The organism is Senegalimassilia anaerobia JC110 (assembly GCF_000236865.1).
GTDB lineage: Bacteria > Actinomycetota > Coriobacteriia > Coriobacteriales > Eggerthellaceae > Senegalimassilia > Senegalimassilia anaerobia.
This window is the reverse complement of record NZ_HE611014.1, coordinates 219,876-273,149: the sequence shown is the minus strand read 5'-3', so window position 1 is coordinate 273,149 and position 53,274 is coordinate 219,876. Positions and strand designations below refer to the sequence as shown.

The following is a 53,274-nucleotide window of genomic DNA, read 5'->3' as shown; positions in this document are numbered from 1 at the left end:
CAGGCGCGGGGCCGGGCGCCCCGCCCCGCGGGCGGCTAGAGCGTCCAGGCGACCGTCATGGTCACCGGCAGCGCGGCCAGCAGCACCAGAAGGCGCAGCACGAAGCCGCCGACCAGCACGCCGATGTCGGAGCCGGCGCTGATCATGTGGGCCTTGCGGGACTCCTCGAACTCCTTGGGGCTGAAGAACAGCATCTTGGTCTCCAGCACCGTCGGGATCACCAGGCCCACGGCGACGAACAGCACCCAGAAGACCACGGCGTACCTGCCGCACGCCAGCGCCTGCACCGAGGCCAGGCCCGCGGTGGAGTTGGTCGCCGTGATGAACAGCAGCGCCGCCACCAGCAGCATCTCGATGCACGGGAAGCAGAAGTGGAACTTCTTGAGCACGCCCACGCGGTTGAACTCCTCGGGGCACTTGAACACGCCGGCCAGCAGCACGGCGGCCATGCCCGTGGACACGGCAGACACCAGGAACAGGATGGGCAGCAGCGCGTTGTTCCACAGCGGGAACGTCTTGCACACGCCCAGCAGGCAGCCGGTGTAGATGGCCACGCAGATGCCGAGCACCGCGCCGACGATCTCGAGGGCCATGGGCACGCGGCGCTTCTTCAGGTCCATGATCAGCGCGACCAGCGCGACGATCACGAACGCGGCCAGGATGACGACGCCCCAGGTCATCACGGACCCGAAGTTGGTCAGCAGCAGCGCGAAGCGCAGCGGGTTGTGCAGGCCCGCCTTGGCGTCGAACATCAGCAGCACGAGGCCGACGATGACGACGATCGGCGCGATCCAGTGGCCGAGCTTGCGCATGGTGACCGCCTCGGGATGACGCCAGGCCAGGAAGGCCGAGGTGGCGAACGCGCCGCCGCCCAGGCCGCCTAGGAACAGATAGCAGGCGATGATGCCGCTCCAAATAGGTGTGTACTCCATCTCAGCATCACCTCACGTAATAGACTTTGGACTTGGTAAGGTCGCCGGCGATGGGGGCCGCGTGCGTGGCGGCGATCTCCTTCACCAGCTCGCAGTCCGGGTCGTCCAGGTCGCCGAAGATGCGCGCGCCGGTCGGGCAGGCCGTCACGCAGCTGCACATCTCGGTGCCGCTCGTGTAGTTGGACACGTTGCAGAAGCGGCACTTGTCGACGGCGCCGGTCTTCTCGTTGCGGTTGCGCACCTGGTAGGGGCAGGCGGCCATGCAGTACAGGCAGCCGATGCAGCGGCCCTGGTCGACCTCGACGATGCCGTCGGGGCCGATGTGGGCGGCTCCGGTCGGGCAGACGCTGGCGCACGGCGCGTCCTCGCAGTGCATGCACTGCAGCGGCACGTGCTCGACGCTCACGCTCGGATACTCGCCGACCTCGCGCTCCTCGAAGCGGATGAACGAGTCAGTCGGATCCAAGCCGTTCTGGCGCTGGCACGCGGTGCGGCAGGCGTAGCAGCCGATGCACTTCTTGGTGTTGATAAGCATTCCATAGCGTGCCATATGCTATGCACCTACTTTCTTGACGGTGACGACGGCCTCCTGGGAGCAGATTCCGCCGTAGCCGGGCTCGATGCGGAAGGGCACGTAGTCCATCTGGCGCAGGCCGACGCCGTACGCCGTCTTCTCCTCCTTCGAGGAGCAGCCGTAGTGGCTGGGCATGTACAGCGCGTCGGGGTTGATGCGCTGGGTGACCTTCACCTGGACCTTGCCCGTGTGCTGCTCGTTGGAGACCTCGACGGTGTCGCCGTCGGAGATGCCGAGCTCCTCGGCGCGCTGGGCGTTCATCCACACGCGCTCGAGGCCGTACTGCTTCGTGATGGCCATGAGCGGCTCGCAGTCGGCGGTCTGCGTGTGGGTGTGGATGGCCTGCTTGCCGCCGATCAGGCGGAAGGACTTGCCGTCCTCGGGCACGGCCACCGCGGGCTCAAGCCACTGCGGGGTGCGGGGCAGGCCCGCCTTCTCGCAGGCATCGGAGGCGAACTGGAACTTGCCGGAGGGCGTCTTCCACTTCGGGTACGAGCCGTACTTGAACGCCTTCTCGGGGAAGGTGCTCACGCCGCAGGCGCGCAGGCCGTCGAGGGACAGGCCCACGGTCTTGAGCTGTGCATCGGCGAGCTCCTCGACGGTGAAGTCGAAGTACTGGCCCACGCCGCACGCATCGGCCAGCTCGGAGAAGATCTGGTCGACGGGCTTGGTGTTGGGGTGCACCTTCTCGATGACCTGGTCGCGGATGGCCACGGCCGGGATCTTGCCGCCGTAGAACTCGGGGAGCTCGAGGCGCTCGAGGTAGCTGGTGTCGGGCAGGACGTAGTCGCACGCGTGGCACGTCTCGGTCATCTGGACGTCGATGCACACCGACAGCTCCAGGTTGGCCAGGCACTCCTGCAGGTAGGCCGGGTTGGAATAGCCCGCCACCATGTTGGAGTTGTAGAAGAACATGCCCTTCATCTTGCCTTCCTTGGCAAGCTGCGCGGCGTAGACGTTGACGCCCATGCCGGACAGGGACAGCGGGTACTCGGACTGGCCGGCGATCTTCGCCTCGACCTTGGGCACGGACGGGAACTTGGCCTTGTCCACGTCACCGGCCTTGACCGACGCGCTGAACAGGGCGCCGCCCTTCTGGTTCCAGCAGCCTAGAAGGCCGTTGAAGCAGGCCACGGCGCGGGCGGTCTCGCCGGAGTTGGCATAGCTGCAGCCATAGGCGCCGCGCCAGCTGGGCTCGATGCAGGCGGCCGGGGCGCACTCGGCGAACTTCACCGCGACGCGCTCGATGTCGATGGCCTTCAGGCCGGTGATCTCAGCTGCCCACTCGGGCGTGTACTGTCCCAGGGTGGCGGCCCACTCGTCGAAGCCGGTTGCCTGCTCGGACACGAACTTCTTGTCGTACAGGCCGCGGTCGACGAGCACGTGGCTCATGGCCAGCACCAGCGCCAGGTCGGTGCCCGGGTTGATGGGCAGCCACTCGTCGGCGAAGGCGATGGAGTTGTTCAGGCGCGGGTCGACCAGCACGATGTACGCGCCGTTCTCGTGCGCCTTCTCCAGGGCGTGCAGCTGGCTCGGGCGGATGGCGTCGGCGTAGCTGCGGCCGATGAACATGCAGGCCTTGGCGTTCTCGACGTCGGCCAGGTAGTCGCCCGCGCCGATGACCTGCGTGAAGCCGGAGTTCTTCGACATGTTGCAGGCCGCGCCGTGCGTGTACACGTTGGCGCTGCCGAGCGCCTGCATGAAGCGCTTGGTGTAGTAGGAGCCGGACGGGCGCGGGTCCTGGACCATGGCCAGGGCCTCGGGGCCGTCGGAGCCGATGATGGACTTGACCTTCTCGGCGATCTCGGAGTAGGCCTGGTCCCAGCTGATCTTCTCGAACTCGCCCTTGGCGTTCTTCTTCAAGGGGTCGGTCAAGCGGTCCTCGGAGTAGGCGATGGACGCGTAGCCGTATGCGCGGCCGCACAGCGTGCCCTCGCAGTGGGGATGGCTGGGCTCGCCGATCATCTTGGTGAGCTTGCCGTCGACCACGTACCCCTTGAACCCGCACTTGGAAGAGCAGGAGTTGCACAGCGAGTAAGCGGTGTGGGATTCCACATCCTTCGTCCCGCTCGCGTCAGCCTGCTCCCAGGCGCCGAAGCTCATGAAGCCCGCGCCGGCCGCTACTGCTGCGACCCCGGCGCTGCCGGCCAGAAAGCTTCGCCTGGTAATAGCGTTTTCTGACATTGCTGATTCCTCTCTATATGCATCCTGCGTCATCGTTTCATCCATGATGCGAACCGCCATCAAGCCGTCTGGTCGGACTCGGACTCCGCGCGCTGTTCCGCGCAAATGCCCAAGATCACGTCGACCAGGCTGATGTAGAACCGCGCGTCATCGTCAAGCTTCAGCAACTTCAACCGGTAGTCGGTCAACCAATCGAAGCGCTCGGCCACAAACTGTCGAGCCTCGGCGTCCATGCCGCTTCGCAGCAGAACTGCCACCAGGTCAAGCTCCAATGCCAGGTGATCGGGGCAGTCGGCGTATTCCGCCGGCACCTCCAGGCCCAGCTGCTCGATCAATGCCCGCATGTAACGCGCCGAAGCGCCCAGGTACAGGCCCTTCTGCTTGCCGATGAGCGGATTCACGTTGTCGGGAGTGTTCCAATCCGTGTACAGCGATTCCACCGGAATCGCCGACTGGGGAAGCCCTCCGGTGAAGTGACGCGCCGCAAAACCCTGCTTCTCATCGAAAAGCGGAGGGCAGAACAGCTCGTCGACCTCGTTGGCGGAAAGGAATTCCTGCATGGGCGCGCGCACATGCATGCGCTCGATGGGGGTTGCCTGCTTGCCGAAACGCGTGTCGTCCTGCAAAAGACGGCGAACGCCGTCCATGAACTCGGCCCAGGCAGCGCTGCGCGTCATCTGCTTCCATTCGTCCTTCTCAACGGAACCGAAGCACTTCGAAAGCACCGAGAACACCGCTGCGTCGTCCATCATCTCGCGCTCACTCCTTTCCTTGGTCGCGGTTATAAGGTTTTCGACCTTTCACATCCCGCGCTTGCCGCGCGGGCGTTCGCATCATGCGAGGTATATCGCCCCGAAACGATTACGCGGTGACCGCGGTCGTCGTACGAACGATGCCCTCGTCGATGATCTTCTGCGCGATATCCTGCCAATCGATGAACTGGATGGCGCCATTGGGGCACTGCTCGGCGCAGCGGCCGCAGGAGATGCACTTCGTGGACACGCCGGTCTCGGTGTCGACGCGGGGCATGTTCCAGGGGCAAGCCTGGCTGCACATGCCGCAGCCGATGCACTTCTTGGTGTCGACCGTGCGGGCGCCGGTCTTCTCGTCGGCGTAGATGGCGTGGACCGGGCAGTACTTCACGCACTGCGCGTCGGCGCACTGCTTGCAGTGCTCGACGGTGAACTCGCAAGCACCCTTGCCGTCGCCGAAGGAGCCGTCGCCGGTGTCGGCGGACTTGCCCCAGTAATAGTTATCCCACACACGCACGCGGGCGATGTGCTGGCACACGCGGCCGTCGTTCTTCAACGTGCACATCATCTCGCAGCGCTGGCAACCCGAGCAACGGGCGCGATCGGTGACGATCATCTTGGTGGGCGTGGTGCGCAGCTCGATGCGGCCGGATGCGATGGACTCCTGGGTGACGCCCCAGCTGGCCAGCGCGCCGCCGACGACCAAACCTGCAACGCCGCAGCCGGCCATGGCCAGCACGTCACGGCGGGTGATGTTCTTCTTGACCGGGGCGCTGCCGCTTGTATTCGTATCTGACATTCTCAGTACTCCCCCTCACATATATTGGTGAGTCGCTACCTTGCGCCGGTTCCTCCCTCAGCCGAGGCCTCGTCCGCCTCGTCCCTTCTGATTTCCGGCGCACACTCTTCGCCCTTTCCGGGTCACGCAACGGTAAGTAGTATGCGGCTCACCTCTTTTTCGGTATCCCCTCTTTGGGGGTCAATGCGGTCGAATTTGTCCCCTCATTCGCCGGAAAATCCAATCCGTTCGCCGTTTACCAGGCCATTTCCATAAATTACCCTCAAAGAGGGGATACCCGATTCATAAGGTGCGCAACACTGCCCAGTGACGAATTGTCGTCTGCACCCGAATCGCCCGACATGTCACGCAACGCATGTATCGAGAAGAGATTTGGAGATGCAACATGGCTGACGAGAAGTCATACGGCTGGGCCGGCAAGATCCTGCGCGTCAATCTGACGACGGGCAGCATCACCACCGAGTCCACCGCACCTTATAAGGAATACATCGGCGGCATGGGCCTTGCCAACAAGATCATGTACGATGAGGTGCCCGCTGGCACCGATCCTCTTTCCGAGGAGTCCAAGATCGTTTACGCCGTCGGTCCGCTGACCGCTTCCGGCGTGCCGCTGGCTGGCCGTACCACCATCAGCTTCCTGTCCACGTTCAGCAAGGACCATCTGGTCGTCGACGCACACTGCGGCGGCATGATCGGCGCCCGCATCAAGCTGGCCGGTTACGATGCCATCATCGTCGAGGGCAAATCCGACAAGCCGGTGTACCTGCACATCAAGGACGATCAGGTCGAGATCAAGGACGCCTCCTTCGTCTGGGGCATGGGCACCCGTTCCACCACCGAGGCTTTGAACCGCCTCGAGGGCAACCGTGCCTGCGTGGCGACCATCGGTCCTGCCGGTGAGAACCTGCTGCCCTACGCCGTCATGATGAACTCCCGTAACCACTCCGCCGGCGCTGGCCTGGGCACCATCATGGGCTCCAAGAAGCTCAAGGCACTGGTCGTCGAGGGCAACGGCAGCGTGAACGTCAAGGACCCGAAGGCCCTGGCCGATCTGTCCGACTACATGCTGCGCGAGATCGTCGGCTCCAACAACAACCATGTCGTGCCGTCCACCCAGCAGGAATGGGCAGAGTACTACGACAAGGGCACCCGTTGGACTGCTCGCAAGGGCCTGTACTGGGCCGACGCCGAGGGCGAGCCGATCGAGACCGGCGAACCGAAGCCGGGCGAGATCAACACCGTCGGCTACCGCTGCATGAAGACCACCAAGGACGAGGGTCCCGAGGCCGAGAAGTACACCATCAAGATGAACGGCTGCCACAGCTGCCCGATTCACTGCTACTCCGACATGCGCGTGCCGAACGCCAAGAAGAACGGCGGCTTCGAGATCACCGGCAACACCTGCGTGCCGAACTTCCCGTTCTCCATTTACATGGTGAAGATCCTGGGCGAGCACACCCCCGTCAAGGCTTCCACCGAGGACGGCCTGATCTGGGACCAGGTTGTCGGCGGCACGATGGACGACCTGGGCATGTGGTGCAACTACGCTCAGATTTACCGCGACATCGCGCACTGCGTGTCCAAGGGCATCTTCAAGAAGGTGCTGCCCGAGGCCGAGTACAACATGTTCGACTGGACCAAGTTCGAGAAGAACGACCCGACCATCATGGTCGAACTGCTCAAGCACATCGCCCAGAACGACAACGAGATGTCCTACCTTGGCCACGGCCCGCTCGTGTGGTGCCCGCGCTGGGACGACATGGAGTGGTTCGACACCACCGCTAGCTGCCTGATCAACTACCGCGGCTGGCCGGTGCACCACGCAATCGAGTCCTACGGCCAGGTCGGCGGCCTGCTGAACATGGTGTTCAACCGCGACCCCATGATCCACTCGCATCAGAACATGCTGCAGTGCGGCCTTCCGCATGAGCTGAAGCAGCAGATCGCTGCCGAGCTGTGGGGCGGCGAGGACGCTCTGGACGACGCCAAGGACTACAAGCCGATGAATGAGCACAAGGCGAACTTCTGCTGGTGGTCCATCGTCACCGACGTGCTGCATGACTCGCTGACGCTGTGCAACTGGGTGTGGCCGATGGCCCAGTCCCCGTCGAAGAGCCGTAACTACCGCGGCGACCTCGACCTGGAGGCCAAGTTCTACAAGGCCGTCACCGGCGAGGACATCACCACCGACGAGCTGTACAAGCGCGCCGCTAAGATCATGACGCTGCAGCGCGCCAACACCGTGCGCGGCATGACCGACAAGGACGGCAAGATCGGCTGCAACGACTGCCGCACCATCCACGACGTCATCACCCAGTGGCCGTTCACCAAGGACCCGGACAAGGAGCCGTTCACCAAGGGCACCGACAAGATGGAGAAGGAAGACTTCCAGAAGGGCCTGACCATGCTGTACGAGAAGTTTGGTTGGGATTCCGAGAAAGGCTGCCCGACGGCCGACTGCCTGGACTACTACGGCATGGACGACGTCAAGGCCGAGCTGCAGAGCCTGAACCTGCTGCCGTAAACGCTAAGCTGGCAAGCTAGACCGGCAAAGCAAGCTTGAATCGCAAACGCCCCCCGTTGCGCAGACAGCGGGGGGCGTTTTTGCGTTCTAGGGTTAGCAAAAAAATGCGTCCCGAGCGAGACTGCTCGGGACGCATTGCGTTGCGTATGGCTGCTGCGCGCTAGGCCCTCATCGGGCATTACACGTCGGCGGGGCGCTCCACCGCATCGTATTCGGCCAGCGATGCCGCATAGCCGGACTCGAGGTACTGCGTGGAATAGTAGTACACGTCGCCGTTGGATGCCTCGGTGCGCTCGATGTCCGGATAGTTGCCGGAATCGCGCACAGCCTGCCACGTTTCCTCGATCTGCTCGTCGGTCATGCGGAAGGGCGGGTTCTTCAGGCACTCGGCGGCATAGGGGCGAGGGTACACGCGCGAATCCTCGCGCACGCATTCGACGAACGTTACCACCGGGTTGTCCTCGGCCGCTAGGAACGCCCAGCGCGCGTAGCTGGCAGTCATGAGCGTCTCATCGTACAGGTAGTAGCTGTGCATACCCATGAGCACCTTGATGCGGTTGCACTTGATCTCCTTGCGCACGGGTGCCGCGTTCTCGTCCTCCACAAGCACCCATTCGCCGTCGATCTGCTCAAGGCGGTAGCCCTCGGGGATGCGCAAGCCGGCGAAGGGGCTCCTGTCGTCCTCGGCAGGCTGGTCATCTTCGGCTGCGCTATCAGGGGAAGCCGTGGCGGGCTCGGAAGCCGCAGGCGTTACGGCGACGGCGGCGCTTTCGGCGGATTCCGCAGCGTTATCGACCTGCACGGAAGCATCGACGCCCGCGGCGGACTCGGCTTCAGCGGAATCCTCAACGGCTTCCGGCGCCTTATCGGCAGCCTCGGCCGCCTTCGCCTCGTTGTCGGCCTCGATCTGCTTCAAGCGGCGGTTCGGGATCTTCGGGGGCACGCCCACCGCTCGAGTGGCAGAACGCACCGCGGCGGCCTTCGCGCGCTCGGCGGCGCGTTCCGCCTCGATCTCTTCCTTGTGTTCCGCCTGGTAATCATCGAGCCATTCGTACACGAACATCTCGAAGTCCTCGGCCGTCATATGCTCGGGCACCAAGCCGATCTCAGGCCAACGCTCGGGCGTGACCAGGTGGCTGTCGGCAGACTGTTTGCGCACGTCATCGAACACATCGGCAAGTGCGTTGTTCTCCGCCAGCTCGCGTGCGGCCGCAAGCTCCTCCTCCGTGGGCTCGTCGGCCGCTTCCCCTTCAGGCGCCTCATCGACGCCGACTGCGGCAGCTTCCGCATTCCCAGCGGCTGCGACGCCCTGGTTGGCGGCAACCTCCCCCACCGCCGATTCCGCGTCTTCCGAAACGACATCCTGGCCCAGAGGCTCCCCGGCCGTCTTCATCTGCTCGCTCATTTCGCCTCGCCGGCCTTCTGCTTCGCGATGGCCTCGTTAACCCTCATCTCGACGCGCGTGTCGCGCAGGCTGCAATGCTCGCACATCAAGCACGCCACCGACATCTCGTCGCAGGGCAGCTTCTCGTCCATCTCCGCAAGCGGCATGCCGCAACGGTACATCCAGTCGCCCACCAGGCCGCGCACGGCCTCGATGGCGAACAGGGTGGTATGCCCCTTGCCCTTCGGCACGCCGTCTACCGCAAGCTCCACGTCCTTGGGCGTCAGCTCCAACGCCTGCGAGAACGTCTTGCCCTCGATCATGGAGCAGATGGCGCTTGCACAACCGGTCATGGCCAGGCACCCGCGGCTCTTGAAGCCCACCTTCACGAACACCGGGTCGGCAACGGAGTCGTCGACCACCGCGAACAGGCGCAACGCCACCTCGCCGCGCTTCGACTTGCCCACCATGCTCTGCACGTTGAAGCCCTCGGGCTTGCCGGCGTTCTTGAAGTTCGCCACGATGGCGAGCATCGTTTCCGAGTAGCCTTCCACGCCGTTGTCCAGCTCGGTCTGGTACACGTCCTTCGTGCGGATGAGCGCACGGTCGTCCGGCTCGTGGTAGATGTCACGGCCCTCATCCGGCTCATCGAACGTGATTTCCTGCTCGTTCGCCATATCGATACCCCCTACAGTTAACGTTGCTGTTACTATGCATTATTTCCCTTATGTTATGATGGCGAACATGGCGTTTCGCGCATACCCTCTTTGAGGGAATTTGCGAACAAGTAAGCCGGCCTTTTGGGGAGAGGGACGGCCACCTGGCAAATCGCGCTGCATGAACCAGGAGGATCAGTGAGGATCAACGAAACGGGCGATTCGATCGCTCAGCGCGCACAACGGCACGGAGGGGCCTCGGCCTCTGGACAACCGGCAAGCGCTTCAAGCGCCGTCGGCGCGAAGCCGAGTGCTCGAACGCGCACAGGCCGCCTTACGCCCGACGACGCCGCTCACCCTATGCCAACCGGCATGAAGCTGCTCAGCCTGTACATCCCGCTCCTCCCCTCCATCTTGGGCCTGTGCTTCGCGCGCGCGGGGCTTATCGTTGCCGGCTACGGCAGCTATACCCACACCGATGAGGGGATATTCACCGATGGCAGCATGCTCGTGGCGCTTTCCTTCATGGCCGTTATCCTGCTTGTCATCGGAGCGCGGAAGATCCGCCTGAAAAAGCGCACCACCAACCGCATCATGCGCACGTGCGTTGCATTGGAGGCGCTGTGCGTGCTGCTGCTTCCCCTGGCCCACATTGCAGGCGCCTTCTGGCCGAACGTGCATTTCTGGCTATGCGCGACCGTCACGTTCTTCGCATCGTTCGCCATCTTCTATTGGCTGCGCCGCGCACGCGGATGCGGCAGCACCACCGCCGTGCTGTATGTGTTCAGCGCCCTTGCCATCAGCGAGGTGGAAATATACGTTTGCTCGCTCATCGGCACCTACGGCTTCTACGTTGCCGCCGCTCTCTCCCTCCTGCAGTTCCCCTGCATGCTGAGCGCGCGCAAGAACAAGCTGGCGAACGATATCGAGTCGTTCACGCCCAACGACGACTTCTTCGGATTCGCCACCACGTTGCTGTCGAGCAAGCGCTTCCTCACGGCGACGGCAACGAGCATCGGCGTGCTCTCCATCGTGGACGGCTTCTTGCGCGGCTACCCAGACGGTACGCCCATCGCGTTCCAGCCCGCCACCCGGGTTGCATATGGCCTGCTCACCATAGCCATTTGCGTCATCGTCATTTCCTTGATGATGCACAAGCGCAAGAGCGTCATGACCGTGGGCATGTTCATCCTCTTGGAGCTGTTCGCGTGCGCCGCACTGGTGCTGTATGCGGCCTTCCCCGATATGCCGGACATCGGCGCGGTGTTCACCACCACGCTCAATGCGCTGCTGGTAGCGTTCACCTGGTACATCATCATCGCATTTATGAGCTTCGGCTGGCGCGACCCGTATTACTACGCGCTGGGCGGCTGGATCGTGTGGCTCGGCTGCCGCGCCATCGCGCGCGTGACGCTGATAAACGTGCAGTCGCTTTCCACGAACGACCTGCTCATCAACGCCATCATGGGCACCTGCGTGGTCATCTCCACGCAGGTGGCGCTCGGCCAGTTCCTCAAGGTCTCCCAGATGGAAGCCGATGAGCGCCACGATCTGCACGTACGCCGCATGGAGCGCCTGGAGAAGCAGCTGTCGCGGGCGCAAGCGAATGTGGAAGCGCTCACGATCTTGAAAAACAACGCTGGCGAATACAGCGAGTGCGCCGCTTGCGCAAATGCGGCGCCTATGGGCGCCGGTACCGCCGGTGCGGTCGGTACCCCGAACCCCTTGCAATGCGCAGGGGTAATGCCCATCGAAAGCGTCGATCAGGACGAAACGGCGGACGAGAGCCGCAACGCGCAGCCCGGTTCCAAACGCGGGATGCGGCTGGTGCGGCTGATGGGCCTTGACGAGGGCGATTCCATCGCCGATATCCGCAAGGCCACCATGCGAAACAATGCCGAGCAGATGGGCAAGCAGTTCCTGCTCTCCGACCGCGAGGTGGAAGTGCTTGCGCTGTACGCGCTGGGCTGGACGCAGAAGCGCGTTGCCGAGGAACTTTACATCAGCCCCAGCACCGCACACGCCCACATCAAGCGCATCTACGCGAAAACGGGCCTGCACTCCCGCCAAGAGATTCTGGACTTCATGGACCAGTACACGTCCTAGAAAGCGGCGTCTATGGGGTCGCCGACCTCCACGTCCTCCTGGCCGCGCTCCAGCGCCGTCAGCGCATCAAGCAGAGGCTGCTGCGTGCCATCGAGCATGCGCAGGTTCATGGTGACCGCATCGGCGAAATCGGTTGACAGCACCTTGGCGCCGTGGTCTTCCGCCAGACGCATCAGCTGCTCGTAACGCGGGTACGCTATGCGGATGCGCAAATCCACGCAGCGCGACACCACCACCAACTGCGCGGCATCGATACCCGCCTGAGTTGACTGGGTGTAGGCGCGAACCAAGCCGCCCGTGCCCAGCAGCACGCCGCCGAAATAGCGCGTGACCACGCACACCACGTCGGTCAGCCCCGCATGCTGCAGCACCTCGAGAGTGGGCAGGCCCGCGGTCTTCTGAGGCTCGCCATCGTCGGAATAGCGAACGCGCCCTGCGGCACCCGCGCCGCCCTGGCGCAGGATATATGCATACACGTTGTGACGCGCCATGCGGTTCGCCGCACGGATCTCCTCGAGGAACGCCAGCGCCTCTTCCTCGGTCTCCACATGGGCCAGGCTGGCGATGAAGCGGCTTTTCTTCTCCTCGATCTCGGCGACGGCGCGCCCCTCGATGGTGGTGTACGAGCTCATTCGGTTCCTAATCTCCAATGGTCATTTGAAGCAAGTATACTTCTTCGCGCAAGTTGCGCGCCGTCTCGCGGCTGATGGCGCCCTCGTCACGCATCGCCTGGATCTCCTCAAGCTCGATGCGCAGGGCGTCTGCCTCCACATCGGACACGCGCGCCTTGATCACCTGGATCTTTTGCGTGTCCATGCCCTCTAGCGCGCCGCGCATGCCGCCGGCGTCCATACCGACGACGCTGCCCGCAACGTTGGCGCTGGCCAGCTTCTCCGGCTCATTGGCCGCGCGCAAAAACGCCAGCGTGGAGCGGCATTCCGCCGCAAGCACGCCCGCACCATCGGCGATTTCCAGGTTCTCGTCGGTCATACGAAGGTTGTAGTACGCAAGCGCGCACTCCTCCAGCTCGATGCGCAGCTGGCGATGCTGCTCGATCTGCGATTCATCGTCCACCACGTGGCGAACCGCGCGATCGACGCGGCGCGCCGTGTGCACGGTGCCCACCTTCAAGCGACTCCACACCTCGCCCAAAGCTTGTCGACGCGTATGCGCACGCAGAAGCGTGCGTCTTGAGCTTTCAAGGCGCTCGATCTCGCGCTCGCCTTCGGCGCGGGAAAGGCGTCCTTCGCGGATATACTTATCCACCTGGGCCTTCTGCTGCTCGATGGCCGTAGCGCGAAGCTCGAGCAAGCACGGGGCCGAGGTGTTCTTGCGGCGCAGCCGCTTGATGCGCTCGCTGTACTGCCGGACGACGATTTGCGTGGCAGCCTCGTTAGTCGGCGTCTTCTGCTCGCGCACTTGGCGGATGACGCGTTTGAGGATCTCGATGTGCGCCGCATTCACCGCTTGCTCGTCCCGCTCGTCAGCCTGCTCCTTTGGCGCAAGCAGCGGCACCACGAAGTTCGCCAACAGCAGCGTGCACAGGATGACGCCCGATGCCAGGAAGATAAGGTTGTCGCGCTGAGGGAACGCCTCACCCGTCGAAAGGGTGAACGGGATGGTCATGATGATGGACAGCGTGATGGCGCCCTTCGGGCCCGAAAGCGTGGTGACCAGGGCATCGCGTATCAGCTGACCGCCTGTGCGCGGCTTGGAGCCGCGATGCATGCGCTCCATGATAAGCACCCATAGGAAACGCACACCGACCACCAGCGCCGTGACGAGTAGCACCAAGGCGCACAGCAGAAGCGAGCTGGTCTCGCTGCTGTGCCACGACGGCATGACCGCCTTCGGCAGCTGCATGCCCAGCATGACGAACACCACGCCATTGATGACGAACACGAGCGCCTCCCACACGCTGTTCGACGCAAGCTTCAGACGCGCAGCGGCGGGCGTTGGCTTATGCGGCATCAGCGCGATGAGCAGGCCGGCAGCCACCACGGCCAGGATGCCGCTTGTGCCGAAATGCTCGGCCGCTAGGAACGTGATGAAAGGTGTGAACACCTCGAACACCACGTGCACCGTGATGCTCTCGTAGCCGTAGCTACGGATGGCGCCGAGCGCCAGCACCGCCAGCAAGCCCACCACCAGGCCGACCGCGATGCCGCCAAAGAAGCTGATGGCGAAGCTTTGTGCAGCGTTGGCCAGGGAGAACGAGCCCGTGATTGCCGCCGCTATGGCGAACTGGAACGACACGACGCCCGATGCGTCGTTGATGAGCGCCTCGCCGGAGAGCAGGGATTTCTGACGGCTGGACAGGTGGATATCCTTGCCAAGGGCCGAGACGGCCACGGCGTCGGTGGGCCCCAACGCCGCACCCAGGGCGAACGCCGCCGCAAGCGGGATGGAGGGCTCGAGCCAGTTCAGCACGAAACCGACCACCAAAACCGTGGCGAGCACCAAGCCGACTGCAAGGGACACGATGGCCCCCTTGTTGTCCCACAGCCCACGTTTGCTTGCATGCCGCGATTCGTCGAACAGCAATGGAGCGATGAACAGCACGAGGAACAGCTCGGGATCGATTGCCACGTCGACGGGCGTGCCCACCAGCAAGATGATGACGGCGCCCAGCGCGATCTGCACCAACGGCAACGACACGCGCGGGGTGACCTGGTCGAGCACGGCGGAGACAAGCACCGCCGCCAACAACAGCAACACGAACTCGAGCATTTCCATAAGCATATTTCCTTCGGGAATCATCGCCACGGTATTAAGGTTTCCGCACTATAGTAGCAAGCAAGACAGGCCCGAAGACAGCAACGCTGCGTTAACAAGAATGAAGCACAGCGTTTCACACCGAAATAGGTAGGTTTGCGGAACGAATGGCAGGGCGCTGCAATTGTCCGCATACGCAAAAAGACCCGCCGAAGCGGGTCTTTCGATTTCGATGGTGCGGGCGAGAGGACTTGAACCTCCATGGGGTTGCCCCCATACGGACCTGAACCGTACGCGTCTGCCAATTCCGCCACGCCCGCGAATTGGCGCCTTAACAAGGCAAGAAAGTATGTTACGTCATTTCCTTATTCTACGCAAGGGGGAATTTCATGTTATCTTGCACCTTCCTGCAGCACGAGAAAGCAAGCTTCAGCAGAGCGAACTGCAGCGCACCTATCCAAGACGCAAAAAGACCCGCCGAAGCGGGTCTTTCGATTTTGAATGGTGCGGGCGAGAGGACTTGAACCTCCATGGGGTTGCCCCCATACGGACCTGAACCGTACGCGTCTGCCAATTCCGCCACGCCCGCGAATTGGCGCCTGATTTCTCAAAGCGGAAATGTATATTACACGCTAAGACGTATGCACGCAAGTGTTATCACGCAATTTCTTTGCGAATTTTCAAGACGATACCTGAGAGCATAAGGGCCGACACCGCAAGCAGCACGGTGTCGCCCACCGCCCCCGATGCATATGTTTCGGGCATCGTGCCTGCTAGGAGCACGTTTGGCGCCAGGTACAGTACATCGAAGCCGGCATGGATGAGTGCGCAAGGCCATAACCGACGCGTTCGCACATACAGCGCACCCAGGATCACGCCAAACAGCAGAGCCTGCCCAAACTTCAACGCCGCCTGCAAAAGCACCAGCTGGCCAACCGATACGTCGGGCGCGCCCACATGCAGCAGCGCGAACAACGCCGCCGACGCCAAAATGGCGCGCTTCGTATCCAACGCCCGCTCGAACGCCTCTATGCCCAGCACGCGCATGAACGATTCCTCGTACAGACCGGTGAGCAGGCAGATGCCTAACAAGAGCAGCAGGTTTTCCATAAGATCGGCAGTCGATGGCAACGCAGTAGACGCAAAGCACGCCATAGTGCCACCACCGGCAAACAACCAGGCCAGAAGCGTTATCGCGCCGCCGACAAGACCCACCAAGAGCAAGGTGATCGCTGTAAACCGCACAATACTCCGTTGTTGCACGGTTTGCGTACAACGCTTAAGCGCATCAGGAACGGCGAGTCCCACGGCCACAAGTGCGACCAGCGCCAACACCGCTTCCTGCAGCAACGCGGCCAGCAACGTATCGGATGGCATGGCGTTCATAGTCGCAAATGATACGACGAGCAGCACAGCAAATACCGCAACAGGCTTTCCGCTTCGCACCTTACGCACCTCCTCCACGTATGCTCCTCCACCCCGCTCCTGTCACTTCAGTAGGTTCGCCCGCAGATTCCGCGCGCAAGCCTGTAAGCACGTACCGAGCAGCCGAGCGCCTTCCGTATCTGACGGCAAAAAGGCCGGCGCCTTTCGGCACCGGCCTGATACTTGCTCATATTCCCGAGCCCAACCAGCTCTCCTTACAGCCCCAGGGCCTTCTTCAGCGCGGAGACGCGACGGCGGCTGACGGGGATCTTCTCTTCCACGCCGTTGAGCGTGAGCAGCAGCGTGCCGCCGGCGACGGGCTCGATCTCCTCGACCATGGACAGGTTCACCAGGTAGCCGCGGTGCACGCGGAAGAACCCATGGCCGTCCAGGCGCTTCTCCAGCTGCGCCAGGCTGACGGTGCTGAAGTAGCGGTCCGTGTCGGTTTGCAGATACGCGTAGTCGTCGCGTGCCATGACGAAACGGATCTTATCGATGCTGATGAGGATCTTCTTGCCGGCCTTCTCGACCGGGATGCGCTCGGACTTCTGGGCCTGCGCATGCAGCTGCACGTGCTCGCGGACGCGGGTGATGGCCTGGGACAGGCGGTCGGTTTCGACCGGCTTCACCAGGTAATCGATGGCGTTGACCTTGAAGGCGTCGAGCGCGAACTCGCTGTAGGCGGTGACGAACACCACCGCAGGCGGGAACTTCAGGTGCTGCAGGGCCTCGGCGAGCTGCAGGCCGGTTGCCTCGGGCATGTTCACGTCAAGGAACATGACATCGCAGGGATATTCCTTCAGCTTCTCGATGGCCTCGCGCACGCTTGCCGCCTCGGCGACGACCTCCGTTTGACCCAGTTCGTCGAGCAGGAACTTCAGTTCGGAGCGCGCAGGGGCCTCGTCGTCGACGATCATCGCTTTCAACATAAGTAGGGCCTCCTTGCTTTCCTTTTATCAGATGGCGAATCTGAGAATCGTTTCTTCCCGCAGTGTAGCATACGGCGATGCGCTAGGGCGCTCCCCTGCGCAAAGCCGACCGTTTTTCCCAACAATTTGCGCTGCGAACGGTCGAGTTAGGGGTTTGAGCGGTCGGTTTCAGCGGTAAACGGTGGTTTTAGCACGCACACTTGACAAGACCGCGCTTGCCCTACAAGTCGAGCTGCATGAGCTTGCCGATGGTGAGCGCGTAGATACGGAAGGCCTCCTTCAGCAGCTGCTCGCCCACGCCTTCGTCGGGCCCGTGCATGCCGCCCACCCACTCGGGCGCCTGCTCCCACGGCTTCTCGGGGCCGAAGCTTGCCGCGCAGGAGAACTCGCGTGCATACGTGCCGCCGCCCATGGTGAACGGCTCGGCATCCTCGCCCGTTGCCTGGTTGTACGAGGCCAGCAACGCCTGGATGGCCGGTCCCTGCGGATCGAGCAAAAACGGCGCGTCGTCGCGCGTCTTCTCGCACGTGCCGCCCGCTGCCTGCGCCAGCGCCTCCAGCTTCGCGTGCACCTCGTCGCCCGTGATGGTGGTGGGGTAGCGCACGTCGATGGTCTGCGTGAAGCGGCCGCCCTGCATGGCGGCATGGCCCGCTACGATGGTGAGCTCGCCGAAATCGGCGTCGGAGCAGGCGAGGTCGACCGTGGTCCCGTCCGTTGCCGCCGCGATGCGCGCCACCGTCTGGAAGTAGGCGCGCTCCTCTTCGCCGATCAGGCCGTTCTCCAGCAAGTAACCGATCAGCATCCCGATGGCGCTCACGCCGCCCTGCGGCAGGCTCGCGTGCGCGCTGCGGCCCGTGGCCGTGATGCGCGCCAGGCGGCAGCCGGCAGCATCCGCCTGTGCGCCGGCGGCCTTCAAGACCGCCGCGGCATCGCGTCCGTCAAGCACTTCCAGTTCGATGTCCTGCGCCGTCGGAAGCTCGCACGCCCCCGCGCGCACCACCGCCTGCGCATGGCCCGGCACCGCGTTCACCGCCGTGCCGCCTTCGAGCGAAATCACCGTACGCTGCTCAACCGGCACATCAGCGCTGGTCATAAGGCTGTGATAGATGCCCTTCTCGCCGTAGCACACGGGGAACTCAGCATCGGGCGTGAACAGGAACGCCGGGTCGGCGTGATGGGCGCGGTAGTAATGGACATCGTCCATGCGCGTTTCCTCGTTCACGCCGAAGATGAAGCGCAGGGTGTAGGGAAGCCGCGGCGCCTGGCCGTCGAACTGCATGCAGCGCCACAGGTTCATGGCGTGCAGCGCCACCACGCTCGGGCCCTTATCGTCGATGACGCCGCGGCCCAGCAAGTAGCCGTCCTTGCGCGTGACCTGGTACGGCTCGAAATGCCAGCCCGGGCCCGCCGGCACCACGTCGATATGGCCGATGATGCCCAGCTGCTCCTCGGATGTTCCGGCAAGATCGGCGTAGCCGACGTGGCCGGCGTCGTCGTGAACCTCGAAGCCCATGTCGTTCGCCATGGCGAGCGCGGCGTCGAGCGCCTTGCGCGGGCCGGGACCGTACGGCGCGCCCTCGACCGCTGCGCCAAGGTCCTCGAAGCTGGGGATGCGCACAAGCCTATCGATATCGGTGACGATATCCTCCCAATGCTCGTCAAGGTAACGGTCGATGCGCTGCTCGAGCAGCTCGTCCGACGGCATCTCCGTCAATGCTGCGTTCTCAACCATAAAGTCATCTCCATTTCCTGTTGTGCGGACCAGAATCATCCGGTACAATGGTAAAGCTCAATGCCCGAGTGGCGGAATGGCAGACGCGGCGGTCTCAAAAACCGTTGTCGAAAGACGTGCGAGTTCGACTCTCGCCTCGGGCACCATTCGCAATCAACGGCCCCGCATCTGCGGGGCCGTTTTCGTTTCCTAATATTGTCTCAGAGCGCCTTCGACCAAAACCAGGCGCACCGTGGTGCCCTGACCCAGCTCGCTTTCCACTTCCAAATGCGTGCCCGCGCCGAAATACCCGCAGATGCGGTCGTGCACGTTGCCCACGGCTATGCCGCAACCCGTGGTGGAACCGGGATGAAGGATGTTGTTGCAAGCCTCCTGAGTCATGCCGTTGCCGTCGTCGATAACGGAGACGATGACGTCGTCGCCCTGGCGCACGCCCTCCACGCGGATGGTCAGCTTGCCCTCGGAGGGCATGGCGTGGCGCACCGCGTTCTCCACCAGGGGCTGGATTAAGAACGGCGGCACCATCATGTCCTCAACCTCGGGCTCCACGTTGCAGATCAGCTCCAAGCGGTCCTCGCCGAAACGCGCCAGCTCGAACATGAAGTAGCGCTGCGTCTGCTCGAGCTCGCGACGGAACTCGATCAGGTCGCCGGAATCCTCAAGCGTGCTGCGGTAGAACTTCGCGAACTCGCGCAGCAGCGTGCGGGCACGCGCGGGGTCGGTGCGCGTGAACGACGCGATGGTGTTGATGGTGTTGAACAGGAAGTGCGGGTTGATCTGGCTTTGGAGCATCTTGAGCTCCATCTTGGTGGCCAGGGCCGTTTGCTCCTCGAGCGCCGATGCCGCCATCTGCGTGGACAGCAGCTGGCCGAAACCGGTGGCGATGGATTTCTGGGTTTCGCTGATGTGGCCGGCACGGCGGTAGTAGAACTTCAGCGTGCCCTTCACGTCCTTGCCCACGGTCAACGGCACGATGATGGCGGCGTTGATGCCATGGGTGCCCTTGGGGAAGCCGATCTCCTCGGGGGTGAACAGCACACGCGTCTTGCCGTCCGCCAGCGTGGAGTACGTGGCATGCGTGCGGATGACGCTGCCGGAAAGGTTGTGCGATTCCTCGTAGCCGGCGTAACCCAAGATGAAGCGATCGTCGGTGATCGCCACGGCGATGGCCGCGGTGGAGGGCAAAAGCAGGCTGCAGATGCGCTGGGCGGATTTGCTGTCCAGGCCTTCCTCGCCCATGGCCTCAAGGGTTTGACTTGCCAGCTGCAGCACGTTGCTGGATTGGCGCGCGCGCACGGAGTCGGGGTCCATGAGCAGGCGGATGAGCACGGTGATGGACAGGGTGAACACCATGCCCGCGATGAACAGCGCCAACACGCTGACGACAGGCGATACCAGGTTCCAGATGAGCACAAGGCCCGATAGCGCCACCATCACCGACATGAGCATCTCGAGCGTGAAGTAACGCGGAAGCCTTGCGCGGTTGTCCTCCATATCGACGTTCATACGCCGACTCCTTCCTTATCGGGCACGACGGGCAAGCCGAAAAGGCCCGCGTGCGGCGTCAGCCCAGTATACCGAATTCGTTGAGCATGAGCATAACGGCCGCCACCAGCAAAAAGCCGCCGAAGATGAACCGCAGCTGCCGCTCGGGCACCACGCGCACCAGCCGCGCGCCCACCAGGGCGCCGGGGATGCTGCCGACCACGATGGCGATGCCCGCCAGGTATTCGATGTTGCCGAGCAGGCCCTGCTCGATGACGCCGGGGATGGCCAAGATCGTGATGGCGATAAGCGACGTCCCCGAGGCCAAGCTCATGGGGATATCCAGGACGGCCAGCATAAGCGGCACCATGATGAAGCCGCCTCCCACGCCCACGTAACCGGATGCCAAGCCGGCGATCAAGCCGATGCACGCGCCCTGGAGGTACTGCTTGCGGGAAAGAACAGGCTGATCGGGCACGGCCTTCGCACTCGCCGCTTGCACGTTGCCGCCCGCCCGCCCCGCGCGGGGCGTGGGCGCGCACTTCACGGCCTTCTTGAACATCTTGAACGCGCTGAACCCGATGACTATCGCCGCCACGCAGATGACCAGCCAGCCGGGCGAGACGCTTGCCAGCCACACGCCCATCGGCGACATGACCGCGCCTCCCACGCCTAGCGCCAAGCCGAGTTTGGGCACGCAGGTTTTCGCGCGAGCATGCGCGACCACGCCCGAAATGGACGTGGGGATGATGGCGAACAGGCTGGTCGCCGTGCTGGCAAGCGGGCTCATGCCGAACGCCAGGCGGAAGATGGGCACCATGATGGTGCCGCCGCCCACGCCGAGAAGCCCCGACATCACGCCGACGAACACGCCCGCCAAAGCGGGCGCGATGAAGGCAGCGAACACGTCCATTGCGCCGCGCCGCCTTCCCTATTCGGCTATGTTCAGGCGAATCTCGCTGGTCACGCCCGGGTCGACGCCCGCGCCGGCTCCCGCCACGGGGAACGCCGCCGCCATGTTCGCCGCCGCTTGACGACGCGCCACGGACTGCACGATGGCCGTGTGCAAGATCTGGTCGCTGTCCATACGGGCCATGAGCTCGGGCCATACGAACTGGAACTCGAAATACTTCGAGCAGTTGCGCTGCGCGTACATGACGGCCTCGGTGCGCGCGGCCTTGGCGGCCTGACGGTACGCCTTCTTGTCCTTGCGGGCAAGGCTGCGCAGGATGGCCGTGATGCGGATGCGCTTCGTGATGCCCGGCTCCAGGAACGGGCCCGGGTAGGGCTCGAGGGACTGCGGCTTGACCTGCATCAAGTCGATCTGCGTGCGGCTGTACTCCATCTTGCGGTACTCGTAGAGCCAACGGTAGATATCCTGGCGGAAGCGCGTGCCCTCGCTGGTGGACGCCGGCGGTAAGTGGCGCAGGCTCCACTGATTGTCGAACCAGATGTCGCTGCCGTACATGCGCAGGTTCAGCATGTAATCCAGGTCCTCGCCGCGAGCGACCCACGGGTCGAACGACAGGCGCTTGAACGCCTCTTTATGAATGGCCAGGCAGCCGCCGCACACATGGTTGCTGCGCGACAAACGCGGACCGCGCATGGCCTTCGTGATCCACTTGTTGAAGGCCTTGCCCTGCTGCCAGAAGCGGTTGTACCACTTGTCCTGGCTTTTCGACAGGTACGAGCCCTCGGAGTTCAGGTAGAAGCCGGTCTTCGCCAAGATAGGCACGCCCTTGCGCGTGAGCTTGCCCAGGCCGTAGACGCCCTTCTGCAGGAAGTCGGCGTCGTCGATGACCTCGTCGTCGTCAAGGAACACGATGGAGTCGAAGCCCATGACGTTGGCGAGCACCAGGCCCAGGTTGCGGATGGCGCCGTAGCCGACAAGGCCGATCTCCTTCGACAGCTTGCCCAGGCCCAGCTGCTCCATGCGCTGCTGCACCAGGTTGCACTCGTCGGCGCCGATGATGGCGATGTTGAGGCTGGGGAAGCGCGAGACGATGTCCTGCACCTTCTCTGCGGCTTGATCGGAGATGGCGGGCTCGGCAGCGACTAGCACGATGATCTGCCCGATGCCGCGAACCTTTTGCAAAGACGTGAGCAGGCGCGGCAGCTCGCCGGGATTGCTCAGCGGGGTGGTGTGGTCGTACGTGGCGATCACGCTGCCGGAGTCCTTTCGGCGGCGCGGCGACACGAACGTCGGGATTACGATGACCGGATTCATGCACGTCCTTTGTTTCGGGTCCGTTTACGCCGAATGCGGGTTGCCGGGCCGCGGCCGTGGACCGGGCGCAGCAGCCGCACGCCGACGTGCGCGTTGCTTTCGGTTAACCCTTATATTGTAGCGTGTTTGGCAAGCGATCGCGAAACGGCCCGGCAATCGGATGGAGACGCCATGGACGTCGCAGGTGCTAGCGGCGGCGCTTGCCACGGCCCGGACGACCTCCCTGGCCGCCGCGCTTCTTGTCGCTGGCCTTCTCGCCGCGCATGCGACGGGCCTCCTCGCGGCGGTCGCGCAACGTGGCCGTCTCCTGCTTGAGCGCCTGGTAGCTGGCGAAACGCTCAGGGGCTATCTCGCCGGACTGGACGGCGGCGCGCACGGCGCAACCCGGTTCGTTCTCATGCTTGCAGTCGCGGAAGCGGCACTGCTGCGCCGCCTGCTCGATGTCGGCGAACGCCGCGCCGATGCCCGCGTCGGCGTCCCACAGCCCCAGGCCGCGCACGCCGGGCATGTCCACCACGTACCCGCCGCCGGGGATGGCCACCATCTCGCGGCTGACCGTGGTGTGACGGCCCTTGCCGTCACCCTCGCGCACCGTGCCCGTTTCCTGCACCTCTTCGCCGACGAGCATGTTGACCAGGCTGGACTTCCCCACGCCCGACTTCCCCACCAGCACCGTGGTGGTACCGGGGGCCATGAGGGCGCGCACGGCCTCCACGCTTTCCGCGTTGCCGTCCGACACCACCAGCGTGCGCACGTCGGGGCCCGCCAACGCGCGGACGCGGTCGGCCACCTGCTCCACCTGCTCCTCGCTCTCGGCAAGGTCGGCCTTCGTGAGCACCACCGTGACGGCGGCGCCGGTCTCGTACGCCAGCACCAGCTCGCGCTCCAGACGGCGCAGGTTCACCTCGGCCAGCGGCTGGGCCAAGATGACGCGGTCGAAGTTCGCCGCCAGCACCTGGGGGACGGCGCGCTCGGTGGGATCCTTGCGCACGAAGGCGCGCTCGCGCGGGCAGATGGACTCGATGATGCCCTTGTCGTGGCCCTCCGGCGCGTTCACCTCGACGAAATCGCCGATGACGGCACGGACCTTCTCGCCCTTGACCAGGGCTGTTGCGTGTTCGCAGCGCACAAGGCGCCCATCCTCGCATCGCACGAGCGGATACCCGCGGTCAAGTTTCACAACCTGCGCTCTCTGCAAGCTTTCCTCCTTGTAGCCTTATCGCTGGCGTTCGCGCAGCAGATAGAACACCACCATCATGGCCAGGCCGATCATGACGGTCACCATGCCCGGGGTGAACGCGTTGATGTCGAACTCGTCGGGAGTGGCCTTGCCCTTCTCCGTGACCGTCACCACCTGCGCATGCAGATCGGATGCGCCGTCGTGGTCGGGACACGCCAGATTGAACGTGCCACGCACCTGCAGCGTGGTGCCCTTGCGGCCATAGGCGCCATACGTGTCCACCTTGTCGGCGGACTCGTTGGTAAGGTAAACGGACACCGTGGACGAATCGGAGGGCGATGCCAGCTGCAGCCAGCAATGGCGACCATCGCCAGCGATGATGCGATCGCCCACCACCTCGCCAGTGACCTGCACCGTCTGCTTGTCGTAATAGGTGTCGGCAGTGCTCAGGTCCGTGATGGACGTGTCGTAGATGAACGAGCTGTCAGGCAGCTGCGTGACGTTGACGGCGTTGTCGCCTTCTGCCGGCTCGTCGGCGAACGCTGCCTGCGGGCACGCGAACGCGGGGAGCGCCAGCGCGAACGCAAGCGCCGCTGCAGCCATTCCTTTCCGCATCATGAGCGCCTCACCAGCCTGCTCTTCACTACTCTGCGCGGATCGAGCGTCACCACGACCTCGACGATGAGCGCAATCAACGTGAGGAACTCCAGACGGCCGGCCCACATCTCCAGCATGTAGAACAGCTCGAGCGACGCGGGCATGCCCTGGGAGCATACGCCCGACGAGATGCCGCCGTTGGAGGCCATGGCCACCGATTCGAAGATGGACTGCGTGGCGTCGTAGCCGTGCGCGATGCCCACGAGCGCGCCCACGGCGTAGGTGACCACGTACAGCACGAACACGGTCATGGCCTGCTTGACCACTTCAGGCGACAGGATGCGCCTTCCCAGGTGGTAGTACGAGACCACCACGCGCGCCGAGTCGGGCGCCAACGTCTCCTTCACCGTGGCCACAAGCGACTTGATGATCAGGCCCATGCGGTTGAACTTGATGCCGCCCGACGTGGAGCCGGCGCCGCCGCCCACGCACATGAGCGCGGCGATGACCAAAAACGCGCCGGAAGTCAGCGATGTGGTCAGCTGGTTGGTGGTGACGTTCTGGAAGCCCGTGGTGGAGAACGCCGATACGATCAGGAACACGCCGCGGCGCATCATGGTGGCAAGGTTCGAGAAATCCGAGCTTGCCGACACCGACGCGGCGAACACCAAGGTCATCACGGCGATCCAGATGAACATGGTGCGGATCTCCATGTCGCGGAAGTACACGTTCAGGTGCCCCTTCCACAGCTCGGAGTGCAGCACGAAGTTCACCGACCCGATAATCATGAGGAGCATGAGCACCACTTCGATGGGGAACGAATGGTAGTACAGGATGGACGTGCTCATGGGCGCGAAGCCGCCGGTGCAGAAGCTGGAAATGGCCAACCATAGGCCGTTGAGGAACGCGCGCGACGCCTCCATGCCGGCGAACGCGCACATGACGGCCAGCACAGCGGTTCCCACGCAGATGAAGCCCAGCGACAACTTTGCGATGAACTGGGCGGTTTGCACGATGTTGGGGACCACGTGCTCGCTGCGGCCCTCGGACATATATAGGCTGGCGCCCGAGCGCTTGCCGAACAGACCGAACGACAACGCCACCACTACCAGGCCCAAGCCACCAAGCAAGATCGTGACAAAGCGCCACATGCTATCGGCACAGGAAAGGTGGTCAAGGTCGGAGATGATGCTGACGCCCGTGGTGGTGATGCCCGAAACGCCATCGAACATGGCATCAAGGAACGTGTTGTAGTGGCCCGAAAGATACAGCGGGATGGTGGCCATGAACGCCAGGACCACCCACGCCAGGCCCGTGACCACCAACGCTTGCTGGCGGTTCAGGCGCCCGGGTTCGATGCGCAGGAAACGCAACACCGACCCGACGATGAGCGATAGCCCTATGGAAAGAAGGTAATGGCTTGCAGGGACCCATTCGCGGAACACGATGGCGGTGACCAACGGCACGATAAGCGCCACGGACGAGAAAAGCACCAGCATGCCCAGGTAATGGCCGATGACCCTGACGTCATACCATGTGAAGCGCTGCCACATAGCGGTGCCTAACCCCGCCGCCCGGCGCGCGAGATGTGCCGTTGCGAGCTCATCCCACCACGAACCTAACCAAGATCATGATGATCCACAACGACAGCAGGAAGCACACGCAGCTCAGCACCACCACCGTGAAGCTGATAAGCGGCGTTTCGATCATCTGCAATATGTCGTGGATGCTCTTCTGCATAGCGTGAACATCATAATACAAAAGCCTGCCGGCCCTGTTGAGGGCCGGCAGGCTTCACATTCGGAATGGCTTTCGGCAGGTGACGGGCGGTCGGGGCCGCGCAGCGGGCGCGGGCGCGCCGTTCGGGACGGCGGGCCCGCAGGCCGCCGGGTTTGCGCAGGCGCTCCCGGACCGCGTGCCGTGTGCCGCAAACGGCCGCTTAGGCCATCAGCTTCGTGACCGCGTTCGCATAGGCGACCGGATCGGCGATGGGCATGCCCTCGACGATGAGCGCCTGATCGTACAGGATCTCGGTGTAGAGCTTCACCTTCTCGGCATCGCCGGCGGACTGGGCGTCCTTGAGCACCTGGAACACCGGGTGCTTCGCGTTCAGCTCGAGCACGCGCTGCGACTTCACCTCGCCCATGCCGTCGGGCATCTGCGACATGAGGCGCTCCATCTCAAGCGACACGGGGCCCTCGGTGGTGACGGCAGACGGCGCATCGGTCAGGCGCGTGGACACGGCCACCTTGGTGACCGCGTCGCCGAGCTGCTCCTTCATGGCGGCGAGCAGGGCCTCGTTGTCCTTCTCGGCTTCCTCGGCCTCCTTCTTCTCCTCCTCGGAGGCGAAGTCCAGGTCGCCCGACGCCACGTTCTTGAGCTCCTTGGGGCCGGTTCCCTCGATGTCCTTGCCCTCGGCGTCCTGCTCGGCCTCGGGACCGTAGGTCATCATGGCCTGGAAGCAGAACTCGTCGACGTCCTTCGTGCACAGCAGCACGTCGTAGCCCTTGCCGAGCACCGTGTTCACGATAGGCAGCTTGGCCAGGCGGTCGGTGCTGTCGCCGGCGGCGTAGTAGATGGACTTCTGGTCGGCAGGCATGGCCTCGAGGTACTCGGCCAGCGTGACCATCTTCTGCTCCTTGGCGCTATAGAACAGCAGCAGGTCGGCCAGCTCGTCTTTGAGCATGCCGTAGCTGGTGTAGATGCCGTACTCCAGGCCGCGGCCGAAGTCCTCGAAGAACTTCTCGTAGGCGGCGCGGTCGTTCTTCAGCATCTTCTTCAGCTCGCTCGTGACCTTCTTCTCCACCTTGCGGGCGATGGCGTGCAGCTGGTTGTTCTGCTGCAGCGTCTCACGCGAGATGTTGAGCGTGAGGTCCTGGCTGTCCACGACGCCGCGGACGAAGTTGTAGTGGTCAGGCAGCAGGTCCTCGCACTTCTCCATGATCAGCACGTTGGAGCTGTACAGCTCCAGGCCCTTCTTGTAGTCCTTGCTGTACAGGTCGTACGGCGCGCGGCCGGGGATGAACAGCAGCGCGTCGTAGGACAGCGCGCCCTCAGCGTGGATGGAGAACGTGGCGGCCGGGTCGGTGAAGTCGTGGAAGGTTTGCTTGTAGAACTCGTTGTACTCTTCCTGTTGTACGTCGGACTTGCTGCGCTTCCAAATCGGCACCATGGAGTTGATGGTCTCGACCTCGGTGTACTGTTCGTACTCGGGCTTGTAGTCGTCGCCGGCATCCTCGGGCTTGGGCTTCTGGCGGGACTTCGAAACCTCCATGCGCACGGGATAGCGCACGTAGTTGCTGTAGCGTTTGATGAGGTCCTTCAGGCCGTACTCGCTGAGGAACTGGTCGAAGTTCTCCTCGTCGGTGTTGTCCTTCAGGGTCAGGATGATGTCGGTGCCGTTGCCCTCGCGCTGGGCCTCCTCGATGGTGTAGCCCTCGACGCCGTCGGATTCCCAGGCCCAGGCCTGATCGCTGCCGTAGGCCTTCGACACCACGCGCACGGACTTTGCCACCATGAACGCGCTGTAGAAGCCCACGCCGAACTGGCCGATGATGTCGACGTCGTCGCCCTGCTGCTCGGCGTTCTCCTGCTTGAAGGCCATGGAATCGGAATGGGCGATGGTACCCAGGTTGCGGTCCAGGTCCTCCTGGGTCATGCCGATGCCGTTGTCGGACACGGTGATGGTGCGGGCATCCTTGTCGAAGGCGACGTCGATGCCGAGCTGATCCTTCGTCAGCTGGATGCTGGAGTCGGTGAGGCTTTTGAAGTACAGCTTATCGACGGCGTCCGACGCGTTGGAGATAAGCTCGCGCAGGAAGATCTCGCGATTGGTGTAGATGGAGTTGATCATCAGATCGAGCAGCTTCTTGCTCTCTGTCTTGAACTTGCGCATGTGCGGCGCTTCCTTTCCGTTCGTGCTTGGTGCTGCGGGACCGGCCGCGCGTCGCGAGGGCGATTCGTTCATGTGGGGAATGCGGGCTTGCGGGCACCCGCCCGCAGGCGGAGCGCCGGGCCGCGCATGCCCCGGCGAACGGAACGCCCCGCAGGTGCGGGGCGCGTTAGCAGTCTCACAGCTTGAGTGCTAATTTCGATTGTAGTCTGGCACTTGGGAGTGTCAAGTGACAGGAAGGTGACAGCGGGAAGGCTTCGCTAAATCTCGATTTGCGTGTAGTCCAGATCGCGGTTCTCGCACAGCCATTCGAACATGCCCGGCACGTTCGTGACCTTGACCAGGCCATTTTCAAGACCGTCCGGGTCATGCGTGAGCAGGAAGTCCGCGCGCAGGTCGATGGCGGCGTTGACCATGAGCTGACCCTCGGGGTTTTGCCCCGACGAGGCCAGCATGCGGTCGACGTTCGCGGCGGTGAGGTCCGCCACCTGCACAAAGGTGCGCAGGCCGCGGATGCGCTCCATGGCGCGCGGCAGCAGATCGGGCTTGCCGCCCTCGGAGAGCAGGTAGACGAGGTCGACCACCTGAGGGGCGGTTACCCACAGGTCGAACTCGCCCACGCGGCCGGCGACCATAAGCATGCGCGTTTGCCGGTAGAACGGTTGGCGCTCGTTCATGAAGTCCATGACGACTTCGGTACCAAGCAGGACACGGGCCTGAGGCATGCTAGATCACCCCCCGCGAGGAGAATCGCGCGGCGCGGGCGATGGCCGCAAGGTCCGGGCCGTCGGGCGGCAGGTCGCCGTGCTCGAAAGCGCGATCGACCAGCGCCGAGGGCGCTTCATCGTCGGCATCGGATGCGCCGTTGGATGCGGGTTCGGAGAGGGAATCGACGAACTCCACGGCGTTATCCCAGGCCGCTTCGTCCTCCGCCGCCACGATGCCCGTGAGAAACGACGCATCGCCGTTCTCGATGAGCTTATCGTACATGCGGTTGATGGCCTGAGAGGCCGTGAGGCCCTCCCGCTGCAGCACAAGACCGCCGCGGCGCTTTTTGCCGGGCGCCATGCGGCCGGTGACCATTGCCTCGCCCATTGCAACCTCCGATCGTCCCGCTTCGCTGCACGGGGAAACGGGCGGCCGGCCGATCCGCCGGCCGTTGTTCCCCGCAGCGATTACCAGCGTTGCGCCGGGCTCCGCCGGCGCAACTTGTGTGAGTGCGTGGTTCGTATTATTGTACAACGTCTTTCGTACAACGTCAAGGGGACAGTCTACGGCATTCACTGGTTGCACATAAGTTTTTATGCGGTTCACCTGGGGCTATTCTGATGGCGAATACAGCGCGGGAAGGAGACTGACGAGCTTGGAAAGAAGGGTTTGCGGGCGCGGAGCCGAAAGGCCGGGGAAGAAGGGCGTGCGGACGGAAACGTAAGCTGCGGCGGAGTTATTGCGGTTGTTTGGGCTTTATCGCCTGAGACATCAGACAAGAACGCGGTGACAAGGAAAGCAATGGAAGACGGAAGAGGCTGGTAAAACGAGCCAGCAGCGGCAATTGCGGTAGGTTCGCCGGCCTCGCGTAGACGGCGATAAGGACGCTTCGGCGTTCCGCAATGCGAGGCTACATAGACTGTTAACAGAGCCTTCGCGAGGTTTTGCTACCATGTGCTACTGGACAAAAGCAGTCCCGACGCGCGGCGCCGGGACGCGATCACGAATGACGCAAGGAAGGCGGTCGAGCATGCCCGCGAAGACGTTCTCCATCATGGGCGATTCCATCAGCACCTTCGAGGGGTGCGTGCCCGATGGCTACACGCTGTTCTACAACGACGAGCGCTTGGAGCGATCCGGAGTGCTGCGCCCCGAGGACACGTGGTGGTCGCACGCGGTGCGCGCGCTCGGCGGAACCGTGCTTGCCGATAGCGCCTGGTCAGGCAGCATGGTCGAGGGCGCGGGCTTCCCCGCCGCCAGCAGCCCCGAACGCGCAGCCGCCCTGCTGGGACCCGACGGCCAGGCACCGGATGCGGTGCTCGTGTTCATCGGCATCAACGACTACGGCTGGGGCGGCGCCGAGGCGCAGGCCGCCGGCCGCAGCCACGCCATGCCGCGCTGCATCGACCCGGCAACCGTTCCCGAGCAGATAGCCGGCGCCGCGCCCGCCAACGCCGTGGAGCGTTTCGGCGCAGCATACTGCACCATGTTGCGCAACATCCACGCGGCCGCCCCTAACGCCACGGTGTATTGCATCACACTGCTGCCTGGGCGCACGCACGGCGTCGATCATCCCGAGTTCTGCTACCGTCTGCGCGGTCACCACTTGGACGAATACAACGTCGCCATCCGCGATGCAGCCGCAGCAGAAGGCTGCCGCGTAGCCGACGTGCGAGCGTTCGGTCGCGACTACGACTCGCTCGAGGGCACGCACCCCACGAATCTGGGCATGCGCCAGTTCGCCAGCATGGTGGTGCGCGCGATGCAGCTGGCAGATGCGGCGGGAGTGGAAGCAGCAGCCGAAGCGGTAGCGGGAGCAAAAGCGGGCGAGGATGAGGAAGCGCCGATAGCGGGAGCGGGGACAAACGCAGAAGCGCCGACGAGCCCGAACCCCGCGAGGACGCAAGCGGAAGGCGACATGCACGACAATATCGAAGACATCACCGCCGGGGCGCAGCCCGAGACTGCAAACCCCGCGCTTGACCTGCAGGATTTCTGCGACGCACCCGAAAGCGCGCAACTCTGCGATGCGCCCACCTGCATCGGCTGCCCCCACGCCGCCAACACCGGCAACCAATGGCTGTGCAGGTGCCTGAAGTAGGCGATATGCGTATCCCGGCAACGCGATATCGAGCATGACACACTATAGAATGTCGCAGCTAACACCCGAGCAAAGTTCTGGGCGGTTTTGCAGGCTACACGATGTTCATCCAGCGCTCGGCGGCCAAACGCCTGAGTGAAGTTTGGGCGGTTTCGTAGGCTGCGGAACGGGGCGCCGACGATGTGAATGCTTCTGACCTGGGGCTATACCGTAGCCATCGACGCGAATCGCAGCATCGCGGCGAGAAAACCGCCCAGAACCGGGAGGCGACAAATTCGGGCACGTTTTCCTGCAAAACAACCCAGAACCCCGGGGGGTCAACGCGGTCTGCGCCAGCACAGGGCGGCACGAGCTGCGGCATTGCGGCGGGAAAACCGCCCAGAACCGGGGGCGCGGCACCAGAGCAAGGCCGAGACGCCGTAACGGGGGCGGACACCAGAGCGAGGGTCGCGCCCATTGCAGTCTGAGATAAGCCGCCGATGAACTTCAGTGGCGAGCATTCGGCGCATGGCCTACAGCTTGGCCAAGCCCCGAGGGGCCGCCGATCGGGCGTCCCCGGATAGCCATACGCCCCTGCCCCTCGAGGGCCCGGGGGTGTTGCCGCCGAGGATGCTCGCCGCTCCGAACGACTGATAGGAAACTGCCGGGCCCGAGACCACGGCCGGGTAATGCGGGTATCGAGGGGGGCTTCCGATCAGCCTACCGATTGGAGGACACCACCGTGGCACCACCCCAGCGCACGCCAGGACGAAAACCGGGCTCCGGAGCGTTAACCGAGCCGAGCATCAAACTTCGGGATGCTAATCTAGCTAAGTATCAAGTTCCCAGAGTATTAGCCGCGCCAAGCAGCGAGTTTCCAGAGCATTAGCCGAGCCGAGCAGCGAGCTCCCGCTGCGAAAAACCGTCAATTTTGTCCAGCCGTGGTCAGAATTGACGATTCTTCGCAGCCTCAAGGACAAAACACGCGATTATTTGCGCTAACGGAAAGCCCCTACGCGAACAACCGGCAAAATCGTCCATTTCCCACTTCCGAGACCGCGAAAAACCGTCTATTTTGACCGCCAGCGACCAAAACCGACGGTTTTTCGCATCGCGCGCCCCCAGAGCGGGGGGCAGAGCGCCGGAGCGCGGCCCAGGGCAAGGGCCGTGGTCCCCAGAGCGAGGCCGGAACGCTGTCGCGAGGGGGGGCGGCTCCGGAGCGAGGTCGGGGCGCCGTCGCAGCGGGGCACAACTCCAGGGCGAAGCCGATATGCCGTCGCGGGGGGGCGTGACGGATTGCGGCCGGCATACCGCGGCGTCGTACCAATCCCGACCGGCACGACGAGCCCGGCCTGCGCGGCGCGGCTGTGCCGCACCTCCGCCCTCAAACGCAATCGGGCCCCGGCGTTTGCCGGGGCCCGATCTGCTTCACGCAGCCTTAAGCTACGCAATGATGCTTGCTTGCCTACTCGTATGCCTGCTCGCTCGCTGGTCGCCTACTTACTTGACCAGCTGGATCTTCTCGATGTCGTCGCGGGTGGTCTCGCGGTAGAGCACCACGCGCTTGCCGATGACCTGTACCAGCTCGGCCTCGGCCTGATCGGCAATCTCGCGACCGGCCTCGGCGGCCTGGCTGCCCGTTTCGCACAGCACGCTGACCTTGATGAGCTCGTGGGCCTCAAGACCCTCGTTAACCTGCTTGAGGATGTTGGCGGTGACGCCTTCCTTGCCGACGATGACGGTGGGCTTCAAGTTGTTCGCCATGCTGCGCAGCTGACGGACCTGCTTGCCGGTGATAGCCATGGGTTGCGCTCGTTTCTCTTCGTGTGCTAACGCTAAAGCGGCGCGCCCGTGAAGGCGCGCCGCAGATTCGCTTACGTCTATTTTACATGCTTCCTGCACGTTTCGCATCGCGTTTCACCGCGGCACGCGAATAAACCAGCGCGAGTGCACAACCTGCCGCGGCGATGCACGCGGCCACCACCATGGCGATCGAGAAGCCTTGCGCGGTCGCCAGCGCCTCACCGGCGCCCGCAGCCAGCGCGCCCGCCTGGGCGGTGGACATGATGCCCGTGTACAGCGAGGGGCCAATACAGGCCGCGATCTGCACGAACGTGGTGGAGATGGCGACCCCGAACGGGTTCATCTCAGCCGGCAGGGTGCGCAGGCCCGCCGTCTGCGATGGCGAGAAGATGAAGCCGGTGCCGCCCATGATCAGCAACGCCGCGATAAACGCCGCCAGCAACGACAACGTAGGCGCCAGCGCCGCCATCAGGGCGAAGCCCGCGGCAATCGCCGCGAAGCCCGCCGGCAGCAACGGCCACTCGCCGCGCGCGTCCATGATGCGGCCGCCCAGAAGCGTGGTGCCCGCGTTCGCCAGCACCGGGACCAGCATCAGCAAGCCGGCAGCGAACGCCGTCAGGCCCGTTCCGCCTTCCAGGTACAAAGGCAACAGCACGCTCATGCTGAAGCTGCCCATCATGGCGATGGTGGTCAGCACCACCGACGGCCAGAACGCGCGGCTCTTCATGGGCGTCAGGTCGATGAGCGGATGCTCGCAGCGCAGCTGGCGCAGCACGAACAGCGCCGCCGTGACCACCGCCACCGCAAGCGACCCGACCGCAAGCGGGATGTCAATGGTCAGCTCCACGAGCCCCAAACTCAGCGCGCAGAGGAACGCCGCCGAGAGCACTGTCGACGGAATGTCCAGGTGAGCAGGGGAGAAGCCCATGTTCTTGACCGCGAACAACGCCATCAAGGCAAGCACGGCCATGGCGGCAAGGGGCACCGCGAACACGCTATGCCAGCCGGCCGAGGTGACCAGCGCGCCGCACACCGTCGGAGCCAAGGCGGGCCCGAACGTGATCACGCAACCGCCGATGGCAAGGAATGTCCCCAGATTGCGTTTAGGCGCGATCACCAGCACCGTATTCATCATGAGCGGAATGAAGATACCCGAGCCCGCGGCCTGCACCAGACGCGCCGCCATGAGCAGCCCGAAGCTTGTGGAGAACAACCCCATGACCGAGCCGACCAGCGTGAACGCCGCAGCGGCGAAGTACAGGGGACGCAGCTTGAAGCGGCGGTACATGAACGCCATGCACATGACCACGATGGTCGCCACGATCATATAACCCGTGACCAGCCATTGCACCGCAACCGAATCGACGCCGTACTCGCCCATGATGGACATGAGCGCCATGTTCACCAGGTTCTCGTTGAACCCCGCCAAAAACGCGCTGGCGTATAGAACGACCAGCAACATGACCAGCGATTTCCCTTGCATTCCGCATCCTTTCACGCGCATTGGCCGGACAATCGACGCAAAGGCGGAAAACGGCGCCGGCGCCGCCCGCTTGCGCGGGAAACTCGCCGGGATGACGACCGGAGCGGCGCGTCGGGAAGACGCGCGAACCGCGTCCCCGAAGCAAGCTTTTGAAACGCGCATCGAACGACGCCATCCCGCTTGCGCGGCGATCCCGTCGCAAAACCGCAGCCCGCTTGCGCAGAAGTCCGCGGCAAAGACGAACGGCGGCGAACGAAACCGCTTCCCGGAGCAAACGCGCAGCGCCAAAAGGCCAGCGCGAGCAAACCCCTGCATATCGATTGTGTTTCTGGAACCCCGGAAAACTGGCGCGTGCGGCGCGGAAGCGCGAATGCACAGCTTGGGCACGCTTACCCGTGGTACGCAACGTATTCTAGACACATCCCCGCTTCGCTGCGGACTTTCCCACAAAGAAAACCGCCCCGGCGCCAGCGAAAGCCCGAGGCGGACGGTCACCGGGGCTGATGGCGCGCAGCGGGAAAAGAACCCGAAACGCAACCGGGCAAAACCGCCCCGGCGCCAGCGAAGGCCCGGGGCGGACGGCGCGCGTCGGAGCAAGGGGACCCCGACACGCAGCCAGGCAAAACAACCCCAGGCCGGCGGGGAAAGCCCGGGGCGGAAACCGCGTACCGGGAAAGGGACCCGAAACGCGGCCTATGAGAACCGCCCCGGGCCGATGGGGCCCGGGGCGGATATCGCCGCATGTTGAAGGGAGGGGGATCGCCAACACACGGCAATCGGCAGAGCGCCCCTTGGCGCGAAGAGGATGCACAAGGGGCGCTTGCCTTTCGAATCGGTTATCTCTCGTTAGGAGCCAGCTTCACATCCTGCCCGCGTTTGGCGACCACCGGCATGGTGATGGCGTTGGCCGGGCAGGCGTCCACGCAGGCGTTGCAGCGCGTGCAGTCCGCCAGCGTACGCTCGCCGTAGTCCGGATGACGCAGGTTGATGTCCGCCTCGCACACCATGGCGCAGCGGCTGCAAGCCGTGCCCTTCGACGTCTCAAGGCACTTCGCGTCATCGATGACGGGCTTGAACGTACGGCTGAAACGGCCCATCAGGTTCATGAGGCCGGCCATGGGGCAGAAGCGTGTGCACCATTTACGCAAGAAGACCAGCTCGATGATCAGCATCAACGGGATGAGGACCACGGCCACGGTCATGTCCGCGTTGGCGAACAGGCGCCAGAACACCAGCACGGTGGCGAAGGTCAGGCCGATGGGGCACACCAGGCAAAACACCGGGAAGCCGAAGATGGCCGTGGACAGAAGCGCGCCGCCCAGCACATAGTGGCGCGAATCCAGCTTGGTGCGCTGCTGCTTGCAGGCGCTGCAGCTCTCGCAGCCGCCCTTCCCGCCGCAGCCCAGCTCGAACTTGGCGATATCGAGCGCCTCATCGCGCTTCGCCTGCTCCAGCTCGCGGCGCTTCTTCGGCGAACGGAAGAACGCGCGCAGCTTGCCCAGCACGGGCACAGGGCAGATCCAGCCGCAGAACGCGCGGCCGAACAGGAACACCAGCAGCGCCATGATGATGATGCTGAACACGGCGCGCGGGACCAGGGTCTTGGTAGCCAACATGGTGGTGATGGCGCCGAGCGGGCACAGCGCGCTGAAAGAATCGAAGCCGAAGCCGGACAGCGTGCCCATGTTGATGCCCGCGATCAGGCCCACGGCCAGAACGCAGAACACGGCGGCCGCCACGATGGTGCGGATCTTGCTCAGTTTCACGGCAACCTCCTTACAACGAGGACGCAGGACGGACGACGATGGCGCGCTCGGTGGCTCCCACGACGATGGAACCTTGCTGCAGCGACACGCACACGCTCTCGCAGGCGCCGCAGCCGACGCACTTGTCCTCGATCACGTACGGGCGCGGGCTGTAGCCGTTGCCATCGAGCTGGATGGCGTCGTAGCCGGCATCGCGGCAGGCGTCGAAGCAGAAATGGCAGCCCGTGTCGCGGAACGCCAGGCACGTCTTGCGGTCGATCTCGGCCAGGCCGATGATGGTATTATGCGCATCCGCGCCGGCGGGAAGCTGCAGCGCCTCGGTAGGGCACGAGGCCACGCACAGCGGCACGCCGCCGTTCTCCTCGGCGCAGAAGTCGCAGTAATCGGCGCTGAAGTCAAGCTGGGGACTGCGCATCCCCAGGAGGCCGTCCTCGATCTTGGCCGGCTTGATGACGTGGCGCGGGCACGCCTCGTAGCATTTCTCGCAGCGGATGCAGGCGCTGACCAGGTGCGCCTCGTCCTGGCCTCCCGGCGGGCGGTTCAACGGCACGTGCCCGGCATAGCGCAGGGCGCCCAATCCCAGCAGCGCGGCCGTACCGCCCACGCCGATGAGCAGCGAGCGGCGCGAGACGCTCATCGGCTCCTTCGCCTTCTTCGCAGCGGGCTGCGCAGGCGCCGCATCGGCAGCCGCGCCGACGTCCTGCGGGGCGGCCGCCTGCGCGCCCTCCTTCTTCTCTTCGCTCATGAAGACCCCTCTCCTTGTCTTTCGGATTCCTCTTCCTATGCGCGAAGCCCCGGTCGGGGCTGTTCGAAAACGCGTATACGAGGGGGCTTCCGTTGCCGAAAGCGGGGCGTTCAGGTAAGCCCCCTCCAACACGCCTTTTCAGCTTGCGAACAGGTGTTTTCCCACCTACTCGCCCGCAAGGCCGGCCGACCAGAACCGGCCTTGCGCCCTTCGCCTCTTAGAACAGGGCGAAGATGTGCATCGCTGCCGAGTACAGGAGCACGCGCCAGATGATGCCGCCGATGATGCAGCACACGCCTGCACCGCCGGCGTAGATGGCCAGCTGCTGGCCTTCCTTCGCCTTGCCGAGCCACAGGATGGCGGCAGGGGCGATGATGCCTACGATGATGGCGCCCAGCCAGAACATCACGGCGTTGGAGCCGGCCAGCAGGCTGCCGACGACGGCGGCGCGGTCGACCATGGGCACGTCGGGCAGCGTCGGGTCGAAGTAGAACGCGATATCGGCGGAATACGTGGCGGCGGAGCCGTTGATCACGATCGCGTACGCCAGCACGATGACCAGCTGGGCCACGGCGCCGACCAGGGCGGTCTTGACCATGAAGTCGCGAGCTTCAACGTCGCCGGTGAGGCCGGCGATCACGAGCGCGGCCAGGCCGCCCATGAAGATCGTGTTCGTCAGGTAGTACACGATCAGAAGCGGGGTATCCCACGTGGGCAGCGACGGCATCAGATAGGAGTCGCCGGTGACCATGGGAAGCGCCAGGCCCACGATGATGGCCAGAATGCCGGCCCACTTCGGGGCGACGCCGTCCTCGGCGCGGCGGGCGAACAGGAAGAACAGCGCGATCGCGATGAACTCCACGACGCAACCCCACAGCTCGAGGGTGATGCCGGACACGCCGTAGCCGTTACCGGCAAGCAGCGCGCCGAACGCGTTGAAGATGCGCTCCCAATGCTGCAGGTGCATGAACACGCAGATGCCGCCGATAACAAGCGTCGCCAGCGCGGCGATGAGCGCCACGTTCTGCATCTTCTTGCCCTTGCCGAGCACGGTGAGCAGGCCCTGTGCGCCCAAGATGCCGCCGGACAGGCACAGGAAGAAGGTGAAGAGGATTAGAGGCCATTCCGGATTCATGAGTCTACTCCCTCCACTTTCGGCCCTCGCGGAGCAGGTACATCAGCTTAGGCTTGTTGCCTGCGTCCTTGAGATGATGGATATCGCTTTCCGTGTACGCCTCGACGTAGTCCTTGAGCTTGACGCGGGTCTTGGTCATCTCGTCGTACTGGCAGCCGGGGCTGTCCGGATGCGCCGGGCCCTCGAAGCTGTCGACGCCCTTGTCAAGGTCGCCGAAGAAGCGAGCGCGGGCGCCGCACTGGGCCACGCACTGCGGCAGCTCGCCTTGGCTGATGCGCTGCTCGCACATGGTGCACTTCTCGACGACGCGCTCCTCCTCGTTGAGGTAACGCACGCCGTACGGGCAGGCCAGAGCGCAGAAGCGGCAGCCGATGCACTTGGACTTGTCGATCTGCACGGTGCCGTCCTCGCGGATGTGGGACGCGCCGGTCGGGCACACGCGCACGCACTCGGGGTTCTTGCAGTGCTGGCACTGGACCGGAAGGAAGTACATCTCCACGTCCGGGTAATCGCCCGAGCCGTCCTCGATGGGGTGCGGACCGATGCGCAGCGTCTTGATCCAGAAGTTGCCGACGTCGACGCCGTTGATCGCCTTGCAGGCGACCGTGCAGGCCAAGCAGCCGGTGCAACGGTTCAGGTCGGTGATGATCGCGTAATTTGCCATGGGTTGTTACCTCCTTTCCTTATTTGTAAGAGCCGAGCTTGTCGCTCAGCTGGCCTTTGTTGCTGTACTGGCCGAGGGCATCGCTTCCGCACTCGCCCTTGGGCAGCTTGCCGGTGACCAGGACCTCCGGGGATTGGATGGACGGCTGGCAGCCCTTCGCGTCCATATTGGCGAAGGTCAGCTCCACCTTGGCATCGGCAAGACGCGGGTCGTTGGACAACCATTCCTTCAGACGCGGGTCGTTGGCGTTCGTGATGGCGGGGTTGCCCTCCGGATCGCACGGCACCGGGTTCTTGAACGGGGAGTTCTCCGCCGTGGCCTTGTAGATCAGCGCCGGGATGCCGCGCAGCTGCGAGGCGCCGCACACCCAGCACTGGGCGTACTTGTCCATGCAGCAGTTGATGCCGACCAGCTCGAAGCCGTGGCTTGCGGTGTCCATCTCGGGGTACCACCAGGCATGGTTGGCGTTGATGGTGCCTTCCTTGATGCCGTAGTACAGGTCGGCGACCTCGCGAACCGCGCCCCACGGGGTGCGGATCCACACCCAGTCGCCCTGCTCGATGCCCATGCGCGCGGCGTCCTTCGGGTTGATCTCGACGCGCGGGGACGGCCACAGCTCGCGGCACCAGGGCAGCTGACGGTGCTCGGAGTGGAAGTACACGGGCTGACGGGAACCGGTGGTCATGATGAACGCGTGGTCGTCGCCGTACTTCTGCAGGTTCTCCTTGTACTCCTCCATCAGATGATCGCCCTTGTAGTTGTCATTGATGTAGGAGTCCGTCGTGGCGATCTGATCCGCCTGGTCCTTGTGGTAGTAGCGCGGGGCCTCCACCTTGGAGTTCTTCGGCTCGAACCAGTGCGGGAACTTGTCGATGTCGGGGATCTTCCCGTCATAGGCGGCACGGTCCGGGCTGCAGCTCTCCGCGAACGTCTTGGTGGTGTCCGGGATGTAGGTCTCGGCGATGGTGGACCACACCTCGACCTTGGCGGTCGGGGTCATGAAGCCGCACTTCTCGTCGACGGCGGAGTACAGGTTGTAGCCGCCCTGCTGGCGACGGTAACCCATCTCCCAGCGACGATACGTGCCCCAACGCTCGGGATGCCACTTGCGGCAGTCAAACCAGCCCTCTTCCTGGAACTTCGCGGCGTACTCGGGGAAGTCCGGGCCCGCCACGTCGTTGATGGCCTGCGCGGGCTTCTCGGCGTCGGCATAGCTTGGGAACGCCGGGATGACCTGCTCGGGCTTGCTCTCCTTGTCCTTGAACTCCTCGATGCGCCACCAGTCGGTAGCGTCCTTGAGCACGCGATACTCCTGCTGCTCGTAGGTGATGCTGCCGCCCATCTGCACGAACTCGTTGTAGTCCAGGTTGTTCCAGCCGTCGTAGTTCAGGTCGCGGTCGTTCCAGATCACGGACGTGCGGTCGGCAGGGATGTCGGCGCGGGTCGGATGCTCCTTGCCCGAGACCGCCTTCGCCATGCCCAGGTACAGGCAGATGACGGCGACCGGGTCGTAGATACAATCGCCCATCGGCTCGACGGCGCGCTGACCTGCGCCGAAGATGCCGCCGGCGCCCTGGGACACGCGGCCGGTGTTGACCTCGAGCCAGTGCAGGACGGGGATGACGATGTCGGCGCAGCCGTTGTTCGGGCAGCTCCACAGGTTGAAGTCCAGCCAGAAGTCCAGGCGGGTCAGGGCCTCCCAGGCCTCAAGCAGGTTGGACTCGTTCATGAAGTCGCCGGACATGCACACGCCGCCGTGGATCTGATACGGGGTGTCGATGCCGTTGATGGAGTCCCAGATGGTCGCGGAGTCGGCCCAGCGGTTCCAGTAGCGAAGCAGCGGGAAGCGCTCTGCGGAGATCTGCTTGGCATTGCTGTCGAAGCTGGTCTTCAGGCCCGGCCATGCGCGGGAGCTCTTGTAGGCGCCGCCCTTGCGCTCGGCGATCCAGCGAGCCTCCTCGGCGGAGGGCACGTGGTTGCCATAGCGCTCGGCCAGCGGGGACTTCACGTCGATGAGGTGCTGCACGAAGCTCTGGATCAGCGGCACCTGGTCCTCGATGGACAGGTCGCGCGGGGTGTTGCCCAGCTCCATGGTGCCAACGCCCTCGCGGATGCCCCAGTCCTGAGGAGCATGGTCGGTGACCTTCATGTTCGCGCGGCCGCAGCAGCCGTCGACCTCGGCCTTGGAGGAGCCGCGGTTGCCGGCGGGCTCGTCGGAGTTGCCGGTGATGCAGGCGATCAGCTGCAGGGCACGGGAGTTCTGCACCGCGTGGCCCGTCTGGTCGGGAGCCAGCTGGTAGTGGATGCCGCCGTTGCCGTGCAGGGGGTTCAGGCGCGTGGTGTAGATCTTCACGGCCTCGACGATCTTCTCGGCGGGAACCTCGGTCACGCTCTCGCAGTACTCGGGCGTGTACTCGGACAGGCTGTCGGAGAAGGCCTCCCAAACGGTGCCGGCCTTGATGGTGGTGCCGTTCTTCAGCTTGATGTCCACGCCGCCGGGGAACAGCGCGGGGTTCTTCGGCAGGCCCATGGGGTTGGACTTCTTGCCGCCCTCGTTGCCCTCGTTCCAATACGCGTCGTAGGACGGGTCGGCCGGGTCGGCGAAGTGCGACGGGTCGGGAAGCCATGCGTCGGCGATGATCGGCTTGTACGGATGCTCGATCCAGGTGCCGGTCGTCGGGATCTTATGCTTCTCGCCTTCCCACTGGCACGCCTCGGCATCCCAGTAGGTGGGCTTGTTGTTGTTCTCGTCCCAGCAGATGAAGCGGCGATAGCTGTACTTCTCGTCCGCCGGCTCCCACCACTGGCTGATCCACTCGCGGTCGACATCGGCCTCGGTCAGGATACGGGATTCCATATCCACGCCGCCGTTCATCTCCTGGAACCAGCCCTTCTTCGTGCGGCCGTCCTTCTCGGGGTTCCACAGGAACGGGGCGTTGGTCCAACGGCGGACGAACAGGTCGTCATAGGCCTCGTTGTCCAGGATCCACTTGAGCCAGGTCAGGGAAAGGCACAGGTCGGTACCGACGCGCAGCGGCAGCCACAGGTCGGCTTCCTTTCCCAGCGGCGTCATGCGCGGGTCCACCAATATATGCTTGTAAGCGCGCTGCGAGCAGTCCACGACCGTGCGGTTCGTGGAGTCGTAGTTGGAGTACTCGGCGGCGGTGCCCCACTGCACGTACACCAGCGGACCCTGCTCGACTTCCATCCAGGGCGAGCCGATCTCGTCGGTCAGGATACCGGCGAAGTGGCGCGGGCCCTTGCAGATCTCGTACGCAAGATGGGCGTTCGGGGTCGGGAAGATGGACTTCAGCGTGCCGTACGGGGGCTGTGCCCACACGCGGGACGTGCCGCCCATGGCGAAATTGGCCTCTCCGCCGTACTTCTCCACGATCTCGTTGAGCTTGGCGCCGGCCTCATCGAAGGCATCGGCCAGGGAAATGCGGACCCAACCGGGATCGTCCTCGCCCTTGGGGTTCGTGCGCTTCAGGCAGTAGCGCAGACGATCGGGGTGGTACAGTGCGAGCATCGACGACTGAGACTTCGCGCAGCAGTGACCGCGGCTGTGAGCGTTGGACTCATCGCCCTCGACCTTGATCACCTTGTTGTCCTGAACGGTGACCCACGTGCCGCACTCGACCTTGCCGCACGCACGGCAGCACGAGCGGATGCGCTTCACTTCGCCGGCCGTCGGGTCGGCGCCTTCGGCCAGAGCCGCGGACGGCGCTGCCGCGAACCCCACGGTCGCGGCGGCACCCGCCATAGCGGACGCCTTCAGGAAGCTGCGGCGAGTCAAAGATAGTATCGCCATATGCCCCTCCTCTCCTTTTCTGATTCGTTTCTCCTTCGTCTCCCGCATTGGGAACGCGGCGCCGTGCCGGCACCCTGCCTCCGCCTGCAAGGGGGAAGGGAGGGAGGAGGTGGCGGCCGGGCCGGATGCGGCTACGGCGCAGCGTTCCCAATGCGATGACCCGATGGTACGGCGGTGCGCCGGACGGGAATCATAAGGGTGGGATTGTATGAGCACGCGCATATCATCCTTGCGGGATGATTTTGCTCTGAACTGGGCATTTATACTTTGATTAGCGAAGAGGACGCAGGCGGATGACCTGGGACGAACCCGATTCGGGTAGCCCGCAAGGCGTTCGCCGAACGAAGAGTTAGGGGTAAAGGACATGGCACAACCAAGGCCTTCGATGACGCTGATACTGGACCTGGACGAGCGCGTGGACTGCGAGGAGCTGCGACTGGAGATCGGCCGCAGCTACGCCTACGTCGGGTCGACGCTGGTGCGCACGCACGCCGCCGCGGGCGAGGACGCCCCGGTGGAGAACACCATGCACATGCTGGTGAAGCTGGGCACGCGCCAGTATCTGGCGGCAGGCGATGAGGGCTCCGACGAGCTGTGGAACGACGTGATGCGCGATTGGTTCCGCAACCAGTTCCGCAAGCTGGGCAACCAGGCGCTCATCTACAACAAGCGCCAGAAGGAGATCGAAGACGGGCGCGAGCTTGCGTTCACATGGCTTGAGGTGGACCTGCAGAACGGCACGCTGCCCGTGCGCCTGCGCATGAACGACGTGAGCGGCATCGCCGAGGACGCCGCCGACATGCTATCGCTCGTGCGCGACGCCTACAACGAGGGCAAGCTGGGCAGCACCGACTCAATCGCCCGCGTGAGCATGCCCTCGGATGATGATTGGGCCGCGCAAATGGAAGCCGGCGCAGCCGCGTTCGCCGAGCGCAAGGCCGCCGAGGAGGCAGCCGTCGCAGAGGCCGAGGCAGCTGCCGAAGCCGAGCGCGCCGCCGCAGAGGCAGCAGCCGCAGAGGCGTTCCTGGAATCGCCCGAGCTGATGGAGGCCGACGCGCATGCCGCTGACGGCAAGGACGTCGTCGGCGGCGGCATGGAGCCGCCGGAGCTTGTGTTCGAACTTGATGAGCCTACGTTCGCGCCGACGTACCGCACGTGGACCGTGGAGTATACTGACGGCACGAGCAAGGTGTTCGAGGCCTAAAGGCCTTTTGCGGGGGCCGCAAGCGCGCCCCGCCGCAGAACAGCCGCGCCCGTCGGAAGGCGCCGCCTGTGCGGCAACGTCTTCGCCACCTTTTGAAAACCGCCCCGTCGTGTGCCGCGCGCACGCGACGGGGCCCCAGATAGCCGCTACCGAAGGGAGTTTCACATGATAGATACCATCGCCGCATTCGATGGGCGCCTCGCCAAGGTCGAGGGCGCCGAGCGCAGCGGCAAGACGCAGGCGCTCGTGGCGCGCTGCGCGCACCTTATCCAGAACGGGGAAGCTCCCGCATCCATCTTGGTAGCGGTCACCAACGCCTTCGCCGCGCAGGCCTTCCGCAAGCGTCTGCGCCGCGCCCTTCCCGCAAACCTCATCGGCGCCGCCCTGTCGGTGCGCGTGTGCACCGCGCTCGACGCCGCCGTGTCGGTGCTCGACGAGCCCGCCGCCCGCGAGGCCACCGGCCGCGTTCCGCGCATCCTCAACAGCGCCGAGTACAACTTCTTCCTGGAGGATTTGAAGACCATCGGCGAGCATCCGCGCAAGCTGCGCAGCATGCTGGGCTTCCTGGACCGCAAGATGGCCGGCTATGAGCCGCGCGAAGAGTGGAACGCCGGCACCGCGGCGGACAACCTGCTGGCTTACGCCACGCGCATCCTGAAGCTGCGCGGCGCCATGCTTGCCGGCGAGGCCCCCATGCTTGCCGCCGACTTCCTGAAAAGCGACGCCGGCGAGGGCGCTCGCGGCAGCTTCGCCTACGTGCTGGCCGACGACTTCCAGAACTTCTCCCACGCCGAGCAGACGGTGCTGTGCCTGCTGGCCGACAAGCAGATCATGGTGGCGGGCAACCCCAACCAGATGATGTCCAAGCGCGGCAACCACCCCTACATCGAGGGGTTCCTGAAGTTCGAGGCCGTGCGCCGCGACGTGGAGGTGTTCCATCTGCAGGGCGCGTTCGGAAACCCGCAGATCATCGCGCTGGCCGATGCGCTGTGCACCGAAGGCGACATGGATAGCGCCTACATCGCCGGCAGCGCCACGCCCATCGAGCGCGCCGCCGGGGCCGAGGGCCTGCCGCAGGGCGTGCAGTCCATCAAGTGGAACACGCCTGAGGACGAGCTCAACGGCCTGACGAAGTACCTGCGCAAGCTGATGGACGGCCAGGAAGATGCGCGCGAGGCCCTCACCTGCGTCGTCGTCCCCAACCGCCGCTGGGCCGTGATGGTGGAGAAGATGCTGCGCCGCCGCGGCTTCAACGTATCGGCCGCCGGCGCCGCCGGCACGCTTGCGGGCGACCCGCGCGACTCCACGCGCTCCCGCGCGCTCGTGGCGTACACGAAGCTGGGACTGCTGGCCGACCCCACCGACATGATCGCATGGCGCAGCTGGTGCGGCTTCGACAACGCGCTGACGAACTCCGACGCCTGGATGGGCCTGCAAGACTTCGCCGAGGCCGAGGGCCTCACGCTGTACCAGGCGCTCCAACAGGTGGGCAACGCCGGCTTCGGCGCGAAGGAGCCGTTCCTGCGCGCTCGCACGCTGGCCGAGAAGTGGCGCTCCGGTCAGGACTTCCTTGAGAAGAACGCCACGCGCCGCGGCTTCGGCCTCATGAAGGCCATCGGCGCCGAGGGCATCAGCGAATTCGAGGCCGTCGCCGCCGACATGGTGGGCGATGAGACGGCGAAGAGCCTGCTCGAACTTGAGCAGGCCGCCATCTCCGACCCGGTGTGGACCGAGGACCCGCACGTCGTGCACATCTGCCTGCCGCAGAACCTGTGCGGCACCGAGTACGACAACATGTTCGTGGTCGGCTGCATCGACGGCTTCTTCCCGCAGCGCAACGCCTTCGAGGTGATCAGCACCGACGGCGAGCGCAACCGCATCATGGACTCCGAGCGCCGCGACTTCATGGGCGGCGTGGCGAAGGCCAAGCACCTGCTGGTGCTGTCGCACTTCAGCAAGGCCGAGCTGGAGCTGGCCGAGCGCACGAAGATGCAGGTGATGCGCGTGAAGAGCGAGAACGGCAAGCGCATGGCCATCGTTCGCCCGTCCTGCTTCCTGAGCGAAGCCGGCGACGCCGCCCCCACCACCATGGGCGGCCAGGCGCTTCTGGCGGAGTACGGCCTGAACTAGGCTGCAACCGGATACGAGCGGGCTTTGTGCGAATCGCAGCCCGCAAGCGCAGGGGCGCGGCAACAGCCGCGCCCCTGCGCATTCCAACACCCAAACCCCATTGCCTCTGCCAGCAGATTTCCCGAAATGTCCGGCGAACGCGGCTTTGCGCTGCCGTACAATCGGGGAAGTTTCCAAATGAGGAGTTGCATTATGGCCGTTATCGATGCGCATGCGCATATCTATCCCGACAAAATCGCCCCGAAGGCCGTGGAGGCCGTCGGGGACTTCTACAACGTTGACATGTTCGGCGATGGCACGGCCGACGGCCTGCTTGCAGCGAAGGACCGCGCGCCCATCACGCACTTCATCGTGCACTCCGTTGCCACCACCGCGCACGCCGTCACCGCCATCAACGACTTCATCGCGAAGCAGTGCCAAGCGCACCCCGAGTTCATCGGCTTTGCCGCCATGCAGCAGGACTTCGAGGACCCCGCTGCCGAGCTGCAGCGCGCTGTCGAGCTGGGCCTTCGCGGCGTCAAGCTGCATCCCGACACGCAGAAGGTGGACATGGACGACCCGCGCCTCATGGAGGTGTACGCCATCTGCGAGCAGCTGGGGCTGCCCGTGGTCATCCACACGGGCGACTACCGCTACGACTACTCGCACCCGCGCCGCCTGGTGAACATCCTGCGCACGTTCCCCGACCTGGTAGTGGACGCGGCGCATTTCGGCTGCTGGTCACGCTACGAGGTGGGTTACGACATCCTGCACGAGGTGGCCATGAACGACCGCGTGTTCCTTGACGAATCCAGCTCGCAGTTCTTCCTAGGACAGCGCCGCACGGTGGAGCTCACGCGCATGTGGGGCACCGACCGCATCATGTTCGGCAGCGACTTCCCCATGTGGGACCCCGCCGAGGAATACCGCACGCTCACCACCGCCGGCTTCACCGAGGATGAGCTGGAGAACATCCTGTGGCATAACGCCGAGCGCTTCGCCGGCGTGAAGGTCGAGTAGCAGGGCGAACGCGCGGTTGAAGCCGCGAACGTGCAGCTGCCAGGTCGGCTCGCTCCGAACCCCCGCTCTCTGAAAACGCCCCGGCGTCTGCGCCGGGAAGCGGCGTGAAAGCGGAATGCACACACCCGAGCTCGCTAACGCAGGGCAAAACGAAGGCCTCCCGAATGGGAGGCCTTCTTGTTATTCTTCTTCCTCTTGCTTGGGCTTCGGGGTGAGCACCAGCTTCACGCGGTCAATGCGATGGCGATCCATGCGCACCACCGTCAGCTTCGCCGTGGCCTCCTTGCCCTCGAGCGTCAGACTCTCGCCCTCGGAGGGGATGCGGTCGAGCACGTCCATGATCAGGCCGCCGAGCGTCTCGCAGTCCTCGGCATCCTCGGGCACGAAGCCGATGAGCTCCACGAAGTCGCCCACGGCCATGCCGCCGTCGATCATCATGGTGTCGTCGGTGAGCTTCTTCACCAGCTCGCTGTCGGCGTGGCGGTACTCGTCATCGACGTGGCCCACGATCTGCTCCATGATGTCGGTCATGGTGACGATGCCGGCAGTGCCGCCGTGCTCATCGACCACCACGGCGATCTTCGTGGAGCCCTCCTGCAGCACCTGCAGCAGCTTCGCCACAGGGATGCTCTCGGGCACGGCCTCGATGGTGCGCACGGGCAGATCGTCGATGGTGGAGCCCTTCTGCATCAGGTACAGATCCTTCACGTGCACGAAGCCCACGATGCGGTCCTTGGTCTCGCGGCACACGGGGTAGCGCGTGTACTTGTAGCGCGTGACCAGCGCCATGTTCTCTTCCAGCGAATCCTCAAGGTCGATGCACACCAGATCGGTTCGCGGGGTCATGATGGCCTCGGCGTCCTTGTCGCCCAGGTCGAAGATGTTGTCCACGAACTCGTTCTGCTCGGGGTCGATGAGACCGCTTTCCGTGGACTCGTCGATGAGCAGCTTGATCTCGTCGCCCGTGTACACCTCGCGCTCGTTGGCCGGGTCATGGCCGGTCAGGCGCACCACGCCGTTGGTGATGCCGTTGAACAGGATCATGATGGGGTAAGTAATCTTGTAGAACGCCATAAGCGGGCCAGCCGTGAACAGCGCATAGCGCTCGGTGGCGAAGATGGCGAACGACTTGGGGATCAGCTCGCCCACCACCACGTGCAGCGTGGTCATGATGAAATAGCCGATGGCCACGGCCACCACGCTGATCAAGGCCTCGGGCAAGTGCAGCATCTCGAACAGCGGGCGGATGAGAGCGGAGAACGCGGGCTCGCCCAACCAGCCCAATGCCAGCGACGCCAACGTGATGCCCAGCTGACAGGCGGACAGGTACTGGTTGACGTTCTCGGCAATGTACATGGCGCTTTTCGCACCCTTCTTGCCTTGCTCGACGGCCAGCTCGAGCTGGGATTTTCGAACGCGCACCAAAGCGAATTCGGCGATAACGAAAAACGCGTTCATGGCCAGGAACAAAACGACAAGAATCAGGCTTAAGCCTATGTGCATAAAAGCGGGTCTCCTTATGTCGGGTACATATCGAAGAGGCGGGCACTTGGCCCGCCTCCGAGCCCCCGGCACACCGGAGGCTTGCTAATCAGGTAGCTCTTCTATTTTGGCATGCGAACCCGCATTCACGGGGTTCCTTTACGCTATATCCAAAAGTCAGGCTGCGTTTTACGGAACCGTTACTTTTCGGAAGCCGCGACCTTGACCTCCATATCCCGGGGCAGCACCAGATTGGACACGAACATGGCCAAGATATGCTAGATGCCGTACGGCACGGAGCGGACGAACGGGACGTCGCCGTCAAGCTTGAGCAGCTCGTCGTGATCGAAGGGCTTCATGTGCATGTTCATCGGCGGAATTCGATCTCACCGGTTTCCGGGTTCATGGACTGCACGATGGCCAGCGACTCCAGATGATAACCACGACTGCGCAGATCGTCGCCGCCGGGCTGGAAGCCCTTCTCCACGGCGATGCCGATGCCCTCGACCGTGGCGCCCGCGTCCTCGACCAAGTCGATGAGGCCGTTCAGGGCGCAGCCGTTTGCCAGGAAGTCGTCGATGAGCAGCACGTGGTCGTCGGCGTTCAGGAACTTCTTCGACACGATGACATCGTAGATGCGCTGATGCGTGAACGACTGGATCTTCGTGGAGTACACGTCGCCGTCAAGGTTAATGGACTGGCTTTTCTTCGCGAACACCACCGGCACGTTGAAATGCTGTGCCACCACGGCGGCGATGCCGATGCCCGAAGCCTCGATGGTGAGGATCTTGTTGATGGGCGCGTCGGCGAACAGGCGCTTGAGCTCCTTGCCCATCTCGTTGAACAGGTTGATGTCCATCTGGTGGTTCAGAAAGCCATCCACCTTCAGAACGCCTTCCGACTTCACCACACCGTCGCGCCTGATGCGCTCTTCAAGCAGTTCCACAGTCCAGTCCCTCTTCCGATTCCTACCTATATCATGCGGCTTACGCTAAATGGAAACCGTTCCCGTGACCAGCAGGCCGATCGACACGATGGCCGCGATGAGGATGACGGCGGCGACCACGCGATCGAGCGTGTTTTCCAAGAACGGCTGGTTACGCTCCTTCTTGCCCTTGATATACACCAAGATGCCAGGAGCATACAGGATAGACATGAGCGTGACGCCGACGGCGCCGCTTGCCCACGCAAGGAACACGCTATAGATGACGCCGAAGACGGCGAACACGCGCCAAACGGGCACGGGAACGCCCAGCTTGCCCTTGAATGAACCCGCCTCGGTGAAAGCAACCTTGGCGAAATACGCAGCCGAAAGCAGGTACGGCAGCAAGATCATGCCGGCGGACAGCGCGTAGAAGAACTGGTACGTGCTCTCGGAGAACAGCATGATGACGAGGAACATCTCGATGATCAGGTTCGTGACGACCAGCGTGACGATGGGCGCGCCCTTCTTGTTCACGCGGGCGAACGCCTTCACGAAACCGCCCTGGGCCGCCGCCTCGTAGGGGCACTCGGCGGAGAGCACGGTGTAGCCGAGCATGGCGCCGACCAGGGACAGCACCACGCCGCCGTTGATGAGCGTAGCACCCCACGGGCCCACGGCGCGCTCCATGACGCCGGCGAGCGCCGGGTTGGAGAGCTCGGAGAGCTCGGAGAGCGGCATGACGCCCATAGACAGGGTGGAGACCAGCAGGTAGATGGTGAGCACGCAGACGAAGGCGATGACGGTGGCCTTGCCCACGTCGCTGTCCTTCTTGGCTCGGCCGGAGATCGCCACGGCGCCCTCGATGCCGAGGAACACCCAGATGGTGACCATCATGGTGCCGCTGACCTGCTCGAAGAACGACATACCCTCCACAGAGCCGTGCGCCATGTTCTCCATGAAGATGTTCACGTCGAACTTCTGGAAGAAGATGATGGCGGTGAGCGCGACGAAGATGGGGACGAACTTGCTGATGGTGATGATCAGGTTGACGCCCGCCGCCTCCTTCACGCCGCGGCTGACCAGGAACGCGTAGAACCAGATGATGCAGCTTGCCACGATGACGGAGGCCAGGTTGTTGCCCGTGCCGAAGACGGGGAAGAAGTACGACAGGGCGCCGCACAGGAGCGCGGAGAAGCTGACGGTGCACAGGATGGCGGAGATCCAGTAGCCCCACGCGCTGTTGAAGCCCAGAAAATCGCCGAAGCCGGCGGCGGCGTAGCTGTAGATGCCGCCCTTGAGCTGGGGCTTAAGGCGCGACAGCGCAAAAAACGTCATGACCAGGCACAGCACGCCCACGGCCGAGATGCCCCAGGCCGTCAGGATGGCGGCGCCGTTGGCACCATGGGCGGCCTGATCGCCGGACAGCGTGAACACGCCGGCGCCGAGGATCAGCGTGATGACCGACGCTACTAGACGGAAAATGCCCAGCTTGCCGTGATGTTCCAGGTCATGCAGCGCGCCGGACCCGGTTGCCACCGTGCCGGAAGCGGCCATTGAAGCGCCTGCCGCTTCGTTAGCGTTGTTCATCGAACCCTCCTCGTCAGAGTAAACAGTCCTCACCACTATACCCCACACGAGGCTTTCTAAAGGATTCGTAAAGGATATTTTCCGATGCAAATGAATAATGCTTGGGGTGTATGCGCGTTTTTGCGTGAGATGATTCGCGCGGCGGGGACGCGCGCGAAACCGGGCCGGGGCCGCAGGGCGGCGCGCACCGAGGGAGCGACGGCCCGAAAAGACGAACGCCGTGCGCCGGAATCGCCGCGGCCCCGGGGAGAACGTCTCCCCCAGGGCCGCGGCAACGCCGCCGGGGCGGCGCCGGTTACTCGTAGGTTCGCTGGTCGATGAGCACGCGCGACAAGGCGGATCGATCGAGCGTGCAGCCCAGGCCGTGCTCGTGGCCTCGGCGTTCGAGCGTGACCATCCCGCGCTCCACCGTGTACGGCGGATCGGTGACGTCGACGTCGAAGTAGCGCGAGGTGGCGCCGATGTCGCCCGCGTCGACCACGCCGGGCAGCATCTGGAACGCCGCATGCATACGCCGCGAGATGCCGGTGTCGTACATGCCGCCCATCCACACGCTCATGCCGCGCGCGTTCGCCATGCGCACGAATTGCAACGCAGGCTGGATACCGCCGAATTTCCCGATCTTGAGCGCGTAGCACTTCAGCTCCTGGTGCTTGAGCGCCTTCGCCAGATTGCCTGCGCTGAAGATGGACTCGTCCAAGCACACCGGCGTTTGGATGCGGCGCTGCAGCTGGGCCAGGCGCGCGAACAGGTCGTGCGGGCCGTTGGCCGGCGTGCGCCGCGGATCGAGGGGCTCCTCGATCCAGGCGATTCCCAGCGCGTCGAGGCCGCGCAGCACGTCAAGGTCGCGTTCGGTGAAGCTTTGGTTCGCATCCAGCGATACGACCAGGTCAGGGAACGCCTCGCGCACCGCCTGCACGCAAAACGGCGCCGTACCCGGCGTCACCTTCAGCTTCACGCGCGCGTACCCGTCGTCCACGCAGCGCTGCACGGCGGCCAGCGTGTCGGGCACCGAGCCCACGGGCACGGCAGCACCCGCCGACGCCGATGCGGGCCGACCATCGTCGGGCGCCTGCCCGCCGATGAGCCTCCAAAGCGGCTGGCCGACGATTTTGCCGTACAGATCCCACAACGCCGGCTCGATGGCCCCGCGCGCCATGGGCAGCGCGTCGGCGCCCGGGCACGCCGCCAGCAGGCCGTCCGCCTCGGAGGGGTGCAGGAGCACCGTGTTCAGCACCAGGGGGATGAGCTGCTCCTGCAGGATGCGCAGGTCCTGATCGAGCGTTTCGGGCAGATACCAATCGGTGGGGAAGGCCGCACACTCGCCAAGGCCCGTACGGCCGGCATAGTCCACCACTTCCACCAGCAGCGATTCGCGGAACGACAGCGTCCCCTTCGCCGTGGCGAAGGGTTTGCGAAAAGGCAGGCGGATGCGGTACAGGTTCACGCGCTTGACCTCGATGCGCTGCTCATAGAGCTTGCGCAGGGCCGAGCGGTCCACCTTGCCGATGCCCGTGCGCGGGAACGCATCGAGCACGAACAGGTGCTTCGGCTGATACACGCGCGACAGCTGGGACGCCACGCTGCGCGCCGCCTCCTGGGCGAACATGCGGTCGGAAACGGTGCGGCCGCGCTGTCCCGCGGCGCTCGAGGCGACGGAGGCGGACAGGGGCCTGGGCAGGTCGAAGGCCGCATCGCGCTCGATGAAGCCGACCGGACGGCGGCCCCATTTCTCGTCGGGCGCGCCGAAGATATAGGCATCGGCGACGCCGGGCACGCGCAGCAGCTTCTCGCGGATCTCGGCGGGGTAGACGTTCTCTCCTCCCGAGACGAACATGTCGTCGGTGCGCTCCTTCACGTACAGCTTGCCGTCGGGCGCGATGGCCGCCGTGTCGCCCGTGAGGAAGAACCCATCGGCCGTGTAGGCGGCGCGGGCGTTCAGATAGCCGGAGAACAACCCGGGGCCTCGCACGGCAAGACGGCCGAACCCGTCGGGCCCAGCGTCCACGATGCGCGCCTCATAGCCGGGAAGCAGCTGCATGCCGCCCGTGAAACCGGGCAGCACCAGGGAGTTCGCGATGTTGCTGGATGTCTCGGTCATGCCGTAGCTGGCGTACACGCGGGCGCGCGCGGCCAAGGCGCCGCCGAGCGTCTGCGCGTTCAACGGGCCCCCGCCCAGCAAGATGCACACATAGCGGCGCAGCTGGTCGGCGTTCGGCGCCGCCAGCATATCCTGCAGCATCTTGTCGACCACCGAGATATGGGTGGCGCCGCGACGGGCGGCGTCGGCCAGCACGAGGCGGGCGTCGAAGCGCTCGTAGAGGATGAACGGGTTCGCGTTCAGGAAGCTGCGCACCACTATCTGCAGGCCACCCACGTGGTACAAGGGCAGCGCCGCCTGCCACAGCCCCTCGCCGCGGCGGTTGAGCGAGGCATTCGAAACAGCCGCCGAGCCGCACAGGTTGTCCCAGGTCAGGGGCACGGCCTTCGAGCGGCCGGTGGTGCCGGAGGTGAACATGACCACCGCCACGGCGCCGTGATCGAACACATGCGCGCCGCGTTCGGCGAAATGGATGACGCTTTCCACGGCATCCTGGCGGGCGACGTCCTCGCGACGGCGCGCCGCCTGGCGGCCGTGGCCCGCGCGGCCGAGCGCGCG

Annotated in this window: 39 protein-coding genes and 3 tRNA genes; 7 read left to right on the top strand and 35 right to left on the bottom strand. The window is 64.3% G+C overall.

The window, feature by feature from the left end:
* Positions 1-35: 35 nt before the first annotated feature.
* The 5 genes from nrfD to SFHG_RS01165 form a co-directional block, all read right to left on the bottom strand.
* Positions 36-932: an NrfD/PsrC family molybdoenzyme membrane anchor subunit gene (gene nrfD, locus SFHG_RS01185; protein WP_042432441.1), complete on the bottom strand. Its 897-nt coding sequence runs from the start codon at positions 930-932 to the stop codon at positions 36-38.
* Between the two features lie 7 nt (positions 933-939).
* Positions 940-1,482, bottom strand: coding sequence for a 4Fe-4S dicluster domain-containing protein (locus SFHG_RS01180; RefSeq protein WP_042432438.1), 543 nt, complete (start codon positions 1,480-1,482; stop codon positions 940-942).
* A gap of 3 nt (positions 1,483-1,485) precedes the next feature.
* Positions 1,486-3,690: a molybdopterin-containing oxidoreductase family protein gene (locus SFHG_RS01175; protein WP_042432435.1), complete on the bottom strand. Its 2,205-nt coding sequence runs from the start codon at positions 3,688-3,690 to the stop codon at positions 1,486-1,488.
* 59 nt (positions 3,691-3,749) lie between these two features.
* A complete protein-coding gene (locus SFHG_RS01170) occupies positions 3,750-4,442 on the bottom strand; it encodes a molecular chaperone TorD family protein (protein ID WP_052297751.1) in 693 nt (230 codons plus the stop codon).
* 109 nt (positions 4,443-4,551) lie between these two features.
* Positions 4,552-5,241 (bottom strand): ferredoxin-like protein, encoded by a 690-nt coding sequence (locus SFHG_RS01165; protein WP_042432432.1) that lies wholly within the window; start codon positions 5,239-5,241, stop codon positions 4,552-4,554.
* A 385-nt stretch (positions 5,242-5,626) separates the two neighbouring features.
* Here SFHG_RS01165 and SFHG_RS01160 point away from each other — a divergent pair, with 385 nt between their 5' ends.
* On the top strand, positions 5,627-7,765 hold the full coding sequence (locus SFHG_RS01160) for an aldehyde ferredoxin oxidoreductase (protein WP_042432429.1): 2,139 nt from the start codon (positions 5,627-5,629) through the stop codon (positions 7,763-7,765).
* A gap of 178 nt (positions 7,766-7,943) precedes the next feature.
* On the opposite strand, the gene SFHG_RS01155 is transcribed toward SFHG_RS01160, so the two are convergent.
* Together SFHG_RS01155 and SFHG_RS01150 are read right to left on the bottom strand one after the other, a co-directional pair.
* Positions 7,944-9,170 (bottom strand): hypothetical protein, encoded by a 1,227-nt coding sequence (locus SFHG_RS01155; RefSeq protein ID WP_052297750.1) that lies wholly within the window; start codon positions 9,168-9,170, stop codon positions 7,944-7,946.
* Positions 9,167-9,826 (bottom strand): iron-sulfur cluster assembly scaffold protein, encoded by a 660-nt coding sequence (locus tag SFHG_RS01150; RefSeq protein WP_042432426.1) that lies wholly within the window; start codon positions 9,824-9,826, stop codon positions 9,167-9,169. Before SFHG_RS01150 ends, SFHG_RS01155 begins: the two co-directional genes overlap by 4 nt.
* A gap of 339 nt (positions 9,827-10,165) precedes the next feature.
* On the opposite strand from SFHG_RS01150, the gene SFHG_RS01145 reads away from it, so the two are divergent.
* Positions 10,166-11,911 (top strand): response regulator transcription factor, encoded by a 1,746-nt coding sequence (locus SFHG_RS01145; protein ID WP_081468864.1) that lies wholly within the window; start codon positions 10,166-10,168, stop codon positions 11,909-11,911.
* Here the strand turns inward: SFHG_RS01145 and SFHG_RS01140 are convergent.
* The 7 genes from SFHG_RS01140 to SFHG_RS01110 all read right to left on the bottom strand — a co-directional run bounded on the left by SFHG_RS01140 (position 11,908) and on the right by SFHG_RS01110 (position 18,712).
* A complete protein-coding gene (locus SFHG_RS01140; protein WP_042432423.1) occupies positions 11,908-12,543 on the bottom strand; it encodes an IMPACT family protein in 636 nt (211 codons plus the stop codon). The two genes, SFHG_RS01145 and SFHG_RS01140, sit on opposite strands and share 4 nt — an antisense overlap.
* Before the next feature lie 7 nt (positions 12,544-12,550).
* The gene (locus SFHG_RS01135; RefSeq protein ID WP_042432420.1) at positions 12,551-14,647 is read right to left on the bottom strand and encodes a Na+/H+ antiporter; all 2,097 of its coding nucleotides are present in this window, start codon (positions 14,645-14,647) and stop codon (positions 12,551-12,553) included.
* A gap of 212 nt (positions 14,648-14,859) precedes the next feature.
* A tRNA-Leu gene (locus SFHG_RS01130) sits at positions 14,860-14,946 on the bottom strand.
* A gap of 182 nt (positions 14,947-15,128) precedes the next feature.
* Positions 15,129-15,215: transfer RNA gene (locus SFHG_RS01125), tRNA-Leu, on the bottom strand.
* A 68-nt stretch (positions 15,216-15,283) separates the two neighbouring features.
* The gene (locus tag SFHG_RS01120; RefSeq protein ID WP_162096551.1) at positions 15,284-16,003 is read right to left on the bottom strand and encodes a CPBP family intramembrane glutamic endopeptidase; all 720 of its coding nucleotides are present in this window, start codon (positions 16,001-16,003) and stop codon (positions 15,284-15,286) included.
* 263 nt (positions 16,004-16,266) lie between these two features.
* Positions 16,267-16,980, bottom strand: a complete 714-nt coding sequence (locus tag SFHG_RS01115; protein ID WP_042432415.1) for a LytR/AlgR family response regulator transcription factor — start codon at positions 16,978-16,980, stop codon at positions 16,267-16,269.
* Positions 16,981-17,200: 220 nt separating this feature from the next.
* Complete coding sequence (locus SFHG_RS01110) at positions 17,201-18,712, bottom strand: Sapep family Mn(2+)-dependent dipeptidase (RefSeq protein ID WP_202898027.1); 1,512 nt, start codon at positions 18,710-18,712, stop codon at positions 17,201-17,203.
* A 62-nt stretch (positions 18,713-18,774) separates the two neighbouring features.
* Here SFHG_RS01110 and SFHG_RS01105 point away from each other — a divergent pair.
* Positions 18,775-18,858 (top strand) — tRNA-Leu (locus tag SFHG_RS01105).
* 43 nt (positions 18,859-18,901) lie between these two features.
* On the opposite strand, the gene SFHG_RS01100 is transcribed toward SFHG_RS01105, so the two are convergent.
* The 10 genes from SFHG_RS01100 to SFHG_RS01060 all read right to left on the bottom strand — a co-directional run bounded on the left by SFHG_RS01100 (position 18,902) and on the right by SFHG_RS01060 (position 29,188).
* Positions 18,902-20,218: a histidine kinase gene (locus tag SFHG_RS01100; protein WP_042432412.1), complete on the bottom strand. Its 1,317-nt coding sequence runs from the start codon at positions 20,216-20,218 to the stop codon at positions 18,902-18,904.
* 58 nt (positions 20,219-20,276) lie between these two features.
* Positions 20,277-21,110, bottom strand: coding sequence for a sulfite exporter TauE/SafE family protein (locus SFHG_RS01095; RefSeq protein WP_042432410.1), 834 nt, complete (start codon positions 21,108-21,110; stop codon positions 20,277-20,279).
* Positions 21,111-21,128: 18 nt separating this feature from the next.
* Complete coding sequence (locus SFHG_RS01090) at positions 21,129-22,424, bottom strand: glycosyltransferase family 2 protein (RefSeq protein WP_042432407.1); 1,296 nt, start codon at positions 22,422-22,424, stop codon at positions 21,129-21,131.
* Between the two features lie 187 nt (positions 22,425-22,611).
* Entirely contained in the window at positions 22,612-23,622 is a 1,011-nt protein-coding gene (rsgA, locus tag SFHG_RS01085) for a ribosome small subunit-dependent GTPase A (RefSeq protein WP_042432404.1), read from the bottom strand.
* Positions 23,623-23,640: 18 nt separating this feature from the next.
* Complete coding sequence (locus SFHG_RS01080) at positions 23,641-24,219, bottom strand: hypothetical protein (RefSeq protein ID WP_202898026.1); 579 nt, start codon at positions 24,217-24,219, stop codon at positions 23,641-23,643.
* Entirely contained in the window at positions 24,219-25,754 is a 1,536-nt protein-coding gene (locus SFHG_RS01075) for a TrkH family potassium uptake protein (RefSeq protein ID WP_042432397.1), read from the bottom strand. The genes SFHG_RS01080 and SFHG_RS01075 overlap by 1 nt, the downstream gene beginning before the upstream one ends.
* Before the next feature lie 49 nt (positions 25,755-25,803).
* Positions 25,804-25,941, bottom strand: coding sequence for a hypothetical protein (locus SFHG_RS10920; RefSeq protein WP_181859457.1), 138 nt, complete (start codon positions 25,939-25,941; stop codon positions 25,804-25,806).
* Between the two features lie 199 nt (positions 25,942-26,140).
* Positions 26,141-28,096 carry a molecular chaperone HtpG gene (gene htpG / locus SFHG_RS01070; protein ID WP_042432394.1) on the bottom strand — a complete coding sequence of 652 codons (1,956 nt, stop codon included), beginning with the start codon at positions 28,094-28,096 and terminating at the stop codon, positions 26,141-26,143.
* A 257-nt stretch (positions 28,097-28,353) separates the two neighbouring features.
* Positions 28,354-28,818: a PIN domain-containing protein gene (locus tag SFHG_RS01065; RefSeq protein ID WP_042432392.1), complete on the bottom strand. Its 465-nt coding sequence runs from the start codon at positions 28,816-28,818 to the stop codon at positions 28,354-28,356.
* Position 28,819: 1 nt separating this feature from the next.
* Positions 28,820-29,188, bottom strand: a complete 369-nt coding sequence (locus tag SFHG_RS01060) for a hypothetical protein (RefSeq protein WP_187364752.1) — start codon at positions 29,186-29,188, stop codon at positions 28,820-28,822.
* A gap of 643 nt (positions 29,189-29,831) precedes the next feature.
* Here SFHG_RS01060 and SFHG_RS01055 point away from each other — a divergent pair.
* On the top strand, positions 29,832-30,902 hold the full coding sequence (locus SFHG_RS01055) for an SGNH/GDSL hydrolase family protein (protein WP_052297747.1): 1,071 nt from the start codon (positions 29,832-29,834) through the stop codon (positions 30,900-30,902).
* Between the two features lie 1,479 nt (positions 30,903-32,381).
* Here the strand turns inward: SFHG_RS01055 and yhbY are convergent.
* The 7 genes from yhbY to SFHG_RS01020 all read right to left on the bottom strand — a co-directional run bounded on the left by yhbY (position 32,382) and on the right by SFHG_RS01020 (position 42,288).
* Positions 32,382-32,684, bottom strand: coding sequence for a ribosome assembly RNA-binding protein YhbY (yhbY, locus tag SFHG_RS01050; protein ID WP_042432390.1), 303 nt, complete (start codon positions 32,682-32,684; stop codon positions 32,382-32,384).
* Positions 32,685-32,766: 82 nt separating this feature from the next.
* Positions 32,767-34,167 carry an MFS transporter gene (locus SFHG_RS01045; protein WP_042432387.1) on the bottom strand — a complete coding sequence of 467 codons (1,401 nt, stop codon included), beginning with the start codon at positions 34,165-34,167 and terminating at the stop codon, positions 32,767-32,769.
* Between the two features lie 836 nt (positions 34,168-35,003).
* The gene (locus SFHG_RS01040; protein ID WP_042432384.1) at positions 35,004-35,933 is read right to left on the bottom strand and encodes a 4Fe-4S binding protein; all 930 of its coding nucleotides are present in this window, start codon (positions 35,931-35,933) and stop codon (positions 35,004-35,006) included.
* Between the two features lie 10 nt (positions 35,934-35,943).
* Entirely contained in the window at positions 35,944-36,678 is a 735-nt protein-coding gene (locus SFHG_RS01035) for a 4Fe-4S dicluster domain-containing protein (protein ID WP_081468861.1), read from the bottom strand.
* A gap of 217 nt (positions 36,679-36,895) precedes the next feature.
* The gene (locus SFHG_RS01030) at positions 36,896-37,813 is read right to left on the bottom strand and encodes a dimethyl sulfoxide reductase anchor subunit family protein (protein ID WP_042432381.1); all 918 of its coding nucleotides are present in this window, start codon (positions 37,811-37,813) and stop codon (positions 36,896-36,898) included.
* A 4-nt stretch (positions 37,814-37,817) separates the two neighbouring features.
* The gene (locus SFHG_RS01025; protein WP_042432378.1) at positions 37,818-38,477 is read right to left on the bottom strand and encodes a 4Fe-4S dicluster domain-containing protein; all 660 of its coding nucleotides are present in this window, start codon (positions 38,475-38,477) and stop codon (positions 37,818-37,820) included.
* Positions 38,478-38,496: 19 nt separating this feature from the next.
* Complete coding sequence (locus SFHG_RS01020; protein ID WP_042432375.1) at positions 38,497-42,288, bottom strand: molybdopterin dinucleotide binding domain-containing protein; 3,792 nt, start codon at positions 42,286-42,288, stop codon at positions 38,497-38,499.
* A 385-nt stretch (positions 42,289-42,673) separates the two neighbouring features.
* On the opposite strand from SFHG_RS01020, the gene SFHG_RS01015 reads away from it, so the two are divergent.
* The 3 genes from SFHG_RS01015 (at position 42,674) to SFHG_RS01005 (ending at position 46,621) form a co-directional block, all read left to right on the top strand.
* Positions 42,674-43,492 carry a hypothetical protein gene (locus tag SFHG_RS01015; protein WP_202898025.1) on the top strand — a complete coding sequence of 273 codons (819 nt, stop codon included), beginning with the start codon at positions 42,674-42,676 and terminating at the stop codon, positions 43,490-43,492.
* Between the two features lie 165 nt (positions 43,493-43,657).
* On the top strand, positions 43,658-45,622 hold the full coding sequence (locus tag SFHG_RS01010; RefSeq protein WP_081468860.1) for a UvrD-helicase domain-containing protein: 1,965 nt from the start codon (positions 43,658-43,660) through the stop codon (positions 45,620-45,622).
* A 192-nt stretch (positions 45,623-45,814) separates the two neighbouring features.
* Positions 45,815-46,621 carry an amidohydrolase family protein gene (locus SFHG_RS01005; RefSeq protein WP_042432369.1) on the top strand — a complete coding sequence of 269 codons (807 nt, stop codon included), beginning with the start codon at positions 45,815-45,817 and terminating at the stop codon, positions 46,619-46,621.
* A gap of 180 nt (positions 46,622-46,801) precedes the next feature.
* On the opposite strand, the gene SFHG_RS01000 is transcribed toward SFHG_RS01005, so the two are convergent.
* The 4 genes from SFHG_RS01000 to menC all read right to left on the bottom strand — a co-directional run.
* The gene (locus tag SFHG_RS01000; protein WP_042432367.1) at positions 46,802-48,124 is read right to left on the bottom strand and encodes a hemolysin family protein; all 1,323 of its coding nucleotides are present in this window, start codon (positions 48,122-48,124) and stop codon (positions 46,802-46,804) included.
* A 346-nt stretch (positions 48,125-48,470) separates the two neighbouring features.
* Entirely contained in the window at positions 48,471-49,049 is a 579-nt protein-coding gene (locus SFHG_RS00995) for a xanthine phosphoribosyltransferase (protein WP_042432364.1), read from the bottom strand.
* Positions 49,050-49,094: 45 nt separating this feature from the next.
* The gene (locus SFHG_RS00990; protein WP_222859224.1) at positions 49,095-50,615 is read right to left on the bottom strand and encodes a basic amino acid/polyamine antiporter; all 1,521 of its coding nucleotides are present in this window, start codon (positions 50,613-50,615) and stop codon (positions 49,095-49,097) included.
* Between the two features lie 295 nt (positions 50,616-50,910).
* Positions 50,911-53,274: o-succinylbenzoate synthase (gene menC / locus SFHG_RS00985; RefSeq protein ID WP_042432361.1), on the bottom strand; the 2,364-nt coding region annotated here is incomplete at its 5' end.

Excerpts from the sequence above, each read along its gene's own strand:
- SFHG_RS01165 (WP_042432432.1), bottom strand. The coding sequence starts at position 5,241 with ATGTCAGATACGAATACAAGCGGCAGCGCCCCGGTCAAGAAGAACATC.
- SFHG_RS01065 (WP_042432392.1), bottom strand. The coding sequence starts at position 28,818 with ATGCCTCAGGCCCGTGTCCTGCTTGGTACCGAAGTCGTCATGGACTTC.
- SFHG_RS01180 (WP_042432438.1), bottom strand. The coding sequence starts at position 1,482 with ATGGCACGCTATGGAATGCTTATCAACACCAAGAAGTGCATCGGCTGC.
- SFHG_RS01120 (WP_162096551.1), bottom strand. The coding sequence starts at position 16,003 with ATGCCATCCGATACGTTGCTGGCCGCGTTGCTGCAGGAAGCGGTGTTG.
- SFHG_RS01035 (WP_081468861.1), bottom strand. The coding sequence starts at position 36,678 with ATGAGCGAAGAGAAGAAGGAGGGCGCGCAGGCGGCCGCCCCGCAGGAC.
- SFHG_RS01020 (WP_042432375.1), bottom strand. The coding sequence starts at position 42,288 with ATGGCGATACTATCTTTGACTCGCCGCAGCTTCCTGAAGGCGTCCGCT.
- SFHG_RS01000 (WP_042432367.1), bottom strand. The coding sequence starts at position 48,124 with ATGCACATAGGCTTAAGCCTGATTCTTGTCGTTTTGTTCCTGGCCATG.
- SFHG_RS01030 (WP_042432381.1), bottom strand. The coding sequence starts at position 37,813 with ATGAATCCGGAATGGCCTCTAATCCTCTTCACCTTCTTCCTGTGCCTG.
- SFHG_RS10920 (WP_181859457.1), bottom strand. The coding sequence starts at position 25,941 with ATGCAGAAGAGCATCCACGACATATTGCAGATGATCGAAACGCCGCTT.
- SFHG_RS01155 (WP_052297750.1), bottom strand. The coding sequence starts at position 9,170 with ATGAGCGAGCAGATGAAGACGGCCGGGGAGCCTCTGGGCCAGGATGTC.
- SFHG_RS01095 (WP_042432410.1), bottom strand. The coding sequence starts at position 21,110 with ATGGACGTGTTCGCTGCCTTCATCGCGCCCGCTTTGGCGGGCGTGTTC.
- SFHG_RS01175 (WP_042432435.1), bottom strand. The coding sequence starts at position 3,690 with ATGTCAGAAAACGCTATTACCAGGCGAAGCTTTCTGGCCGGCAGCGCC.
- SFHG_RS01100 (WP_042432412.1), bottom strand. The coding sequence starts at position 20,218 with ATGAACGTCGATATGGAGGACAACCGCGCAAGGCTTCCGCGTTACTTC.
- SFHG_RS01060 (WP_187364752.1), bottom strand. The coding sequence starts at position 29,188 with ATGGGCGAGGCAATGGTCACCGGCCGCATGGCGCCCGGCAAAAAGCGC.
- SFHG_RS01005 (WP_042432369.1), top strand. The coding sequence starts at position 45,815 with ATGGCCGTTATCGATGCGCATGCGCATATCTATCCCGACAAAATCGCC.
- SFHG_RS01145 (WP_081468864.1), top strand. The coding sequence starts at position 10,166 with ATGCCAACCGGCATGAAGCTGCTCAGCCTGTACATCCCGCTCCTCCCC.
- SFHG_RS01115 (WP_042432415.1), bottom strand. The coding sequence starts at position 16,980 with ATGTTGAAAGCGATGATCGTCGACGACGAGGCCCCTGCGCGCTCCGAA.
- SFHG_RS01090 (WP_042432407.1), bottom strand. The coding sequence starts at position 22,424 with ATGAATCCGGTCATCGTAATCCCGACGTTCGTGTCGCCGCGCCGCCGA.
- SFHG_RS01025 (WP_042432378.1), bottom strand. The coding sequence starts at position 38,477 with ATGGCAAATTACGCGATCATCACCGACCTGAACCGTTGCACCGGCTGC.
- nrfD (WP_042432441.1), bottom strand. The coding sequence starts at position 932 with ATGGAGTACACACCTATTTGGAGCGGCATCATCGCCTGCTATCTGTTC.
- SFHG_RS01140 (WP_042432423.1), bottom strand. The coding sequence starts at position 12,543 with ATGAGCTCGTACACCACCATCGAGGGGCGCGCCGTCGCCGAGATCGAG.
- SFHG_RS01010 (WP_081468860.1), top strand. The coding sequence starts at position 43,658 with ATGATAGATACCATCGCCGCATTCGATGGGCGCCTCGCCAAGGTCGAG.
- SFHG_RS01170 (WP_052297751.1), bottom strand. The coding sequence starts at position 4,442 with ATGATGGACGACGCAGCGGTGTTCTCGGTGCTTTCGAAGTGCTTCGGT.
- SFHG_RS01075 (WP_042432397.1), bottom strand. The coding sequence starts at position 25,754 with ATGTGGCAGCGCTTCACATGGTATGACGTCAGGGTCATCGGCCATTAC.
- SFHG_RS01055 (WP_052297747.1), top strand. The coding sequence starts at position 29,832 with ATGCCCGCGAAGACGTTCTCCATCATGGGCGATTCCATCAGCACCTTC.
- SFHG_RS01150 (WP_042432426.1), bottom strand. The coding sequence starts at position 9,826 with ATGGCGAACGAGCAGGAAATCACGTTCGATGAGCCGGATGAGGGCCGT.
- SFHG_RS01080 (WP_202898026.1), bottom strand. The coding sequence starts at position 24,219 with ATGCGGAAAGGAATGGCTGCAGCGGCGCTTGCGTTCGCGCTGGCGCTC.
- yhbY (WP_042432390.1), bottom strand. The coding sequence starts at position 32,684 with ATGGCTATCACCGGCAAGCAGGTCCGTCAGCTGCGCAGCATGGCGAAC.
- htpG (WP_042432394.1), bottom strand. The coding sequence starts at position 28,096 with ATGCGCAAGTTCAAGACAGAGAGCAAGAAGCTGCTCGATCTGATGATC.
- SFHG_RS01045 (WP_042432387.1), bottom strand. The coding sequence starts at position 34,167 with ATGCAAGGGAAATCGCTGGTCATGTTGCTGGTCGTTCTATACGCCAGC.
- SFHG_RS01160 (WP_042432429.1), top strand. The coding sequence starts at position 5,627 with ATGGCTGACGAGAAGTCATACGGCTGGGCCGGCAAGATCCTGCGCGTC.
- SFHG_RS01110 (WP_202898027.1), bottom strand. The coding sequence starts at position 18,712 with ATGGTTGAGAACGCAGCATTGACGGAGATGCCGTCGGACGAGCTGCTC.
- SFHG_RS00990 (WP_222859224.1), bottom strand. The coding sequence starts at position 50,615 with ATGAACAACGCTAACGAAGCGGCAGGCGCTTCAATGGCCGCTTCCGGC.
- SFHG_RS01135 (WP_042432420.1), bottom strand. The coding sequence starts at position 14,647 with ATGGAAATGCTCGAGTTCGTGTTGCTGTTGTTGGCGGCGGTGCTTGTC.
- SFHG_RS01015 (WP_202898025.1), top strand. The coding sequence starts at position 42,674 with ATGACGCTGATACTGGACCTGGACGAGCGCGTGGACTGCGAGGAGCTG.